The 47,454-nt window shown below is 73.2% G+C and carries 40 protein-coding genes and 1 riboswitch; of the genes, 11 read left to right on the top strand and 29 right to left on the bottom strand.

The genetic code is table 11. The features are described from left to right. Positions 1-68 precede the first annotated feature (68 nt). The 17 genes from ACFRCG_RS40030 to mraZ all read right to left on the bottom strand — a co-directional run bounded on the left by ACFRCG_RS40030 (position 69) and on the right by mraZ (position 20,012). A complete protein-coding gene (locus ACFRCG_RS40030) occupies positions 69-1,358 on the bottom strand; it encodes a DivIVA domain-containing protein (protein ID WP_078977601.1) in 1,290 nt (429 codons plus the stop codon). A gap of 45 nt (positions 1,359-1,403) precedes the next feature. Further along, positions 1,404-1,688 (bottom strand): YggT family protein, encoded by a 285-nt coding sequence (locus ACFRCG_RS40035; RefSeq protein WP_020552920.1) that lies wholly within the window; start codon positions 1,686-1,688, stop codon positions 1,404-1,406. A gap of 65 nt (positions 1,689-1,753) precedes the next feature. Then, positions 1,754-2,398 carry a cell division protein SepF gene (locus ACFRCG_RS40040; protein ID WP_078977600.1) on the bottom strand — a complete coding sequence of 215 codons (645 nt, stop codon included), beginning with the start codon at positions 2,396-2,398 and terminating at the stop codon, positions 1,754-1,756. A 73-nt stretch (positions 2,399-2,471) separates the two neighbouring features. After that, positions 2,472-3,197, bottom strand: coding sequence for a YggS family pyridoxal phosphate-dependent enzyme (locus ACFRCG_RS40045; protein ID WP_380040842.1), 726 nt, complete (start codon positions 3,195-3,197; stop codon positions 2,472-2,474). 43 nt (positions 3,198-3,240) lie between these two features. After that, positions 3,241-3,972 carry a peptidoglycan editing factor PgeF gene (gene pgeF, locus ACFRCG_RS40050; RefSeq protein ID WP_380040844.1) on the bottom strand — a complete coding sequence of 244 codons (732 nt, stop codon included), beginning with the start codon at positions 3,970-3,972 and terminating at the stop codon, positions 3,241-3,243. Positions 3,973-4,045: 73 nt separating this feature from the next. Continuing rightward, the gene (gene ftsZ, locus ACFRCG_RS40055; protein ID WP_380040846.1) at positions 4,046-5,221 is read right to left on the bottom strand and encodes a cell division protein FtsZ; all 1,176 of its coding nucleotides are present in this window, start codon (positions 5,219-5,221) and stop codon (positions 4,046-4,048) included. Between the two features lie 290 nt (positions 5,222-5,511). Then, complete coding sequence (locus tag ACFRCG_RS40060) at positions 5,512-6,336, bottom strand: cell division protein FtsQ/DivIB (protein ID WP_380040848.1); 825 nt, start codon at positions 6,334-6,336, stop codon at positions 5,512-5,514. 21 nt (positions 6,337-6,357) lie between these two features. Then, on the bottom strand, positions 6,358-7,452 hold the full coding sequence (murG, locus tag ACFRCG_RS40065; protein ID WP_078979537.1) for an undecaprenyldiphospho-muramoylpentapeptide beta-N-acetylglucosaminyltransferase: 1,095 nt from the start codon (positions 7,450-7,452) through the stop codon (positions 6,358-6,360). A 5-nt stretch (positions 7,453-7,457) separates the two neighbouring features. Further along, positions 7,458-8,777: a putative lipid II flippase FtsW gene (gene ftsW, locus ACFRCG_RS40070; RefSeq protein ID WP_380040850.1), complete on the bottom strand. Its 1,320-nt coding sequence runs from the start codon at positions 8,775-8,777 to the stop codon at positions 7,458-7,460. Between the two features lie 9 nt (positions 8,778-8,786). Continuing rightward, positions 8,787-10,232 carry a UDP-N-acetylmuramoyl-L-alanine--D-glutamate ligase gene (murD, locus tag ACFRCG_RS40075; protein WP_380040898.1) on the bottom strand — a complete coding sequence of 482 codons (1,446 nt, stop codon included), beginning with the start codon at positions 10,230-10,232 and terminating at the stop codon, positions 8,787-8,789. A 59-nt stretch (positions 10,233-10,291) separates the two neighbouring features. Continuing rightward, the gene (gene mraY / locus ACFRCG_RS40080; protein ID WP_078977595.1) at positions 10,292-11,350 is read right to left on the bottom strand and encodes a phospho-N-acetylmuramoyl-pentapeptide-transferase; all 1,059 of its coding nucleotides are present in this window, start codon (positions 11,348-11,350) and stop codon (positions 10,292-10,294) included. Then, positions 11,347-12,768 (bottom strand): UDP-N-acetylmuramoyl-tripeptide--D-alanyl-D-alanine ligase, encoded by a 1,422-nt coding sequence (gene murF, locus ACFRCG_RS40085; RefSeq protein WP_380040852.1) that lies wholly within the window; start codon positions 12,766-12,768, stop codon positions 11,347-11,349. The genes mraY and murF overlap by 4 nt, the downstream gene beginning before the upstream one ends. Continuing rightward, positions 12,765-14,438, bottom strand: a complete 1,674-nt coding sequence (locus ACFRCG_RS40090) for a UDP-N-acetylmuramoyl-L-alanyl-D-glutamate--2,6-diaminopimelate ligase (protein WP_380040854.1) — start codon at positions 14,436-14,438, stop codon at positions 12,765-12,767. The genes murF and ACFRCG_RS40090 overlap by 4 nt, the downstream gene beginning before the upstream one ends. 48 nt (positions 14,439-14,486) lie before the next feature. Next, positions 14,487-16,250, bottom strand: a complete 1,764-nt coding sequence (locus ACFRCG_RS40095) for a peptidoglycan D,D-transpeptidase FtsI family protein (RefSeq protein WP_380040856.1) — start codon at positions 16,248-16,250, stop codon at positions 14,487-14,489. 1,300 nt (positions 16,251-17,550) lie between these two features. Then, positions 17,551-18,141 carry a cell division protein FtsL gene (locus ACFRCG_RS40100; RefSeq protein ID WP_380040858.1) on the bottom strand — a complete coding sequence of 197 codons (591 nt, stop codon included), beginning with the start codon at positions 18,139-18,141 and terminating at the stop codon, positions 17,551-17,553. Between the two features lie 25 nt (positions 18,142-18,166). After that, positions 18,167-19,120, bottom strand: a complete 954-nt coding sequence (gene rsmH, locus ACFRCG_RS40105; protein WP_380040860.1) for a 16S rRNA (cytosine(1402)-N(4))-methyltransferase RsmH — start codon at positions 19,118-19,120, stop codon at positions 18,167-18,169. Positions 19,121-19,571: 451 nt separating this feature from the next. Continuing rightward, positions 19,572-20,012 (bottom strand): division/cell wall cluster transcriptional repressor MraZ, encoded by a 441-nt coding sequence (gene mraZ / locus ACFRCG_RS40110; RefSeq protein WP_380012722.1) that lies wholly within the window; start codon positions 20,010-20,012, stop codon positions 19,572-19,574. Positions 20,013-20,359: 347 nt separating this feature from the next. Here mraZ and ACFRCG_RS40115 point away from each other — a divergent pair, with 347 nt between their 5' ends. The 4 genes from ACFRCG_RS40115 to ACFRCG_RS40130 all read left to right on the top strand — a co-directional run bounded on the left by ACFRCG_RS40115 (position 20,360) and on the right by ACFRCG_RS40130 (position 26,179). Then, the gene (locus ACFRCG_RS40115) at positions 20,360-20,884 is read left to right on the top strand and encodes a beta-class carbonic anhydrase (RefSeq protein WP_380040862.1); all 525 of its coding nucleotides are present in this window, start codon (positions 20,360-20,362) and stop codon (positions 20,882-20,884) included. Positions 20,885-21,130: 246 nt separating this feature from the next. After that, positions 21,131-22,318 carry an AAA family ATPase gene (locus ACFRCG_RS40120; RefSeq protein WP_380040864.1) on the top strand — a complete coding sequence of 396 codons (1,188 nt, stop codon included), beginning with the start codon at positions 21,131-21,133 and terminating at the stop codon, positions 22,316-22,318. A 1-nt stretch (position 22,319) separates the two neighbouring features. Continuing rightward, positions 22,320-23,729 carry a DUF58 domain-containing protein gene (locus ACFRCG_RS40125; RefSeq protein WP_380040866.1) on the top strand — a complete coding sequence of 470 codons (1,410 nt, stop codon included), beginning with the start codon at positions 22,320-22,322 and terminating at the stop codon, positions 23,727-23,729. Then, positions 23,726-26,179 carry a transglutaminaseTgpA domain-containing protein gene (locus ACFRCG_RS40130; RefSeq protein WP_380040868.1) on the top strand — a complete coding sequence of 818 codons (2,454 nt, stop codon included), beginning with the start codon at positions 23,726-23,728 and terminating at the stop codon, positions 26,177-26,179. Before ACFRCG_RS40125 ends, ACFRCG_RS40130 begins: the two co-directional genes overlap by 4 nt. A 301-nt stretch (positions 26,180-26,480) precedes the next feature. Here the strand turns inward: ACFRCG_RS40130 and ACFRCG_RS40135 are convergent, their stop codons facing one another. The 6 genes from ACFRCG_RS40135 to ACFRCG_RS40160 form a co-directional block, all read right to left on the bottom strand. Then, positions 26,481-26,876 carry a DUF3040 domain-containing protein gene (locus tag ACFRCG_RS40135; RefSeq protein WP_380040870.1) on the bottom strand — a complete coding sequence of 132 codons (396 nt, stop codon included), beginning with the start codon at positions 26,874-26,876 and terminating at the stop codon, positions 26,481-26,483. Positions 26,877-27,167: 291 nt separating this feature from the next. Then, positions 27,168-28,379, bottom strand: coding sequence for a DNA polymerase IV (gene dinB / locus ACFRCG_RS40140; protein ID WP_380040872.1), 1,212 nt, complete (start codon positions 28,377-28,379; stop codon positions 27,168-27,170). Positions 28,380-28,442: 63 nt separating this feature from the next. Beyond that, positions 28,443-29,207 carry a methyltransferase domain-containing protein gene (locus ACFRCG_RS40145; protein ID WP_380040874.1) on the bottom strand — a complete coding sequence of 255 codons (765 nt, stop codon included), beginning with the start codon at positions 29,205-29,207 and terminating at the stop codon, positions 28,443-28,445. A gap of 52 nt (positions 29,208-29,259) precedes the next feature. After that, the gene (locus tag ACFRCG_RS40150) at positions 29,260-32,739 is read right to left on the bottom strand and encodes a DNA polymerase III subunit alpha (protein WP_380040876.1); all 3,480 of its coding nucleotides are present in this window, start codon (positions 32,737-32,739) and stop codon (positions 29,260-29,262) included. 58 nt (positions 32,740-32,797) lie between these two features. Further along, entirely contained in the window at positions 32,798-33,313 is a 516-nt protein-coding gene (locus tag ACFRCG_RS40155) for an SAV_6107 family HEPN domain-containing protein (protein ID WP_371863019.1), read from the bottom strand. A gap of 12 nt (positions 33,314-33,325) precedes the next feature. Then, positions 33,326-33,613 (bottom strand): DUF6504 family protein, encoded by a 288-nt coding sequence (locus ACFRCG_RS40160; RefSeq protein WP_126638310.1) that lies wholly within the window; start codon positions 33,611-33,613, stop codon positions 33,326-33,328. A gap of 341 nt (positions 33,614-33,954) precedes the next feature. Here ACFRCG_RS40160 and ACFRCG_RS40165 point away from each other — a divergent pair, with 341 nt between their 5' ends. Next, on the top strand, positions 33,955-34,821 hold the full coding sequence (locus ACFRCG_RS40165; RefSeq protein ID WP_380040878.1) for a 1-aminocyclopropane-1-carboxylate deaminase/D-cysteine desulfhydrase: 867 nt from the start codon (positions 33,955-33,957) through the stop codon (positions 34,819-34,821). A gap of 532 nt (positions 34,822-35,353) precedes the next feature. Beyond that, positions 35,354-36,844, top strand: coding sequence for a phytoene desaturase family protein (locus tag ACFRCG_RS40170; protein WP_380040880.1), 1,491 nt, complete (start codon positions 35,354-35,356; stop codon positions 36,842-36,844). A 51-nt stretch (positions 36,845-36,895) separates the two neighbouring features. Here ACFRCG_RS40170 and ACFRCG_RS40175 read toward each other — a convergent pair whose 3' ends face one another. Together ACFRCG_RS40175 and metF are read right to left on the bottom strand one after the other, a co-directional pair. Further along, a complete protein-coding gene (locus ACFRCG_RS40175) occupies positions 36,896-37,189 on the bottom strand; it encodes a hypothetical protein (protein WP_126638312.1) in 294 nt (97 codons plus the stop codon). 70 nt (positions 37,190-37,259) lie between these two features. Further along, positions 37,260-38,213 (bottom strand): methylenetetrahydrofolate reductase [NAD(P)H], encoded by a 954-nt coding sequence (metF, locus tag ACFRCG_RS40180; RefSeq protein WP_380040882.1) that lies wholly within the window; start codon positions 38,211-38,213, stop codon positions 37,260-37,262. Between the two features lie 163 nt (positions 38,214-38,376). On the opposite strand from metF, the gene ACFRCG_RS40185 reads away from it, so the two are divergent. Then, positions 38,377-39,468: a polyprenyl synthetase family protein gene (locus ACFRCG_RS40185; protein ID WP_380040884.1), complete on the top strand. Its 1,092-nt coding sequence runs from the start codon at positions 38,377-38,379 to the stop codon at positions 39,466-39,468. A gap of 481 nt (positions 39,469-39,949) precedes the next feature. Here ACFRCG_RS40185 and ACFRCG_RS40190 read toward each other — a convergent pair whose 3' ends face one another. The 4 genes from ACFRCG_RS40190 to ACFRCG_RS40205 all read right to left on the bottom strand — a co-directional run bounded on the left by ACFRCG_RS40190 (position 39,950) and on the right by ACFRCG_RS40205 (position 42,817). Then, positions 39,950-40,462 carry a ribonuclease domain-containing protein gene (locus ACFRCG_RS40190; RefSeq protein WP_380040886.1) on the bottom strand — a complete coding sequence of 171 codons (513 nt, stop codon included), beginning with the start codon at positions 40,460-40,462 and terminating at the stop codon, positions 39,950-39,952. Between the two features lie 104 nt (positions 40,463-40,566). After that, positions 40,567-41,211: a thiamine phosphate synthase gene (gene thiE / locus ACFRCG_RS40195; protein WP_380040888.1), complete on the bottom strand. Its 645-nt coding sequence runs from the start codon at positions 41,209-41,211 to the stop codon at positions 40,567-40,569. Positions 41,212-41,221: 10 nt separating this feature from the next. Further along, a complete protein-coding gene (locus tag ACFRCG_RS40200; protein ID WP_380012671.1) occupies positions 41,222-41,587 on the bottom strand; it encodes an Rv2175c family DNA-binding protein in 366 nt (121 codons plus the stop codon). A gap of 45 nt (positions 41,588-41,632) precedes the next feature. Continuing rightward, the gene (locus tag ACFRCG_RS40205; protein WP_380040890.1) at positions 41,633-42,817 is read right to left on the bottom strand and encodes an NAD(P)/FAD-dependent oxidoreductase; all 1,185 of its coding nucleotides are present in this window, start codon (positions 42,815-42,817) and stop codon (positions 41,633-41,635) included. Positions 42,818-42,933: 116 nt separating this feature from the next. Next, positions 42,934-43,045, top strand: a riboswitch (TPP riboswitch). Here ACFRCG_RS40205 and thiO point away from each other — a divergent pair. From thiO to pknB, 4 genes are all read left to right on the top strand, one after another. Next, entirely contained in the window at positions 43,041-44,225 is a 1,185-nt protein-coding gene (gene thiO / locus ACFRCG_RS40210) for a glycine oxidase ThiO (protein ID WP_380040892.1), read from the top strand. It overlaps the preceding riboswitch by 5 nt. Further along, complete coding sequence (thiS, locus tag ACFRCG_RS40215; protein WP_078977569.1) at positions 44,222-44,449, top strand: sulfur carrier protein ThiS; 228 nt, start codon at positions 44,222-44,224, stop codon at positions 44,447-44,449. The genes thiO and thiS overlap by 4 nt, the downstream gene beginning before the upstream one ends. A 5-nt stretch (positions 44,450-44,454) precedes the next feature. Beyond that, on the top strand, positions 44,455-45,249 hold the full coding sequence (locus ACFRCG_RS40220) for a thiazole synthase (RefSeq protein ID WP_380040894.1): 795 nt from the start codon (positions 44,455-44,457) through the stop codon (positions 45,247-45,249). Positions 45,250-45,346: 97 nt separating this feature from the next. Next, on the top strand, positions 45,347-47,383 hold the full coding sequence (gene pknB, locus ACFRCG_RS40225) for a Stk1 family PASTA domain-containing Ser/Thr kinase (protein WP_380040896.1): 2,037 nt from the start codon (positions 45,347-45,349) through the stop codon (positions 47,381-47,383). Positions 47,384-47,454 lie beyond the last annotated feature (71 nt).

Consider the following 47,454-nt stretch of genomic DNA (forward strand, 5'->3'; position numbering starts at 1 on the left):
CGAGAAGCGCCCGTCCCCCCGGGGGGGGCGGGCGCTTCTCGGATGACCGACCGACGCTCAGTGGCCGGTCAGTTGTCGGGGTCCTCGTCGATCAGGAACCCGCGCATCGGCGACGGCTGCTGCATCTGCTGCGGCTGCGGAGCCTGCGGACGCACCGGCGACATCTGCTGCGTCATCGCCGGGCTCATCTGCTGCCCGATCGACGGCGTCATGGCCGGCGACATCGACGACGGCTGGGACATCGACTGGCCCATGGACGGAGCCATCGACTGCGACATCGGTACCGGCGCGGACGACATGGCCGGCGGCAGCGAGGCCGTGGCCGGGGTCCGCGGCGGCGCGAGCGAGTCGTCGGCCTGCGACTCCAGCTGACGCAGCTGGCTCTCCAGGTACGACTTCAGCCGCGTGCGGTACTCGCGCTCGAACGCGCGCAGGTCGTCGACCTTGCGCTCGAGCGTGGCGCGGGCGCTCTCCAACGAGCCCATCGCGACGCGGTGCTTCTCCTGCGCGTCACGCTCCAGGGCGTCGGCCTTGGACCGCGCGTCGCGCTCCATGCCCTCGGCCCGGGTGCGCGCCTCGCCCACTATCTTGTTCGCCTCGGAGCGGGCCTCGGCGATCGCCTGGTCGGCCGTCTGCTGCGCCAGCGCGAGCACTCGGGCGGCGCTGTCGCCACCGGGGTTGCCCATCTGCTGCTGCGGTCCACCCGGACCGAGCTGCGGCGGGCCGCCCTGCAGCTGGTGCTGCTGAAGCTGCTGCTGGTGCTGCGGCGGACCCTGGAGCTGGTGCTGACCGCTCATGCCGGGACCGCCCAGGCCGGGGCCGCCCTGCAATTGGTGCTGACCGGGCTGCAGTTGATGCTGCTGCTGACCGGGCAGCTGGTGCTGGCCGCTCTGCATGCCGGGGCCGCCCTGCAGCTGGTGCTGCGGCGGACCCTGGAGCTGGTGCTGACCGCTCATGCCGGGACCGAGCTGCTGCGGTCCCCCCATGGGGTGCTGCTGCGGTCCACCGGGACCGAGCTGCTGCGGGCCGCCCTGCATCGGGTGCTGGCCGCCCTGCATCCCCTGCGGTCCACCCATCTGGGGCGGCGGGGGAACCGGGGTCGGCCCGGATATGGCTGCCGGGACGGGTGCGTCGGGGCGTTCGCGCTCCTTGCGCTGCTGGGCCTGCTGCTGACTCTGCGCGGCGGCCCTGGTCGCCGCCGCGAGTTTCGCTCGCAGATCCTCGTTTTCCCGGAGAAGTCGGGTCAGTTCGCCCTCGACCTCATCGAGGAACGCATCGACCTCGTCCTCGTCATAGCCCTCGCGGAGACGGACGGTCGTGAACTGCTTGTTACGCACGTCTTCGGGGGTCAACGGCATCTCTTCACCTCAGCGTGATCGTCGGCATCGGACAGACGGTACCGCTTACAGCCTGCCCACGACGGAGATCAGGATGTAGACGATGATCATCAGTACGAAGAAGGACAGGTCGAGTGCTACACCCCCGAGGCGCAGCGGAGGAATGAACCTGCGCAGCAACTTCAACGGTGGATCGGTGATGGAGTACGTCGCCTCCAGCAGTACCACCATGGCCCCGCGCGGCTCGTACGACCGCGCGAACTGGAACACGTAGTCCATCACCAAGCGGAAGAACAACACGATCAAAAAGCAGTAGAGCACGATGCGGATGATCTCCAGCGCGATGCTCATTTACCTGCCCCCTCGTGTGCCGTCCCTCTGGTCAGGACCGCACCTAGCCTCAGTTTTCGCACACCTCAGCTCTGATTGAAGAACCCGCCCTCGGCGATGCGGGCCTTGTCCTCGGCTGTCACATCGACGTTAGCAGGCGATAGGAGGAAGACTTTTTGGGTGACCCGTTCGATGCTGCCGTGCAGGCCGAACACGAGCCCCGCGGCGAAGTCCACCAGGCGCTTGGCGTCGGTGTCCTCCATTTCGGTCAGGTTCATGATCACGGGCGTGCTCTCGCGAAAGTGCTCGCCGATCGTGCGGGCTTCGTTGTAGGTACGCGGGTGCAGCGTCGTGATGCGGTAGGGCTCACGTTCGCTGACGACTTTGTGTACGGTCACCGGTGTGCTGCTCTCGGGACGGCGTTCGGGCATGGCGGACACTGTTGCGCGGTGTTCTTCGAGGCGGCCTTCGTCGCGAAGGGCCCCCGCTTCGCGGAGGGCAGTAGCTCCACGAACGGGATCGTCGCGACGTTCCCGCGATTCCCCACGCGGTTCGCGTACTTCACGTGGCTCCTCACGACGCTCGTCCCGTCGCTCCTCGCGACGATCGGTGCGCTCGACCCGGTCGCGGCCGTCCTGGCCGATGTCGTCCTCATCGTAATCGTCATACTCGTAGACATCGTCCTCCACGAGGCCGAGGTAGACCGCCATCTTGCGCATTGCGCCGGCCATGTTCCGCTTCCTCCGGTCTCACGGTGGATCGGCTGAGGTCACCGTGGGTCGTGCGATCCACTTCACGGCGACGCTACCGGAGGGAGGGCCGGACTCCGAGCACCGCAGTACCGATGCGTACATGTGTCGCCCCGGCCTCGATGGCCGCTTCGAGGTCGTTGCTCATCCCCGCGGAAACCATGTTCGCAGCCGGATGGGCTTCGCGTAGGCGGGTTGCGATTTCTCGCAATCGGGCGAACGCGCGGGCGGGTTCGACGCCGAGCGGGGCGACCGCCATCACTCCGCCGAGGGTCAGCCGCGGCGCCTCGGCCACGGCGTCGGCGAGTTCGGCCAGGTCGGTCGCGGACACCCCACCGCGGGTGGGGTCTTCGTCCAGGCTGACCTGCAACAGCGCGGTGATCGAACGTTGTTGCCGCTCGGCCGCGGCGGACAGTGCGTGGGCGAGCCGAATCCGGTCGAGCGAGTGCACCACATCGGCGTAACCGGCCACCGATTTGGCCTTGTTGGTCTGCAACTGGCCGACATAGTGCCAACGAAGGTCGAGGTCGTTCGTGGCCGCCGCCTTCGGCGCGGCCTCCTGGTCGCGGTTCTCGCCGACGTCGCGGACGCCGAGTTCGACGAGCAGGCGCACGTCGCTCGCGGGGTGGGTCTTGGTCACCACGACGAGGGTGACGTCCTCGGGCGAGCGGCCGGCCGCGGTGCACGCGGCGGCGATCCGGGCCCGGACGTCGGCCAGGTTGGCGGCTAGCTCGGCCCGCCGGTGGGCGGTCGTGGCGGTCGCTGAATCGGGCGTGTCCATGGGGCCATCGTCGCCGACGTCGGCCCGCCGCGCCCGGGCGGGGTCAGTCCTCGGCGAGCCACACGTAGCCGGCGATCCGACCCGTGGCGCGGTCGCGCCGATAGGAGAAATGGTCGGCCGACTCGCGCGTGCAGATGTGCGATTTCTCACCCGACACGACCCCCTGCGCGGCGAGTTGCGCCCACACTCCGGCCGGTATATCGAGCCCGGGCGTGCCCTGGCGGGTGCGTGCGCGGGCCGCGGGGACGAGTGCGGACACTTCGTCGCACATCGCCTCGGGAACCTCGTAGCAGGCGCCGCAGACGGCCGGTCCGGTCCACGCCTCGATCCGCGCGGGGTCGGCGCCGAGGCCGCGCATCGCCTCGATCGTGGCGGGCACCACGCCGGCGGCCAGCCCCGGACGGCCCGCGTGCGCGGCGCCGATCACGCCGGCGTGCGGATCGGCGAGCAGTACCGGGGTGCAGTCGGCGACCAGCACCGCGAGCGCGAGGCCGCGGGTCGCGGTGACCACGGCGTCGGTGCCGGGCACCGGTTGGGCGCTCGGACCGGTCAATACGGCCACCGTGTCGCCGTGCACCTGGTTCATCCACACCACCCGGTCGGCCGACAGGCCCAACGCCTCGGCGGTGCGCGCCCGGTTGGCGGCCACCACCTCCGGGTCGTCGCCCACATGGTCGCCGAGGTTCAACTCGTCATACGGCGCGGCGCCCGTGCCGCCCCACCGGTCGGTGAAGGCGAAACGGGCGCCGCCGGAAGCGGCCCTTCGCGTGAACACGTTCGGGCCACCTCGTGGTCGTGTCGAATTGTTTCGAACTCTTGCGTCGCCGACTGCCGGCGACGTTTTTCTTCTACTTCATGAACGGCGGGATGTCGAGATCCAGATCGTCCTTGATCGGTTCCGGCACCAGCGGGGTGCGCGGGCCCGGCGTGGTCGGGGTCGGGTAGGTCGTCTGCGGTGGGTCGTTGAGCACACCCTGCCCGATGCCCGAGCCGCCCTGGCGACCGGTCGGCTCGGGGCGGACGGGCGGCTGCGGCGGCGCCACCGCCGGCTTGCCCAACTCGCTCTTGGAGGGCGGTTGCCCGCCGTCGAAGCCGGCCGCGATCACGGTGACCCGGACCTCGTCGCCCAGCGCGTCGTCGATCACCGCGCCGAAGATGATGTTGGCCTCGGGGTGCGCGGCCTCGCTGACCAGCTGCGCGGCCTCGTTGATCTCGAACAGGCCGAGGTCGGAGCCGCCGGAGATGGAGAGCAGCACGCCCCGGGCGCCGTCGATCGACGCCTCCAGGAGCGGGCTGGAGATGGCCATCTCGGCCGCCGCCACCGCGCGATCGTCGCCGCGCGCCGAGCCGATCCCCATCAGCGCCGAACCCGCCTCCGACATCACCGACTTGACGTCGGCGAAGTCGAGGTTGATCAGGCCGGGCGTGGTGATCAGGTCGGTGATGCCCTGGACACCGGACAGCAGCACCTGGTCCGCCGAGCGGAACGCGTCCAAAACGCTGACCTGCCGGTCGGAGATGGACAGCAGTCGGTCGTTGGGGATCACGATCAGCGTGTCGACCTCGTCGCGAAGCTGCGCGATGCCGTCCTCGGCCTGGTTCGCGCGGCGCCGTCCCTCGAAGGTGAACGGGCGCGTGACCACGCCGATGGTGAGCGCGCCGAGCGAGCGGGCGATGTTGGCCACCACGGGGGCGCCGCCGGTGCCGGTGCCGCCGCCCTCGCCCGCCGTGACGAAGACCATGTCGGCCCCCTTGAGGACCTCCTCGATCTCCTCGCGGTGGTCCTCGGCGGCCTTGCGCCCGACATCGGGATTCGCCCCGGCCCCCAGGCCGCGGGTGAGTTCGCGGCCGACGTCGAGCTTGACGTCGGCGTCGCTCATGAGGAGGGCTTGGGCGTCGGTGTTGATCGCGATGAACTCGACGCCCTTGAGACCGACCTCGATCATCCGGTTGATGGCGTTGACCCCGCCACCGCCGATACCGACCACCTTGATGACTGCGAGGTAGTTCTGGGGTGCTGCCACGTCGAAGGCCTCTCGCCTCGAGTTCCGGTCGGCGTGCCGTGGTTCCGGCATGCCGACATTTGCCGACTTGGGGAGGTCGGGACGCGATTTCCGCGAGCCACCAAAACCCTCACCCTCAGGTATAGAGTCAGCCCCGTTCGCATCGAACGCCGCCGATCCGAACAGTGCGGATAACTGCTTTGTCAACCTGGGGCTAGGCCGACACTAGGTCCCCATCGGACGCGGTTCAACGAACACGCCGAACCTGTCCCTATTGTTTTATCGCAGTGGCCGAGTGCTTCCGCCCCCGGTCACGGCGTGCTCGGGGTCGAAACCGCCGCGCCGGACGCCCCCGGAGCCAACGACTGCGCGGGCGCCGGCGGCGCGAGCGAGGGAAACGGTTGGGTTCGGGTCACCGGCGCGTCGGGAGCGCTGACGTCGTAGAACTTCGCCGGCCGCGTCAACAGCACCGCGAGCACGAGCGCCTTGCGATCCGACGCCTCCGCCCCGCCCCACGACACGGTCTCGCCCTTGTCCAGCACCAGCACGATGTCGTCGCGCGTGCGGGCGGTGATGTCCCGTACCCGTTGGGCGATCGGCGGCGGCAGTGCCGAGACCACCTGGACCACCCCCCGTAGCGTTTCCCGACTCACCGTGTTGGCGTCGACCTTGACGATCGGCACCCCGGCGGGCGCGGCGTCCACCGTACCGAACCGTACGCCGTCCTTGTCGATCTCCGCGAAGCGGTCCGCGTCCGGCACCACCAGGGCGGTGGCGCGTTCGCGGACCGTGATCCGCACCGTGTGCGGCCAGTCGCGCTCCACGTGGACCGAGGCCACGCGCGGGATCGCGGCCACCCGGGCCCGGATCGCGTCGAGGTCGATCCCGGCCAGCGGCTCGCCGACCGGCACCGCGGCGACCTTGGCGATCTGGTCCTTGGGCAGCACGACCGGCCCGCCGACGGACACCGTCCGGGTGTCCAACAGCGGCGAGTGGTAGACGATCCCCCACCCGGCGCCCGCGAGCACCACGAGCACCACGAGGACGAGGAGCGGGCGCAGATTGGTCCAGCGCCGCCGCGGCGCGCGACCGGGCCCGGCCGGGCGCGCCGGCGCACGCTCCTTCGTATCGGGCAAGGACGCTCCTCGGGCCGGCGGCTACTGGGGCAACCGCGCGGCGGCGATCGCCTCGTGGACCATCCGGACCAGTTCCTCGTCGGCGTCGCGCCGACCGAACTCGGCCGCGGCCTTGCCCATGTCGTGCAGGCGACGCGCGTCGGTGAGCACCGGCAGCACCGAGGAGCGGATCCAGTCGGGGGTCAGGTCGGCGTCGTCCACGAGCAGACCACCACCCGCCTTGACCACCGGCTGGGCGTTCAGCCGCTGCTCGCCGTTGCCGATGGGCAGCGGTACGTAGGCCGCGGGCAGCCCGACCGCGGCCAGCTCGGCGCAGGTCATCGCGCCGGCCCGGCACAGCACCATGTCGGCCGCCGCGTAGGCCAGGTCCATCCGGTCGAGGTAGGGCACCACGACGTAGGCCGGTCCACCGGGCGGCGAGTCGATCTTCAGCTCGTTGTTGGGGCCGGCCGCGTGCAGCACCTGGACCCCCTCGGCGAGCAGTTGCCGGGCGGTCGCGGCCAGCGTCTCGTTCAGCCGCCGGGCGCCCTGCGAGCCGCCGAACACGAGCAGCGTGGGCCGCATCGGGTCCAGGCCGAACATCGCCCGGGCCTCGTCGCGCAGCGCGTTGCGGTCCAGGGTGGCGATCGCGCGCCGCAGCGGGATGCCGATGTAGCGGGCCCCGCGCAGCTTGCTGTCCGGCGTGCTCACCGCGACGAATCGGGTGTAGCGGGCGCCGATCTTGTTGGCCAGGCCCGGACGGGCGTTGGCCTCGTGCACCACGGTCGGCACACCCTGGCGTTTGGCCGCCAGGTAGCCCGGCAGCGCGACGTAGCCGCCGAAGCCGACCAGGCAGGACGCCTGGGTGCGCTCCAGCACGGCCGCGGCCTCGCGGATCGTGCCGCGCAGCCGGCCGGGCACGGTCATCAGCTCGGGCGTGGGCTTGCGCGGCAACGGCACGGCCGGGATCAACGCCAGTTCGTAGCCGCGAGCGGGAACGAGCTTGGTCTCCAGGCCCTTGGCCGTGCCGAGCGCCGTGATACCCACGTTCGGGTTCTGGCGGCGCAGCGCGTCCGCCAAGGCCAGAGCGGGCTCGATGTGCCCGGCGGTTCCTCCGCCGGCAAGGACGACATGCACCTGATTCACCCATCCCTGCGCGGCAGGATCCGCGCGAACGCTCGACGAACCGCCCCGGGCCCGCGTGCGGCGAGCGCCGCCTCGGCCTTTGGCTCACCTCGGGCGAAGGACAACAGCATGCCCACGGCGAACATGGTCGGAAGCAGGGCGGAACCTCCGTAGGACACCAATGGCAACGGCACTCCGGCGATCGGCAGCAGGCCGAGCACCGCCCCGACGTTGATCATGACCTGGGCCATGATCCACGCGGTCGCGCCACCCGCGGCGAGCCGTACGAACTGGTCTTTCGTCCGACTCGCGACGCGGATACCTGCATAGCCTAGGGCCGCGAAGAGGGTGAGTACGGACAGCGTCCCCACCAGACCCAATTCCTCGCCGATGACGGCGAAGATGAAGTCTGTATGCGCCTCGGGCAAAGTGCCCCATTTGCCATAGCTGGTCCCGATTCCACTGCCGAACCAACCACCGGTGGCCAGCGAATAGATGCCCTGGGCGGCCTGCAACGTACTGCCGTCGGGGTCGGAGAACGGGTCGAGGAAGCCCGCGAACCGCGCGGCCCGGTGCGGCTTGAGCACGATCAGCACGGTGGTCAGCACGCTCACCACGGCGATCGCCATGGCGAACAACCGGCCCGGGGCACCCGCGATCCACAGCAGCGCCAGAACCAGCACGGTGATGATCATCGCGGTGCCCATGTCGCCGCCGAGCAGCACCAGGAACAGGATGATCAGGGCGCCGGGCAGCAGCGGGACGAACATGTGCCGCCACTGGCCCAGCAACCGGCGCTTGCGGGTGAGCACGTCGGCCCCCCACAACACCAGGCCCAGCTTGGCGAACTCCGAGGGCTGGATCTGGAACGAGCCGAACCCGATCCAGTTGCGGTTGCCGTTGACCTCGATGCCCAGACCGGGTACCAGGACCAGACACAGCGCGCCCACGCAACCCAGCAGGAACGGATAGGCCAACCGGCGGTACCAGCGCAGCGGCAGACGTGACGCGATCCACATCAGCGGGAAGCCCATCGCGACCGCGATCAACTGCTTGGTGAAGATCTCGTCGAAGGAGCCGTAGATCGTGCGCGAGGTGATCTGCGACGCGGACAGCACCATCACCAGGCCCAGCACGGTGAGCAGCAGGCCGGAGCCGAGCAGCAGGTAGTAGGCGGTCAGCGCGCTGTCCATGGCCCGGCGCAACTCCCGCCGCACCGGTCCGATCCGGCGCGCCCCGGCGGCCGGACGCGGCGCGGGCAGCCGCGAGTCGCCCCGCGGCCGCCGCTCGTCGGCGGGCGCGGGGTGTGCCTCGCGGGTCTGCGGACCGGCGGCCATCGCGCCCGGTCAGCCCGCCGCCGGCCCGAGCCCGCGGACCGCGTCGGCGAACGCGTCGCCGCGCTTGCCGTAGTTGGCGTACATGTCCATCGAGGCGCACGCGGGCGCGAGCAGCACGGTGTCACCCGGACGTGCCAGCGCCGCCGCCTCGCCCACGACCAGTTCCATGGCCCCAGTGTCGGTCGCGGCCACCTCCACCACGGGGACATCGGGGGCGTGTCGCGCGAGCGCGTCCCGGATCACCGCGCGGTCGGCGCCCATCAGCACCACCGCGCGCAGCCGGTTCTTCGCGCCGGAGACCAGGTCGTCGAAGGACGCGCCCTTGGCCAGGCCGCCGGCGATCCACACGATGTCCCGGTAGGCGGCCAGCGAGGCCGCCGCGGCGTGTCCGTTGGTGGCCTTGGAGTCGTCCACGTAGTCGACGCCGGCCACGGTGGCCACGTGCGCGATGCGGTGCGCGTCGGGCCGGAACGCGCGCAGCCCGTCGCGCACCGCCACGGGCGGCACACCGTAGGCGCGGGCCAGCGCGGCGGCGGCCAGCGCGTTGGCCACGTTGTGCGGCGCGGGCGGGTTCACGTCGCCCACGGTGGCCAGTTCGGCCGCGGTGCTGTGCCGGTCGGCCACGAACGCGCGATCGGCCAGCAGGTCGTCGACCACCCCGAAGTTCGACAGCCCCGGCGGCCCGAGCCCGAAGCCCACCGCGCGGCAGCCCTCCTCGACCTCGGCCTCGTGCACGAGCTGTTCGGTCTGCGGGTCGGCCAGGTTGTACACGCAGGCGATCTGGCAGCCGCCGTAGATCCGGCCCTTGTCCGCCGCGTACGCCTCCGGCGAGCCGTGCCAGTCCAGGTGGTCCGGCGCGATGTTGAGCACCGCGGCGGCCAGCATCCGCGGCGCGCCGGCGTCGTCCTTGGGGCTTTCCTCCCAGGTCGGCAGCCAGTGCAGCTGGAAGCTGGACAACTCGAGCGCGAGCACGTCGTACGCCGGTTGGCCGTCCCCGTCGCGCGCGAGCACCGCGTCCACCACGGGCGTGCCGACGTTGCCCGCGGCGGCGACCCGCTTGCCGGACGCCTCCAGGATCGAGGCGAGCATCCGCACGGTCGTGGTCTTGCCGTTGGTACCGGTGATCGCCAGCCACGGCGCGGGGTCCACGCGCGGCCGCAACCGCCACGCCAACTCCACGTCGCCCCACACCGGCACGCCGGCCGCGCGCGCGGCGGCGAACAGCGGCTTGGTGGGCGGCAGTCCGGGCGAGGTGATCAGCACGTCGACGCCTTCGGGCAGCGTCTCGTCGTCGCCCAGCCGCACGTCGACGCCGAGCGCGCCCAACTCCTCGGCGCGGCGCCGCGCGTTGTCGTCGGCGCTGCCGTCGATCGCCACGACCCGGGCGCCGAGGCCGTGCAGCGCCCGCGCCGCGGACGCGCCGGTGACCCCGGTGCCCGCGACGCAGAACGACAACTCGGCCCACGGCGCACCGTGATGAGTGAAGGTGCTCAGGTCTTTCGTACTCACGTCTCTTACGTTCCCGTAACCCAGCCCGCGTAGAAGATGCCGATCCCGAGAATGGCGCACAGGCCGGCGATGATCCAGAACCGAACCACGATGAGTACTTCGGTCCACCCCTTGAGTTCGAAATGGTGCTGGAGCGGCGCCATTTTGAACACCCGTTTGCCGGTCATCTTGAAGTAGCCCACCTGGATGATCACCGACAGCGAGATGATCAGGAACAGGCCGCCGATGAGCGCGGACAACAACTCGGTGCGGGTCAGGATGGCCAGCCCGGCGAGCGCGCCGCCCAGGGCGAGCGAACCGGTGTCGCCCATGAAGATCTTGGCCGGCGAGGTGTTCCACCACAGGAAGCCGAAACACGAGCCCATCATCGCCGCGGACACGATCGCCAGGTCGAGCGGATCGCGCACGTCGTAGCAGCCCACGCCGGGCGCGTTCAGGCACGACTGGCCGTACTGCCAGACCCCGATGAAGGTGTACGCGCCGAAGACGATCACCGAGGCGCCGGTCGCCAGACCGTCCAGACCGTCGGTGAGGTTCACGCCGTTGGAGTGGCCGGCGATCAGGATGTAGGCCCAGATCACGAAGAACACCGGCGTCAGGTCGAGCGCGGTGTCCTGCACGAAGGACAGGTGTGTGGACGCGGGGGTGAACCCGCGCGCGTCCTTGAACTGGATCGCGAGCAGCGCGAACGAGATGCCCACGAACGACTGTCCGGCCAGTTTGGCCTTGGCCCGCAGACCCAGGCTGCGCTGCTTGACGATCTTGATGAAGTCGTCGACGAAGCCGACCAGGCCCAGGCCCGCCATCAGGTACAGCACCAGGAGCGCGGACGCGCTCGGCGTCTCCAGGGTGATCGCCTTGGCGGCGCCGTAGCCGATGAGCGCGGCCAGGATGATCACCGCGCCGCCCATGGTGGGCGTACCGCGCTTGCTGTGGTGTCCGGCCGGACCGTCGTCCCGGATCAGCTGGCCGTAGCCGCGCTTGACCAGGATCCGGATCGCGAGCGGCGTACCGATCAGCGACAACACCAGGGCGATGCCGCCGGCGATGAGGATGGCCCTCACCCGTGCACCTCCGCGTTGCTCACGTCGTCCCCGGCGGCGTCCGCCAACAGCGCGTCCGCGAGCCGTTCCAGGGCCACCCCTCGGGACGCCTTCACCAGTACGACGTCGCCCGGGGCCAGTTCGCCCCGGAGTAGTTCGACGGCCGCCTCTACGTCGGGCACCAGCACCGACTCCTCACCCCACGAACCCTCGTTCTTCGCGCCCATGTCGATCCAGGCGGCCTCCCTGCCGCCCACGGCCACCAGTCGGTGGATGTTCAGGCGTACCGCGAGTCGCCCGATCGCGTCGTGCTCGGTCAGCGACTCCTCGCCCAGCTCCCGCATGGCGCCCAGCACGGCGAACGTACGATTGCCGCCCGCCATCGCGACCAGGGCCTTGAGTGCGGCCCGCATCGACTCGGGGTTGGCGTTGTACGCGTCGTTGACGACGGTCACCCCGTCGTCCCTGCGGGTCACTTCCATCCGCCAGCGGGAGATCGTACCGGCCGCGCCGAGGGCGGCCGCGATGTCCTCGACGGTCATGCCCACTTCGCGTGCCACGGCGGCACACGCGAGTGCGTTCGCCACGTGGTGCTCACCGTACAGGCGCAAGATCACCGGCGCACTGCCCTCCGGCACGCACAGCGTGAACGAGGCCCGTCCCCGCTCGTCGAGTGTCACGTTCTCGGCCCGTACGTCCGCCTCGGCGCTCTCGCCGAAGGTGACCACGCGGGCCTTGGTGCGCGCGGCCATCGCGCGCACGAACGGGTCGTCCCGGTTGAGCACGGCCACGCCGTCGGCGGGCAGCGCCTCGACCAGTTCGCCCTTCGCCTTGGCGATGCCCTCGCGTCCGCCGAACTCGCCCATGTGCGCGGAGCCGACGTTGAGCACCAGGCCGATCCGGGGCGGGGCGATCGTGCACAGGTAGGCGATGTCGCCGACGTGGCGCGCGCCCATCTCGGCGACCAGGTAGCGGGTTTCCTCGGTCACCCCCAGGACGGTCATCGGCAGGCCGATGTCGGTGTTGAAGTTGCCGCTCGGGGCGATCGTCGGGCCCCGGCGGGCGAGCACCTGGCCGAGCAGGTCCTTGGTGCTCGTCTTGCCGGAGGAGCCGGTCAGCGCGATCACCGCGGTCTCGGGACGCCGGTCCAGGATCGTCCGGGAGAGTCGGCCGAGCGCGCGGACCACGTCGTCGACGAGGATCGCCGGGGTGCCGGTCTCGCGGTCGGCGAGGACCGCGACCGCGCCGGCCTCGATCGCGGCGCGCGCGTAGTCGTGCCCGTCCACGTGCTCGCCGCGCACGGCCACGAACAGCGTGCCGGGGCCGGCCTTGCGGGAGTCCACGACCATCCCGGCGGTGATGTGCGCGTGCGGATCCGCGCCGCCCGCCGGCCGCCCTCCGAGAGCGGTGGCGATCTCGGCAAGAGTGGTGGAAATCACTGGTTCGTCTCCTCGGCACGCGAGGTGCCGGTCGCCGGGACGCCTGGGTTCGGGGTCTCGGACGTCGGGGTGTGCGTTGATGGTGCGGGAGCCACGATCCTCGCATCGGTGGACTGCTTGGGGGACGCGGGGACGGCGTGCATGGTTCTGGCCAACGCCGCGCGCAGCTCGACGCGGTCGTCGAAGGGGTGTTTGATCCCGTTCGCGAACTCCTGGCCCTGTTCGTGCCCCTTGCCCGCGATCACCACGGTGTCGCCCGGCGCGGCCCGGTCCACCGCGAGCGCGATCGCCGCGACCCGATCCGGCTCGACCAGCACGGCACCCGGCGAGGCGTCGGCCGCACCGATCCCGGCGAGCATCTCGTCCAAAATCGTGTTCGGGTCCTCCGAGCGCGGGTTGTCGCTGGTGAGCACGACCGCGTCGGCGAACCGGGCGGCGGCCGCGGCCATCAGCGGGCGCTTGGCCCGGTCCCGGTCCCCGCCCGCCCCGAGCACGATGGTCAGCGTGCCGGAGGTCACCGGGCGCAGCGCGCGCAGCAGCGTCTCGACCGCGTCCGGGGTGTGCGCGAAGTCGACCACGGCCTCGAACGGTTGGCCGACGTCGACCCGCTCCATCCGCCCGGGCACGCCCGGCGTGCGGCCCACACCCTCGACGGCTTCGTCGAGCGAGACGCCGCCGGCGGTCAGCGCGACGATCGCGAGCAGCGCGTTGGACACGTTGAACGGGCCGGCCAGGCACACCCGCGCCTCGGCCTTGTGCCCGTCGGGCCCGACCACGGTGAAGCGGCTGCCGTCGGGGCCGAGTTCGACGTTCTCGGCCCGCCAGTCGGCGTCCGGGTCGCCCGTCGCGGACACGGTCAGCACCGGCACGCTCGCCAGCTTCGCGAGCCGGCGGCCGTACGCGTCGTCCACGTCGACCACGCCCAGTCGCGAGCGGCGCGGCGTGAACAGGTCGGCCTTGGTCAGGAAGTAGTCCTCCATCGACGGGTGGAAGTCCAGGTGGTCCTGGGACAGGTTGGTGAACAGCGCCACGTCGTAGACGGTGCCGTCGACCCGGCCGAGCGCGAGCGCGTGGCTGGAGACCTCCATCACCGCGTCGGTGACGCCGCTCTCCAGCATCGACGCGAGCAGCGCCTGCACGTCGGTGGCCTCCGGCGTGGTGCGCACGCTGGGGACCACCTCCTCGCCGATCCGGGTCTCGACGGTGCCGATCACCCCGGTGACGCCGCCGCCCGCGCGCAGCCCGCCGTCGAGCAGGTAGGCGGTGGTGGTTTTGCCGTTGGTGCCGGTGACGCCGTACATCGTCAGGTGCTCGGCGGGCCGCCCGTACACCCAGGCCGCGATCTCACCCAGTCGGCCGCGCGGATCGGCCACCACGAGGGTGGGCAGGCCGCTGTCGGCCGCCAGGGCCGCGCCGGCCGGGTCGGTGAGCAGCGCGGTCGCGCCCGCCTTCGCGGCCTGCGCGGCGAACGCGGCGCCGTGTACGTGCTCGCCCTGCAACCCGGCGTACAGATCGCCCGGGCGCACGGCCCGCGAGTCGTGGGTGACGCCGGTCAGCGTCGCCTCCGGATCACTCGGGCCCCCGGTGAGCGGGACGGCGAGAAACCCGGCCAGGCCGGTCAGCGGTTGAGGGCGCACCTCGGCAGGGCGGCGCAGATCACGGTTGGGCACGGCGGGCAGGCTACCGCGCTTTGGCCCCTCGCCTGGTGCCGGCACCGGTCACCACTCGATCGGGAGATCGAGCGGCGCGGTGCCGCTCGGGGCGATCCGACGGCTCTGCAGGGCGAACGTCATCACCTGCTGGAACACCGGCGCGCACAGGCTGCCGCCACCGCCGTCGACGCCCGGCGCCTGGAGCGTCACCGACACCACGACCTGCGGGTTGTCCGCCGGGGCGAAGCCGATGAAGGACGTGGTGTAGCCGTTGTAGTGGCCGGTCTTGGGGTCGAACCGGTTGGCGGTGCCGGTCTTGCCCGCGACGCGGTAGCCGGGGATGCGACCGTTCTTGCCGGTGCCGCCGTCGTCGGCGACCACGGTCTCCAGCATGTCGCTCACCTGGCGGGCGGTCTCCGGGCTGACCACCACGGTGGACTTGGGCGCGGCGGCGGGCTTGAACTTCCCGTCCGCGTCGGTGCTGCCCTTGACCAGGCTCGGCTCGATCCGCACGCCGCCGTTGGCGATGGTCTGGAACACCGAGGTGGCCTGGACCGAGTTGACCGACAGGCCCTGGCCGAACGGGATCGTGTACTGCTGTGACCCGCTCCACTTCTGCGGCGGGGCCAGGATGCCCGGCGTCTCGCCCGGGAACTTCAGGCCCGACGGTTGCCCGACACCGAACCGGGTCAGGTACTCGTGCAGCTTGGCGTTGGCCTCGGCGCGGCCCGGCCCCAGTTGTTCGGAGGCCAGGATGGTGCCGATGTTGCTGGACTTGGCCAGGACGCCGGCCAGGGTGAGCTGCTGGGTCGGGTGGTCGTGCTCGTCCTTGAACAGTTGGTCGGCGCGGGCGAGCCGGTTGGGCACGGTCACGTGGGTGCCCGGGGTGGCCCGGCCCTCCTGGATCACCGCGGCCATGGTCATCACCTTGCCGGTGCTGCCCGGCTCGTACGCCTCCTCCACCGCCCGGTTGCCCAGGTTGTGCACGTCGTTCGGGCCGATGTGGTTGGGGTCGTAGCCGGGTGCGGTGGCCATCGCCAGGATCTGGCCGCTGCGCACGTCCTGGACCACCACGGTGCCGGACTCCGACTTGGTCTCGGCGACCTTCGCGCCGATCAACTGCTCGGCGTACCACTGGAGGTCGCGCGAGACGGTCAGTTGCACGTCGGAGCCGGCCACGGCCCGGGTGCCGGTGAGGTCGGAGGTGGGCACTCGGCGGCCGTAGACCATCTCCTGCGTGGTGCGGCCGTCCTTGCCCGCGAGTCGGCCGTCGAGGGTCATCTCCAGGCCGCCGCCGCCGTGGCCGGTGGCGTTGACGAAGCCGACCAGGTTCGCGCCGACGGGGCCGGCCGGGTAGATCCGCTTGCTGTGCTTGGTCGAGTAGATGCCGACCAGGTCGTCGCGGCGCATCTTGCCGAGGTCCTTCTGCGCCTGGCGGATGGTGTTCCACACGGCGGGATCCACCTGCGGCGCGAGCACGACGTAGCGGGACTTGGGGGTGCGCAGTTTGGCCTCGATGGCCACCGGGTCGCCGCCCACGAGCGGGGCCAGCGCCAGAGCGGTGGCGCGCGGGTCGTACTTCTGCACCTGGGTGGGGTCGGCGGTGACGTCGTAGGCGTCCACCGACTTGGCCAGGCTCACTCCGGAGGCGTCGGTGAGCGAGCCGCGCTCGGCGGGCACGGTGACGGTCTGGGTGCGCTTGGCGGCGGCCTGCGCGGCGTACGCGGGCGCGTCCAGGGCCTGGAGTTGGAGCAGTCGGCCGGCGAACAGGGTCAGCACCACGCCGAGCGCGATCAGCCCGATCCGCAGCCGCTTGCGCGGGTCGCCCATCCGGGCGGGCCGTACGGGCCGGCGCGGGGCGCGCGGACGGGCGGGCGGGGCGGCACTCGGCCGCGCCCGCCCCGAGGCCCCGGCCCGCTCGGCCCGGGCGGCCTCGCGAACCCGCCGCCCGGCGCCCTCACCGGAGGCCGCGCGAGGCGGCCGCGACCGCTCCGGCGCGGCCCGGTCCCGCGAACCGTCCACCGGCCGGGGTCGTCGGGCGGCCGAACGCTCGTCCCGCGTGGCGGCGGCGTCCCCGGCCCGCCGCACCGGCCGGGGCCCACTCTCCGCCCCACCACGCTCCCGCGCCCGCGACGCCCGAAGCCGCCCACGATCCTCCCCGGACCCGGCCCGCGCCCGCCCGTCGGCCCGGGAGGACGCACCGTCCACGCGCGGCCGGCCCGACGAGGCACCCGCGGCCCGCGGGACCGCGTTCTCGCCGCGCCCCGAGCCCCGACGCGCGGACTCGCCCTCGCCCCGCGAACGCCCGGACTCCGCCCGGGAAGACACCCCGCCCCGCGACCGACCCGAATCGCGCCGGGCGGCGCCGTCCTCGGCCCGGGCACGCTCCGCCCCTCGACGTGCGGCCCCGTTCGCGTCCCGCGCCCGCCCGGCCCCCGCCCGGGGCGAGGCGCCATCGCCCCGCGAACGCCCCGACCCGGCCCCGGGGGACGCGCCGTCCGCGCGCGACCGGCCCGAGCGGGGCGCGTCGGGGCTCGCGGGCCGCCCGGTGCGCCGCGCGGGCGGATCGGACTCGTCACCCGGTCGGCGCGGTCGCCCGGCGCGGCCGGCCCGCTCCCCGTCGCGCGTGCCCGCACCACGCGGCGCGGCCGGGTCGCCCTGACCGCGCGGGCGCGGGCGGCGCGCGTCCGGCGCACCCGTGCGGTCGGCCGCCGGCCCGGGTCGGCGCGCCGAGGACCCGGCCGGGTCGCCGCCGGCGTCACGGCGGCCCCTTCCGGCGGAACGCGGCTCGTCGGGATCACGCGGATCACGGGGGTCACGGCGTCCGTCGGTCAACGCGGGGTCCCTTCAAGCCGAATGCGGCAGCAAGCCGAATGTGACAACAAGTCGAGCGCGACAGCGGGTCGAGCGCGCCGGCGCACCGCACCCGGCGGTACACCCGTACAACGAGCGGACGAACGCGCGGCGCCGGGCGAAAGCCCACCCGTGCCCACCCGACCACATCGACCCGCCCGCCACCCCGACCCGACACGTCGAATCGCGCCGCCCTCTCGCGGCGCGGGGCTCCACGGCCCCGACCCGCCCGTGGACCGCGCGCCCGGGCGGGCGACACGATCGGCGGAGCCTCGCGTCAACGAGCCGCTTCCGGCGCGGCGGGCGTCGCCGGGGCCGCCGGGGTCTCGGCGACGGGCGCGGCGGTGGTCGCCGGCGCCTCGGCCGCGGGCGCCGCCAAAGTCGCCGGCGCCGAAGCCCCGGCCGGGTCGGCCCCGGCCTGGGCCACCGGCGCGCCCGGTCCCCCACCGGCGGGCGGGGCAGCCGTGGCACCGGCCGGTGTCGCCGGGGCCTCCGGAACCAACGGCGGCTTGGACGTGGCGGCCTTGGGCACCCCGAGCACCCGCCCGGTCGCGGGGTCGATGAAGACCGCACTGCCCCCCGGAACCAGTCCCAGCTCCTGGGCCCGCCGGGCGAGTTCGCCGGGTGCGGCTTTGGCGTCCAGCTCGCGCTGCAACGCCTCGCGGTCGTCGGTGAGCTGGTCCTGGCGCTTTTGCAGCCGGCCCACCTCGAACGAGCCCTGGTTGAGCGCGGTGTTCAGCAGCAACAGGGACAACAGGCCGCCGCCGAGCAGAGCGACCACGAGCACCACGAACGGCGTGCGCGTGGTCCCCTTCGCCCGGCGCGCGGCCAGGCGGATCCGGGTCATCGTCTTCGCCGCGCCGCTCATCGGCTCCCCCGTCCGCCGCGTCGATTCACCGGTCTTCCCGCACCCGCTCCGCGGCCCGCAACCGCACCGATGCCGCGCGCGGGTTCGCCTCGTTCTCCCGCTCGCTCGCCTGCTCCGAACCGCGCGTGAGCAGCTTGAACCGCGGCTGCAACTCCTCCGGCACCACCGGCAGGTCCGGCGGCGCCTTGCTCTGCGCGCCGGCCGCGAACACCCGCTTGGTCATCCGGTCCTCCAGCGAGTGGTAGGACATCACCACGATCCGCCCGTGCAGCGCGAGCGCCCGCACGGCGGCCGGCAACGCCCGCTCCAGCACCGCGAGTTCCCCGTTGACCTCGATCCGCAGGGCCTGGAAGGTGCGCTTGGCGGGATTGCCGCCGGTACGCCGCGTCGCGGCCGGGATCGCGGTGCGCACCACGTCGACCAGCCGCGCGCTCGTGGTGAACGGCTCCTTCTCCCGCTCGCGCACGATCGCGTCGGCCACCCGGCGGGCGAACCGCTCCTCGCCGAAGTCGCGCAGGATCCGGGCCAACTCCGCGGCGGTGTAGCCGTTCAGGATGTCGGCCGCGGTGATGCCCGCGGTCGGGTCCATCCGCATGTCGAGCGGCGCGTCCTGCGCGTAGGCGAAGCCGCGATCGGCCCGGTCCAGTTGCAGCGAGGACACGCCGAGGTCGAACAGGATGCCGTCGATCCGCTCGATCCCGAGCCGGTCCAGCACCTCGGGCAGTTCGTCGTAGACCGCGTGCACCAGCGTCGCCCGCTCGCCGAACCCCGCGAGCCGGGCCGCGGAGCGCTCCAGCGCCTCGGGGTCGCGGTCGAGGCCGATCAGCCGTACCTCGGGGAAGGCGGTGAGCAGGGCCTCGCTGTGTCCGCCCATGCCCAGCGTCGCGTCCACCACGATCGCTCCGGGTGCGCGCAACGCGGGGGCCAACAGGTCGACACACCGCTCCAGCAGGACCGGGATGTGGGCGGGTGCCGTCACGGCCCCTCCACCATCGTCGCGTTCACTCCGGGCCCTTCGTCGTGCGGAAACCCGCAGTCTAGGCCCTGCCCGGCGGATCCTGGCGGAGCAGGCCGCGTCGTCGGGTGCCGTGCGTCGGCGTGCCGGAGAAGCAGCCGCATAGTGGTTCCATTCGGCTGTTTCTCCGGTGCGGCGAGGCGCGGTGCCGGGCGGCGCGGACCCGCCAGGATCCGCCGGGCAGGGCCTGGAGGCCGAGGTGCGACCTTCTCTCGCGGAACATGCCGCGAACCGTGCCGCCAGGTCCCCGCCCGCTCGTCTGGGGAAGTGACCTCTGGCACCGGGGAAGGAGTGCCAGAAAGCTCGGAGCGGGTGGAGACCTCGCCGCAGGTGCGCCGGGCGAGACCACGTTCGTGAGGATGCGACTCGGGGAGCTTCGAGAGGACGCGACGGGCATCGCCGCGCTCGGATCGGCTCAGATCAGACCGGGCAGCACCTCCTCGGACAACACGGCGAAGGACCGCTCCTGCTCCGCGAGGTAGTCGTGCCAGGTCCGGGCCGCCCACAGTTCGACCCGGGTGTTGGTCCCGATGACGACGCAGTCCCGACTGTCGCGGTCCAGGCCCGCGTAGTCGCGCAGGGGTTGCGGCACCAGCACCCGCCCCTGCTTGTCCGGCACCGCGTCGGAGGCCCCGGCGTAGAGCACGCGCATGTAGTCGCGCGCCGCCTTCGAGGTCACCGGGGCTCGGCCCAATTGCTCGGCGATCCGGGTGAACTCCGCGATGGGCCACACATAGAGGCAGCGTTCCTGCCCCTTTGTGATCACAAGGCCCTCCGCCAGCTCGTCCCGGAACCGCGCCGGCAGGATCAGCCGGCCCTTGTCGTCCAACCGGGGCTCGTATGTGCCCAGAAACACCGAGCACCTCCGGCCGCCGCCAGGAGCTTGTGGGCTCCATTTCTCGCCACTCTACTCCACCAAACCCCACGGTCAACCCTTTTCGGGCGCGTCACTCTGTTCCCACTGATGGCAAAAGTGCAGGTCAGAAGGGGTGAGCCAGAAGAACCACCCGATTGCGCGCCCCCTGCACGCCACTCTCCCGCATCGGGCGCGGGTTTCGGCCTTTTCACCCTTGGGCTCCCGGTACGAATCTCCCATTCGGGGATTAGCAGTCATAGCGCAGAAATGTGACGAAACATCTGCATGTGGGCAGTGTGACTCCCCCCACGAAGCGCATGGGACTCGCGATCGCTAACGTCCTGACCATGGTCGATCGTCTTGTCGCAGCCAACCGCCTCTACGCGGAGCAGTACCGGAACCCCGGGATGTCCGCCATGCCGGTCCGCCACACGGCGGTCGTCACCTGCATGGACGCCCGTCTGGACGTGCACGCGATGCTCGGTCTGGAACTGGGCGACACGCACGTGATCCGCAACGCGGGCGGCGTGGTCACCGACGACGTGGTGCGTTCGCTGACGATCAGTCAGCGGCACCTGGGCACCACGCAGGTGGTACTGATCCACCACACCGGGTGCGGCATGCTCACCGTCACCGAGGACTTCCGCCGCGAACTCGAGGCCGACACGGGCCTGCGCCCGCAGTGGGCGGTCGAGGCGTTCGTCGATCTCGACGGCGACGTGCGCCAGTCGATGAACCGGGTGCTCCGCTCCCCGTTCCTGCTGCACCGGGAGACCGTGCGCGGTTTCGTCTACGACGTCACCACCGGCCTGCTGCGCGAGGTTTTCCCGCTCTCCGACGTGCAACCGGAAGACGCCTCCGCGCAGTCATAGGCTCCGTCGCCTCTCCCGCGACCCGAATTCCGGATCGACGCGGCACCATCGAGGGGATCGACCCGTCTCGGCCGAAGCCTTTCGCGCCGACCGGATCGCCCTCCACGCCGCGTCGGCTACCGTCCGGAGTCGCAATGCGCGTTGTCCGGGCCGTCCAACGGGGTGACGGCAGCGCACGCTACCGGGAGAATCGGCCTGTGGCCCTGACCCAGGGCGTGCACAACGCGGTTCCAGGGAGGGGCACGGGTGTCGACGTTCAACGATCAGGCCGGTCTGGGGGATCTGACGGTCACCACCGATCGGATCCGCGGGGCCATGGAGACCGTGATCGAGGGCAAGCCCGAGGTCGTCCGCCTCGCCTTGACGGTGCTGCTGGCCGAGGGCCACCTGCTCGTCGAGGACGTTCCGGGAGTCGGCAAGACGATGCTGGCGAAGGCCCTCGCGCGATCCGTCGACTGCGACATGCGCCGGGTCCAGTTCACCCCGGACCTGCTGCCCTCGGACATCACCGGCGTCAGCGTCTTCGACCAGGAAAAGCGCGAGTTCGAGTTCAAGCCGGGCGCCATCTTCGCCAACATCGTGGTGGGCGACGAGATCAACCGGGCCTCGCCGAAGACCCAGTCCGCGCTCTTGGAGTGCATGGCCGAGCGCCAGGTCACCGTCGACGGCACCACCTACGAGTTGAGCGCGCCGTTCATGGTGATCGCGACGCAGAACCCGGTGGAGATGGAGGGAACGTATCCTCTGCCCGAGGCACAGCGGGACCGGTTCATGGCCCGCGTCTCGATGGGATACCCGGCGATCGACGCCGAGTTGCGGATGATCGGCGGCCACAGCGCCGGCTCCCCGCTGACCGACCTGAGCCCGGTCGCCGACGCGCGCGACCTGGTCCGCCTCGCCGACGCCGTACGCCGGGTGCACGTGTCCCCGGCCGTCGCGCGCTACGCGGTCGACCTGGTCAACGCCACCCGCCGCTCGCCCGAACTGCGCCTGGGCGCCTCGCCGCGCGCCACCCTGCACCTGGTCCGCGCGTCCCGGGCGGCGGCCGCGCTGGACAACCGCGACTACGTCCTGCCGGACGACCTGCAGACCCTGGCCGTCTCGGTGCTGGCCCACCGCCTGCTGCCCACCGCCGACGCGCAGATGGCCCGACGCACCCCGGAGCAGATCGTCGCCGACATCGTGCGCCAGGTCCCGGTCCCCGGCGGCCCCACCGGCCAGGCCCCGCAACCGGCCCAGGGCCGGGCGGTCGGCGCGCCGCAGACCGTGCCCGCCCCGCCGGTGCCGCCCGCCCACCAGCCCTACCCGGGCGGCGTCCCGCACCACAACGGCGGCCGGCCGTACCCGACGCAGGCGCCGACCGCGCACGAGGGCTACGCGCCGGTGCCGTCCGACGGCCGGCTCGGCGGCACGGGCTCCGGGGCGGCGCGCTGACGTGCGTACCGCACTGTCGGGCCTGACCACCCGGGGGCGCTCCTTCCTCGCGGCGGGGATCGCCGCGAGCATCTGCGCGGTGGTCCTGGGCCAACGCGACCTGCTGCGGGTCGGCTTCCTGCTCACCGCGCTGCCGCTGGTGGCGGTCCTGATCGTCGCCCGCACCCGGCACCTGGTCACCAGCGCCCGGGGGCTGGAGCCGCCCCGGGTGGCGGCCGGCCACGAGTCCCAGGTGCGGCTGCGCGTGGACAACGTCTCGCGCATCCCCACCGGTCTGCTGATGCTCGAGGACCACGTGCCCTACGTACTCGGCTCGCGGCCCCGCTTCGTGCTGGACCGCATCGAACCGCACGGCAACCGGCACGTGTCCTACCGGGTGCGCTCGGATCTGCGCGGGCGTTTCCCGGTGGGGCCGCTGCGGTTGCGGATGGCCGACCCGTTCGGGATGTGCGAGCTGACCCGTTCCTTCGCCGCCCGGGACACCCTCGTGGTCACCCCGGCCGTGCAGCCGCTGCCCGCGGTGGACCTGGGCGGCGAGTGGACCGGCTACGGCGACAGCCACGCCCGCAACGTGTCCGCGTCCGGCGAGGAGGACGTGGTTCCGCGCGAGTACCGGCACGGCGACGACGTGCGCCGGGTGCACTGGCGCTCCACCGCCCGCCGCGGCGAACTGATGGTGCGCCGCGAGGAACAGGCCTGGCAGAACCGGGCCACCGTACTGATCGACACCCGCGCCGGCGCGCACGTCGGCGACGGACCGGCCTCGTCCTTCGAATGGGTGGTCTCGGCCGCCGCGTCGGTGGGCGTACACCTGTGCCGGCGCGGCTACACCACCCGCCTGCTCGACGCCGAGGGCGACGCGCTCGCCGGGGACCTGGAGGGCATCCGGGCCGCGCCCGGCGACCTGGAGGGTTTCCTGCTCGACGCGCTCGCGGTGGTGGGGACGGTGCCGGTCGACGCCCTGGACCAGGCCGAGCCCGCGCTGCGCGACCCGGCGGGCGGCGGGCTGACCGTCGCCGTGCTCGGCGCGCTGACCGAGGACGACGTCAAGCGGCTCGGACGGGCCCGGCACCGCTCCGGGCGCGGGGTCGCGATCGTCCTGGACGTGAGCACGTGGGGCCGGGTGCCCGGCGCGCTGCCGCACGACAGCGCGGTGGGCCTGCTCCGCCAGGCCGGCTGGCGGGTGCTCTCCGCCCGGGCCGGCTCCCGGCTGGCCGAGCTGTGGCGCGCGGCCGGCCGGGTGGGCGACCCGGCCGCCGCCGGCTCGATGTCCTACGCCGGCACCGCGCGCGCCGCCGCCCCCGCGGCTCCCGCGCCCGTATCCACGCCCGCCGCCTCGGGCCCGCCGCCGCGCCCCCGCGCGGCGCCCACGATCGGGGGCTCCACCGTCGACGGAGGGGAACGGCCATGACCGGCCGACTGCGTCTGGCCCTGGTCGCGGCGCTCGCGACCGCGCTGACCTCGTCCGCACTGCTCCCGCTGGTCGACGCGGGCAGTTGGATCGCCCAGGGACTGGGCGCGATCCTGCTGGTCGCCCTGGTCGGCGAGGGGGCCCGGCGGATCCGGGTGCCGCGCCCGATCGTGGGATTGACCCAGGTCGCCGCCCTGGTGCCCTACCTGCTCCTGGTCTGCGTCCCCGACGCCAGCGGCCCGATCCCGACCCCGAGCAGCGTCGACGCGTTCGTGGAGTTGATGCGCACCGGCGGACAGGACATCCGCGAGTTCAGCACGCCCGCGCCCGCCACGCCCGGGATCGTCGCGATCCTGCTCACGGTGATGGGCGGCGTGGCCGTGATCGTGGACATGATCGCGGTGACCTACGCCCAGGCCGCCCCGGCGGGCCTGCCGCTGCTCGCGCTCTACAGCGTGCCCGCCGCGCTGTCCCAGTCCGGCCTCGGCTGGGCGGTCTTCCTGATCGCGGCGCTGGCCTACGTCCTGCTGCTGCTCGCGGAGGGCCGCGAACGGCTGCTGCGCTGGGGCAGGCCGCTGGCCCCGCCGATACCGCCCGGCTATCCGCCGATGCGCCAGTACCGCCCGCCCGCCCGCGGCGGCGGCCGGATCGGCGTGGCCGCGCTCGCGGTGGCCGTCGCGGTGCCCGCGCTGATCCCGCTGAGCGCCAACCGGCTCCTGGACAAGAACGACAACGGGCCGCAGTCGCATCGGCTGACCACGATCAACCCCGTGGTCAAGCTCTCCGACGAGTTGAACCGGGCGGAGAACCGGGAGTTGATGCGCTATCGCACCACCTCCGCCTCGCCCGGCTCGATCTATCTGCGGATCTCCTCCCTCGACCGGTTCGACGGCCGCTCCTGGCAGCCGTCGGAGCGGCAACTGACCGACGTGCCGAAGGACTTCCCCAAGCCGCCGGGCCTGGATCAAGGGGTGCGCACCACCGAGGTGATCACCCGGGTCGAGTCCGACCGGGACTACGACCAGGGTTCGCTGCCGATGCCCTACCCGGCGACGCAGGTCCAGGTGAAGGGCAGTTGGCGCTACGAGCCCGAGGGTCGCCTGCTGCTGGCCGACAACAAGCAGGGCCTGCGCGGCCTCGGCTGGACGGTGACCAGCCTCGACGTCGAACCGACCCCCGCCCAGCTCAAGGCCGCCGGCCCGCCGCCGCCCGCGCTCGCGCCCTATGTGGCGCTGAACCTGCCGTCCGACATGGTGAACCGGATCCGCCAGCAGGCGCAGCGGATCGGCGGCAACGGCACCTCCTACGACCGGGCCCGCAACCTGGAGGAGTGGTTCGCCCGCTCCAACCAGTTCCGCTACGACACCAAGGTCCCGCCCGGCAACGGCGCCTCGGCGCTGGAGAACTTCCTGGAGCAAAAGGTCGGCTACTGCGAACAGTTCTCCTCCGCGATGGCGGTGATGGCCCGCACCCTGGGCATCCCGGCGCGGATCGCGGTCGGCTTCATCCCCGGCACGCAGCAGGCCGACATGAGCTACAAGGTCAGCAGCCACGACGCGCACGCGTGGCCGGAGCTGTACTTCTCCGGCGCGGGCTGGATCCGGTTCGAGCCGACCCCCTCCCGGGGCAACTCGCCGTCCTACGCCCAGCAGGACGTGGCGCCGGTCGCGCCGTCGGCCACCCCGGGCAGTGCGGGCGACCTGCCCACCAAGCAGCCGCAGACGGTGCCGAGCGCCGGGCCGTCGACCGCCACGACCAGCGCGCCGGCCGCCGTCGGCGCCTCCTCGGACGGGCCGCGGTTGTCCGGCCGGGTGCTGCTGATCGGCGGCGCCGTGCTGCTGGCCGTGCTGCTCGTGGTGGCGCCGATGCTGGTCCGCACCCGGGTACGCCGACGCCGGTTCGCGGCGCTCACCCGGGACGTGGCGGCCGACGTCGATGCCGACGACCGCGCCGGGCCGGTGCTCGGCGGGTGGGCCGAGGTGCTGGACACCGCCCGCGACCTGGGCCACCCGGCACCGGACGCGGAGACCCCGCGCCAGGCCGCCGAACGGCTGCTCGCCGTGCTGGCGGTCGACGCGCCCGCCGCCGAGGGTGCCGGGGACGCCGACGACACCGGGCGACTCGCGGCGGGATCGGCCGTGCTCGCCGCCCGCGAGGCGCTGCCGCGGATCGCGCTCGCCACCGAACGGCTGTTGTACGCGGCCACCCCGCCGGTCCGCGAGCCGGGCCTCGGCGAGGACGTGCGGGCGGTCCGCCGGGGCCTGCTGGCCCGGGCCGGACGCGGTCGCCGGTTGCGGGCGAGCCTGCTCCCGCCGTCGTTGCGCCGCCGGGGCGGGCCGAGCCGGGCCGAGCGTCGGTACACGCTCGCCGAGCGCCTCCGGCCCCGCCTGCCGCGGCGCCGCCGGGACGGGGGCCCGGGCGGCACGCCGAAGCCGGCCGACCTCGGCTGAGCGGCGGGCGGCCCCGGCCGCCCGCCCGAACCGGGGCATGGGAACACCCGGGCACCTGGGCACCTGGGCACCTGGGCACCTGGGCACCTGGGCACCTGGGCACCTGGGCACCTGGGCACCTGGGCACCTGGGCACGATGACAAAACGCCGGTGGTGGTGACCTCCGATTCCCTCGGAGGTCACCGCCACCGGCGTTGTCGTTTCGTATGCCGCCCCGTCTCGACGTCGCGCCCGGAACTCGACCCGTGGCGACCGGGTCTCCCCGGTCGCGTCGTCGACGCGGTGCGGTATGCGCCGAACGTCAGCCGTTCTCCTCGCGTCGACGACGCCAGCGGTCCTCGATGCGGTTCATCACCTTGGCCTTGTTGCGCCGCCGCGGTGCACGGCCGCGGCCCGCGCCGCCGCCTTCGCCCGCTTCGGCCGTCGCCGGCCCCCGACGCCAACCGGTGACCGCGAGGAGCGCCCCACCGAGCATCGCCAGAAAGCCGATGACACTGACCCAGATCTGTTGGACCATCATGCCGGTCATCAACAGGACGATGCCGAGCAGGAATCCGAGGATCGCCTGGACCGTGCGTCGCCGGGTATGCCGGCGCATGCCGGCTGCTTCGAGCGCTGTCGCGAATTTGGGATCTTCGGCGTAGAGCGCTCGCTCCATCTGCTCAAGCATGCGCTGCTCGTGCTCTGAGAGCGGCACGGCGTCCTCCTTCGTCGGCCGCGACGCGACCTTGCGGCCCTTTCAGGATAGGCAGGTAATCGCTGTCGTGAAAGCCACCCTCGGCACGGGCTCGACGCCCGACACCGCGTGAGGGTTCACCACATCGATTCCCGCCCCTTCCCACACTTGTGCCCTGCCCGACGCACGCTCATGTCCCCCGGTCAGGGCTTCGATGATATGCGGCCCGGGCGGGTTCGCGCTGAGGGATGGGGCCGGGCGGGTCCGCGTCGGCGGCGCGTGGGGCGGCCGGAGCCGGCGGTGGGCGGTGGTTCAGCGCCCTCGCGGGCCCCGCGCCCGGGGCCCGCGACCGAGCAGGGTGGCGGCGGTGAGCGCCGAGTCGCCGAATCGGCCGCGCACCGCGTCGGCCGCGCGCTCCACCTCGCGCCGGCCCGGATCCCGTTCGCCGAGCACCAGTTGGCGCGGACAGCCGCCGCCGACCAGGCCCTCCACCCGGATCCCGACCAGGCGCAGCCGGGCCCGTTCCAGGCCCAGCGCGCCGTGCAGCAGGCAGGCCACGTGGTAGATCTCGTGGCCCACGTCGGTGGCCTCGCGCAGGGTCCTGCTGCGGGTGATGGTGCTGAAGTCGGCGAACCGGATCTTGATCGTGACGGTCCGCCCGGCCGTCTTCGCCCGGCGCAGCCGGGTCGCGGTGCGGTGCGCGAGGGCGAGCAGGGTGCGGCGGATCGCCACCGGGTCGTCCACGTCGGTGGGGAAAGTCTCCTCGGCGCCGATACTGCGTTCGGGTTCCCAGGGGATCACCGGCCGGCGGTCCCGACCCCAGGCGAGTTCGTACAGCCCGCGGCCCGCGGCGGCGCCGAGCGCGCGGCTCAGCGTCTCGACCGAAGTGTGGGCGACATCACCGATGGTGGTCAGGCCCAGATCGGTCAACAACGCGCCGGTGCGCTCGCCGACGCCCCACAGGCGGTCCACCGGGAGCGGGTGCAGGAAGTCCACCACCTGCTCGGGGCGGATCACGCTGAGCCCGTCGGGTTTGGCCAGCGCGCCGGCCAGCTTGGCGGTGAACTTGGTGTCCGCGATGCCGACCGAGCAGGTGATGCCCTGCTCGTCGAAGATCCGGGCGCGGATCGACTCGCCCACGATCTCCGGCGGGCCCAGGCGGCGGGTGACGCCCGCGAGGTCGAGGAACGCCTCGTCCAGGGACAGCGGCTCCACGCGCGGGGTGATCGAGCGCAGTACCTCCATGACGCCGCCGGAGACGCGGGCGTAGTCGTCGTGCTCCGGGGAGAGGAAGAGCGCGTGCGGAGCGAGCCGACGGGCCCGGGAGGTGGCCTGGCCGGCGTGCACGCCCAGCGCGCGCACGTCGTAGGTGGCGGAGAGCACCACCCCGCGCGGGCCCTGGCCGGCCACCACCAGGGGGGTGTCGCGCAGTGTCGGGTCGCGGCGGATCTCGACGGACGCGTAGAAGGCGTCCATGTCGACGTGCATGATCGCCTGCGGCGGCGCGGATCGGGCGGTGCTCATCCGGCACCGCCCGTCCGGGCGTCGCGGCCGGGGCGGGAAGCGGGCCCCGGGCCGAAGGCGGGGCTAGGCCCTGTCCGCCGGCTTGCCCGCGAGCAGGTGCAGTTGGGTGGCCAGGGCGCGGTACTCGGGCTGTTCGGCCGCGGCGCGTTCGAGGTCGAGGAGGGCGTCGAACGAGCCCGGGTCGTCGACCAGGACGCCCGGGACCAGGTCGGCGAAGACCCGGATCGCGTGCACCGGGCCCGCCTCCAGACCGGCCTTGGCGACCAGCGCGGTGAGGTCGGCGACGGTGAACCGGCGCGGCATCGGGTCGGCCGGGCCGTAGCGGCCCTCGGGGTCGGCGAGCAGGTCGCGGGCCTGGTCGAAGTGCCCGGCGAGGGCGCGGGCCAGGACCGCGCCGGTGCGGTTGGCCGCGAGCAGGCTGAGCGTGCCGCCGGCGCGCAGCGCGCGGACGATCCGGCCGAGGTCGGCCGCGGGGTCGTCCACCACCTCCAGGACGCCGTGGCACAACACCACGTCGGCGGCGTCCGGCTCGACCACGTCGAACAGGTCGTGGGTGTCGCCCTGGAGGGCGCGGACCAGGTCGGTGACCCCGGCCTCGGCGGCCCGGCGCTCCAGCGCGGCGAGCGCGTCGGGGCTGGGGTCGACGACGGTGACCCGGTGTCCGAGTCGGGCGATGGGCACCGCGAGGTTGCCGGTGCCGCCGCCGGTGTCGAGCACGTCGAGGACGTCCCGTCCGGCCGCCTCGGCCCGTCGGTCCAACGCCTCGCGCAGCACCTGCCACACGACGGCGGTGCGCATCGAGCTGCGCCTGCGCGTCTGGTCGGACACGAACACCCTCCTCCGGAACCGGTCGGGTTCCACCTTAGAGCGTGTACGGAGGTCATCCCGCGCTCCCGGGGCTGGCGTGCCACAGCTTGCGCGGGGCCTGCTTGGCGGCGGTGCCGGCGGGACGCAGGTCGGCGTACGGGGAGACCTTGAAGCCGCTGGCGTGCACCAGGACCCGGCGCTCGGCGGGCGCGGCGGACGCCGGCCGTGCCTGGGCCATCAACTCGTGCACCGCCGGGACGCCGCCGATGCTCCAGGCGTCGTGCAGCGCGCCCAACTCCCAGCAGCCGGTGGCCCGCAGCGACACGCCGCGCGGTCCGGTGCGGCGCAGCACGCCGCGTACCACCAGCAGCCAGGAGTGGAACAGCGTGGCCGCGTACGGGTCCTGGGCGTCCTCGAAGAAGGTGGTGTCGACCGGTCCGGTGGCGTCGTCCAGGGTCAGGAAGATCACCCGGCGGCCGGATCGGATCGGCGGCGTCTGGGTGGCCACCTTGACCCCGGCGACCAGCAGTTCGGCGCGGTTGCGCCGGTTCAGCAGGTCGCGGGCGCGGGTGATGCCCAGGTCGGCCAGGAACGGCGCGTGGAAGTCGAGCACGTGGCGGCCGGCGTCCAGGCCGAGCACGTCGAGTTCGGCCCGCACCCGTTCCACGTCGGTGAACTCGGGCAGGCCGGTGGCCGGCGGGATGTCGGGGGCCAGGCCCAGGTCGAGTTCGGCGCCCTCCTGGTGTCGGCCGCCCCGGGCTCGGCCGGCCCGGCCGAGGCGGTTCAGGTCGGCGAGTTGCAGGAGCAGGTCGCGGCGGGTGGTCGGGGCCGGGTGCACGGCGTCGAACGCGCCGATGGTGATCAGCCGTTCGGTGGTCGGGCGGGACGCGCCGCTGCGGGCCCGGAAGTCGACGAGGGAGGTGTACGGGCGGTGCGCCAGCACGTGGGCGACCTCGTCGGCGCCGATGCCCTTGATCTCGGCCAGCGGGATCCGGATGCCGGGCGGCCCCTCGGGGAGGGGTTCGACCCGGTAGACGTCGTCGGAGCGGTTGACGTCGACGCCCAGGATCGGCACGCCGAACTGGCGCGCGTCGTCCAGGATCAGCCGTTTGGGGTACATCCCGGGGTCGTGGGTGAGCACGCCGGCCAGGAACGCGGCGGTGTGGTGCGTCTTGAGCCAGGCGGACTGGTAGGTGGGCAGCGCGAAGGCGGCGGCGTGCGCCTTGCAGAAGCCGAACGAGGCGAATGCCTCCAGGACGTCCCAGATCTTGTCGATCACCGGCCGGCCGTAGCCGCGGTGCGCGGCGAGTTCGTACAGCCAGTCCCGGACGGCGGGTTTTCGCTCGTGGCTGCCCAGCGCGCGGCGGGCCACGTCGGCGCGGGCGAGGTCGCACCCGGTGGCGATGTGGATGATCCGGATCACCTGTTCGTGGAAGACCACCACGCCGCAGGTCTCCGCCAGCGCCGCGCGGAAGTCCTCGTGGATGTAGTAGGGCTCGGTCCAGCCCTGGCGGGCGGCCAGGAAAGGGGTGACCATGTCGCTCTTGACCGGGCCGGGCCGGAACAGCGAGATGTCCACGATGATGTCCTCGAACGTCTCCGGGGCGAACTTGCCGATCAGCTCGCGCTGTCCGGGCGATTCGATCTGGAAGCAGCCGAGGGTGCGCGTGGAGCGGATCAGGTCGAACGTGGCCCGGTCGTCGTGCGCGATCGTGTCCAGGTCGGGGGCGGCGCCGTCGACCCGTTCGATCTCGGCCACCGCGTGCGCCATCGCGGACTGCATCCGCACCCCGAGCACGTCGAGCTTGAGCAGTCCCAGGTGTTCGACGTCCTCCTTGTCGAACTGGCTCATCGGGAAGCCCTGCGCGGAGGTCTCCACGGGGGTGCGGTCGAGGAGGGTGGGGTTGGACAGCAGTACGCCGCACGGGTGCAGGGCGAGGTGTCGGGGCAGGCCGTCGAGCCGGGCGGCGAGCGCGAACAGGCCGTCGAAGCCGCCGTCCCGGGCGAGTCGGTGGTTGCGCAGTTCGGGCAGGTCGCGCAGGGCCGGGCCGAGGTCGCGGGCGCGGATGTGCGGGAACGCCTTGGCCAGTTCGTCGATCTCGCCGGCGGCCAGGCCCAGCGCCGCGCCGACGTCGCGGATGGCGTGCCGGGCGCGGTAGGTCTCGGCCATCGACACGCAGGCGCAGCGCTCCGGGCCGAAGACCTCCATGATCCGCCGGTAGACGTCGGTACGGCGGGCGGATTCGACGTCGACGTCGATGTCGGGCAGCGCGGTGCGCCGGTCCGAGACGAAACGCTCCATCAGCAGGCCGTGTCGGAGCGGGTCGACGCCGGAGATGCCGAGCAGGTGGTTGACCAGGCTGCCCGCGCCGGAGCCGCGGGCCGCGCAGCGCACGCCCATGTCCCGGATCAGGTCGACCACGCCGGCCACGGTCAGGAAGTAGGACGGCAGGCCGAGTCGGCCGATCAGCGCCAGCTCGTCGTCGAGGCGACCCAGCGCCTCGGTGGTGGGGGCGATGCCGCGCAGCCCCAGGCCCGCCTCGCACCGTGCGCGCAGTTCGGCGCCGGCCCGGCTCGCGGGCACGCCCAGCACCTCCGGCTCGGGGTAGAACACGCTGCCCAGGCCCAGGTCCCGGGCCGGGTCCAGGACCAGCTCGTCGGCCAGCGCGCGGCCGGCGCCGAGCAGCGCGGCGGCGGTGCCCCGGCCGGCCAGGCAGGTGATCTCGGCGGCGACGGCGACCATGTCGAGGGTGGGCTTGAGGTATGCCTCGGAGCCGGTGCGGGCCAGGTGGTGCGGGCCGAGTGGGACCAGTCGGCGGGCCGAGTCGAGCACGTCGGCGACCACGGCGTCCTCGCGGTCGGCGTAGCGCACCGCGTTGGTGAGCACGGCGGGCACGCGGTGGGTGTCGGCGAGGGTGAGCATCCGGGCCGCGTGGACGGCGGATCCGGCGCGGCCCGGCGGCGCGAGGTGGCACACCAGTTCGAGGTACAGGGCGTCGTCGGGCATGGCGGCGCGGGCCCGGGCGAGCAGTCGTTCGGCGAGCGCGGGCCGGTCGGCGGCGAGCGCCCGGCCGACCTCGGAGTCGGGCCCGGCCAGTACGACCACGGCGCCGTCGGTCGCGGCCAGCGCCTCCCAGGTGGTCACCGGGTTGGCCCGGTCGCGCCGGTGCGCGTCGCTGATCAGCCGGCACAGCGCGGCCCAGCCCGCCTTGCCCCGGGCGAGCACGGTGACCCGGGGATGCCCGGGGTCGGTGAACGCGCCGCCGCGCGCGGGGGTGCGCCGGATCCGGCCCGGCGCGACGGGATCCGGCTCGGCGGGCAGCACCGCCAGCTCGGCGCCCAGGATCGGCCGGATGCCCGCCGCGAGGCAGCCGCGCGCGAAGGCGACCGCGCCGTACACCCCGTCCCGGTCGGTCAGCGCGAGGGTGTCCAGGCCGTGTTCGACCGCGCGCTCGATCAGGGTGCTCGGATGCGAGACGCCGTAGCGCATCGAATGCCCCGACGCGACGTGCAGGTGGGCGAAGGGGCGGTTCGATCGATTCGGTCGGTTCATGGGTGGTGCCGGTTCTTGGGTGGGGGCGTTCGGTGACGGGGCGTGACTGGGACGGCGTTCAGTCGACGGGCGGGGGCGGGGCCGGGATCGGGGGCAGTGCGAGCAGGCGCACCACCAGGCGGAAGAAGGTCTCGACGTCGCGGATCAGGTCGTCGGCCTCGCGGCCGGTGACCGCGCCGGGCAGGCCCGCCTCGGCGGCGGCGCGCTTGCGGGCGCCGGACGCGAAGAAGGCGGCCCACTCGACCAGCTCGGGCGCCACCTTCGGCAGCAGCTCCCATGCGCTGCGCGGGGCCCGCCGGCGCCGGCCCGGGCGCTGCTCGTCGGCCTGCGCCCGGGCGGCGAGCACGGCCGCGGCCACCCGCAGCGCGGCCAGGTGGGCGGTGGCGTAGCGCTCCGCCGCGTCGGGGTTGACGGCGGCCTCGGTGAGCCCGCGTCGGGCCTGGGCCAGCAGGTCGAGCGCGCCGCGCGGGGCGGACGACCAGCGCACCGGCGCTCGTCGGATCGGCGGCGGCTCGGGTATGTGGGCGGACTGGTTCACACTCGTGCGCACACTCGCGCTCGCGCTTGCGCTCACGGAGTCACCTCCTCAATCGGCGGTCCGAGCCAGCGTCCAGGTCCCGGCGCCGGCGTCCAGGCTGAGGTCGTAGACGCCCAGTGGCGCGCTGCGGCCGGCTCCGGCCTCCACCCGCCACACCTCGCGCTCCCCCGTCGTCACGACGGCGGCCCGCGAACGCGCGTGCTGCCACCACTCGCCGGTCTCGACCCAGTGGCCGAGCACTTCCCGGACCACGTAGAGCCGGTCGTGCCACAGGAACCGCGCGGGATCCCCACCACTGCGCAGCACCTCCACCGGATCGGTGTGCAGACGCGTCATACGGCTCCTCCTCTGCCGAGGCCCGGGCCGCGATGCGCTTCCCCACGCACCGCGACCCCGGCTGCCCATCCGTTTGCCCCGTGCCGTTCGAGTCGAACTTTTCTCTCGAACAAAAGTTCGATCCCGTTTGCCAGTAAAGCTCGCTCCCCCACCCACGTCAACGTCATTGCCGCAGTACCGGGCGAACCGGCGTGTTCGATCGATGTTCGAGCATGTTCGGGTCGAACGACCCCCGTCCCGTCCACCGTGACAGGCCACTCCGACAGCCGACCCACCACCGACTCCGGCCACCGACGCCGCCGATTCCGCCGCCGAGCCGGCCGACGTGCGACCCTGCCCGGGTGCGACCACGTCTGCCCTCGCCGCTGTGCGAGTTGTCCGATCCCCGGCTGACCGCCCTGGGCCTGCTCCTGTGCCTCAAACGGGACGACCTGATCCATCCCGAGGTGCCGGGCAACAAGTGGCGCAAGCTGAAGTACAACCTGGCGGCGGCCCGCGAGCGGGGCGAGCACACCCTGCTGACCTTCGGCGGCGCCTACTCGAACCACCTCAGGGCCACCGCCGCCGCCGGCCACGCGCTCGGTCTGGCCACCGTCGGCGTGGTGCGCGGCGAGGAACTCGCCGACCGCCCGCTCAACCCGTCGCTCGCCTTCGCGGCCGAACGCGGCATGCGACTGGTGTTCGTGGACCGCGCCACCTACCGGGCCAAACACACGACACCGGTGCTGGAGCGACTGCTCGCCGCACACGGGCCCGCGTACGTACTGCCCGAAGGCGGCAGCAACGAGGCCGCCGTGCGCGGATGCGCGGAGTTGCCCGCCGAACTCGGCGACGACGTCGACACGGTCTGCGTCGCGGCGGGCACCGGCGGCACACTGGCCGGGATCGCGGCGGGACTGCCCGCCGGGCGGCGCGCGATCGGCTTCGCGGTGCTCAGGGGCGGCTTCCTCGCCGACGAGGTGGCCGACCTCCAGCGCCGCACCTATGGCGCGCCGACCGACAACTGGCACGTGGAGAACGACTTCCACCACGGCGGCTACGCCCGGCGCGGCCCGGAACTGGACACCTTCCTCGCCGACTTCGCGGCCCGACACGGCTTCGCGCCCGAGCCGGTCTACGTCGGCAAGATGTTGTTCGGGCTGTTCGCCCTCGCCGAGCGCGGCGCGTTCGCCCCGGGCACCCGCCTGGTCGCGGTGGTCACCGGCTGACCGGCCGCCCGACGCGCTCGAACCGGGGTCGTCGGCGCGGGCGGCCGGGCCGCGCACCGCGAAAAGCGGTGGTCCGCCGTCCCCACGACCGGACCACCGCTCCGAACGACCCGCCGCCCCCCGCGGCCGTCGTCCCCGTCCATCCGTTCCGTCGCCCCGTGTCGCCGGTCCCGATGTCGTCGCTCGCCTCCGCCGTCCCCCTCGAACGGCACTCCCCGAGGCTCCCCTTGGCTCTCCCCGTGCCGACAACTCTGGCGGTCGGCCCGGGGGCGCGACATCCGTACGAATACTCAGAAGCACACCGAGTACCGGCGCCCATATCCCCGTCGATCATCGTTTTCGGGGCACCGCGGATCCGGGGAAAGAAATCTTCCCCGCGCGTACAACCCTGGACGGGGGTCGCGAGTCTTACCAATCGTGACCCGCTGGGGGGTGGGCCCGTAGACCGTGGGGAGCGGTCGCGGGACGGAGCGGGGGACCAGGCCCGGGGGGCGGGCCTGGTCCCCCGCTTCCGCATATACGCTCTACCGACGTGGCTCGCATCGTGATCGTCGGCGCAGGTATCGGTGGATTGGCGGTGGCCGCTCGGCTGGCCACGCTTCGGCACGAGGTGACGATCTGCGAACGATCGTCCTCGACCGGCGGCGCCTCCGGGTCGATCGTGCGCGACGGCTTCACCTTCACCACCGGCCCCGGGCTGCTCACGCTGCCGGCCGTCTACCGCGACCTGTTCCTCAAGACCGGCGCGGCGATCGAGGACGTGGTGGACCTGGTCCCGCTCGCCTCCCCCACTCGCGAGTCGTTCGCCGCCGCGACCGGGGCACGCACCGTCGTCGACCTCCCCAACGCCTCCCGGTCCGGGACCCACGACGCGTTCGAGGCGGGCTTCGGAGCGGGCGCGGGCGACGACTGGCAGCGGCTGCTGCACCGGGCCGGCGAGATGTGGGGGGTCACCCGGAAGAGCTTCATCGAGGCACCGCTGCTGGCCGACCCGGCGCGGCGGGCCGAACGGCTGCGCAGTGCCGGGAGCGGGCGGGCCGATCTGCGCGTGACCGCCCCGTGGCGCTCGTTGCGCTCGCTCGGCCGCGCCACGCTGAGCGATCCCCGGCTGCGCGCCCACCTGGAGCGCTTCGCCGCCGAGGCGGGCTGCCATCCGGGCAAGGCGCCCGCGACGCTGGCCACGCTGCCCTACCTGGAGGAGACCTTCGGGGTGTGGTGGGTGCGCGGCGGCCTGCACCGGATGACCGAGGCACTGCACGCGCGCTGCCTGCAGCGGAAGGTGAAGGTGCGCACCGACACCGAGGTCGTCGCGATCGAACGCGAGGGCGACCGGGTCGGCGGGGTGCGCCTGGCCGACGGCGGGCACCTGGCCGCCGACATCGTGATCACCGACCTGCCCACCGACCCGCACGCGGCCGGGCTGCTGTCCGGCCCCGGGGCCGCCGGGGCGCGGCGGGTGCCGGCCGCCTCCGCGACGCTCGAACTGCATCTCGCGCTGCGCGGGCACACCCCCGGGACGCCGCACCGCACCTATCTGTTCGCGGACGATCCCGGCCGGGAACCGGACGCGCTGTTCGCCCGACGCTCCGCGCCGCCGAGCGATCCGACGGTGTGCGTGCTCGCCCCCGACGACCCGGCGCTGGCCCCCGAGGGGCACAGCGCGTGGACGGTACAGCTGCGCGTGCCGCCGCACGGCGTCGTGGACTGGGCCTCGGCCGCCGTCCGGGACGCCTACCCCGCGACCCTGCTCGACCTGATGGCCCGGCGCGGCCTCGACGTGCGCGACCGGGTCCTGTGGTCCGAGTTGCGCACCCCGGCCGACGTGGCGGCGGCCACCGGTGCCCCGGGCGGCGCGGTGCCGGGCGCGGGCGCCGACGGGCCACGCAGCGCGCCGCGCCGGGTGCCGAACCGGTCGGCCGTACCGGGTCTGTTCTCGGTCGGCGCGAGTGCCCATCCGGGCGGCGGGCTGCCCCGGGTCGGCATGTCGGCGGCGCTGGTGGCGGAGCTGATCGGGCGCGCGTAGGGCGCGGCTCGCGGTGTCCGGCCTGGTTCGAGGTCTTCGGTCGGGCCGGGTTCAGCGGGCCTTGGCCCGGCGGCCCTTCGGGCGGCGACCGCTGACCGTCCAGCCGTGGTGGTACGCCTTGCGCACATAGCGGGTGGTCAGGAACTGGCCGACCGCGAAGCAGAACGCGCCGATGCCGACCACCACCGGGTTCTTGATGCCGACGCCGGCGGCCACGCCGACGAAGCCGACGAAGGCCAGCACGCGGTAGCGGAACGGGGCGCCGTGTTGCCACAACACCTCGGTCAGCAGCCACAGTCCGATCGGCACGAACAGGATGTAGAGCACCACCAGGCCGAACTGCACGGTCGATCCCTCCGTTACCGGTTCGTGGCCTCACCCTAGAGGGTGAACCGGTCATCGGGAGGAAAGCGGGTCAGCCGACTTCGGTCGAGCCGGCGCCCCGTGCCGCGCCGGCGTCCCCGTCCAGTCCGAGGTTCTGGTAGATCTCGGTGGTCGCGGTCGACCGGTTCAAGGTGATGAAGTGCAGGCCCGGCGCGCCCTCGGCGAGCAGCCGCTCGGACATCCGGGTGGCGTATTCCACCCCGATCGCGCGCACCGCCGCCCGGTCGTCGCCGGCCGCCTCGACCGCCGCCGACAGGTCGGCCGGCACCGAGCAGCCGCTCAGCTCGTCGGCCCGCACCAGCGTGGTCGGGCTGGTCACCGGCATCACCTCGGGGATGATCGGGATGTCGCACCCGGCCGCCGCGACCCGGTCGCGCAGGCGCAGGTAGTCCTCGACGTCGAAGAACATCTGGGTGATCGCGTAGTCGGCGCCCGCGCGGCACTTGGCCACGAAGTGCCGGATGTCCTCGTCCCAGTTGTTCGAACGCGGGTGCATCTCCGGGAACGCGGCGATGCCCACGCAGAAGTCGCCTGACGCGCGCAGCAGCTCGACCAGCTCGACGGCGTAGGTGAAGCCGTCGGGGTGGGCGATCCACTCGCCCTTCGGGTCGCCCGGCGGGTCGCCGCGCAGCGCGAGCACGTTGCGCACGCCCGCGTTCGCGTACTGCCCGATGATGTTGCGCAGCTCGGCGCGCGAGTGGCCGACCGCGGTGAGGTGCCCCACGGGGGTGAGCGTGGTCTCGGTGGCGATGCGCTCGGTCGTGTCGACGGTCAGGCCCCGGCTGGAGCCGCCCGCGCCGTAGGTGACCGAGACGAAGGTCGGCGCCAGTGCCTCGACGCGGCGGATGGCCTCCCACAGGGTGCGGGTGCCGGCCTCCGTGCGTGGGGGCATGAACTCGAAGGAGAAGGACCGGGTGCCGTCCGCGAGGAGATCGCGAATGGCCGGAGTTCGACTGATTCGGGTGGCTGCCGCACCGAGAGACATGCAGGCAGGTTATCGGGCGTTCCGCGCGACGAGGTAGACCTTCCACTCCGCGAGACGACCGGGCGAGCCGCGCTCGGTGGCGGGCGACCAGGGAACTCGTACCCGGCGCAAGTTAGGCTGCCCCGTATTTCCTGTTCGTTTCCCGCCTTCGACGGAAGACTCCATGGCTGCCGAATCCTTCCCCGTACACCCCCTGGACCGGGGCGGCCTCCGGCAGCGGATCAATGCCGCGCTGGGCGAGTTCATGGACCGACAGGCGCGGGTGCTCGCCGACGTGGGCGAGGGCATGGTCCCGGTCACCGCGGCGCTGAACGACTTCGTGCTCGACGGCGGCAAACGCCTGCGCCCCGGCTTCTGCTACTGGGGGTGGCGCGGGATCGCCGGTCCGGGACAGGCGGACGAGGCCATCGTGGTGGCGGCCACCGCGCTGGAGCTGCTCCAGGCCAGCGCGCTGATCCACGACGACCTGATGGACAGCAGCGACACCCGGCGCGGCAAGCCGGCCGTGCACCGCCGGTTCGAGGGGCTGCACGGGGAAAGCGGCTGGACGGGTTCGGGCGAGTCGTTCGGCTCGGCGGCGGCGATCCTGCTCGGCGACCTGTGCCTGTCCTGGTGCGACGAGATGTTCGGCGCCAGCGGGGTGGACGACCGGGCGCTGCGCGCGGCCAAGCCGCTGTTCGACGTGATGCGCACCGAGGTGATGGCGGGCCAGTATCTCGACGTGCTGGAGCAGGCGATGGGCGGCGGCTCGGTCGAGCGGTCACGACGGGTGATGCGGTTCAAGTCCGCCAAGTACACGATCGAGCGCCCCCTGCACGTGGGGGCCGCCCTCGCCGGCGCCGACCCGGCCGCCCTCGCCGCCTACTCCGCCTACGGGCTGCCCCTCGGTGAGGCCTTCCAGCTGCGCGACGACGTGCTCGGTGTCTTCGGCGACCCCGAGCGGACCGGCAAGCCCGCCGGGGACGACCTGCGCGAGGGCAAGCGGACCGTGCTGCTCGCGCTGGCCGGCGAGCGGGCCGACGCCGCCCAGAGCGAGGTGCTCACCGCGCTGGTCGGCGATCCGGCGCTGAGCGACACCGGGGTCAAGGAGCTGCGCGCGGTGATCGAGGACACCGGCGCGCTCGCCGACGTCGAGACGATGATCACCGACCTGACCTCGCGGGCCCTGGGCGCCCTGGCCGGCGCGCCGATCGCCGAGGACGCGCGCGAAGTGCTGCGCGAGCTGGTCGACGCCGCCACGGTGCGCAGCGTCTAGGAGCGGGCGGGTCGGGGTGTCCGGAGCGAGCGCGAACGGTGTGCCGAGGGCCGCGGGCCGGTGGTGTTCGGGCTCGGCGATCCGTCCCCGGTGCGGGTGTGCGGGGTGCTCGTCCGCGTCCTCGGACAGCGCCTGCGGCGGATTGCGGCCGACCAGGTAGATCCCGCCGATCACGGCGGCGAGGACGAGCAGCGGGAACAGCAGCGCGCCCCCGTTGTCCGGTGTCGCGCTCGGGCGCGGCGCCGGCGTCGCGGGGGCGCCGGTCGCGGGCCGAGGGCTCGGGATCCGGGTTCGGCCGGGCGTCGTCGTGGGTGTCGCGGGGTGCGGCAGGTCGTGGGCTCGGGCATCCTCTGCGGACCCCGGACGGAAGGAGACGTCGGGTGTGTCCATCTCGGCAGTCTGGCCGCCGGATCGATCCGACTCGGCCGGAATGCGCCATCCGCGAGTCCAACCACCCGATCGGCGCACACCGCGTCGCGGGTCAGGGCAGGACGGCCGCGAAGCTCGCGTAGTGGTCGTCGCTGTAGAAGCGCTCGGTGTTCTTTCCGGTGACGATCCGCCGTGCGCCGCGATCGGCGGACCCGGGGGTGCGGACCGTGTACTCGCGGTAGTAGCCGTCGGGTCTGCCGGGGAGCAGCTTCTCCCGGTTGCCGAAGACGATGCCGTCGCGGGAGTACGGGAACGGGCCGCCGGCCGCGATCAGGGCCAGCGTCTCGCGGGCCTCGGCGGGCAGGTCGCCGGCGGCGACGGTACGCATCCGGGCGGGCACCCAGGTGGGGCGCGCGGACGCGGTGTCGCCGCGGCCCGACACCGACGCGGTGCCGACGGACGTGCCGGCCGCGGTGGACGCCGCCGGCGTCCGGGTCGCCCCGCCGGAACGCGACCCGTCGCCGTCGCCGCGCGTGAGCGCGAAGACCAACGCGAGTGCCGCGACGAGCGCGAGCACCGTGACGACGATCAGATTGCGCCGCTGGGCACCGGACATGTCCCGCATCGTGCCGGCCCACCCACCGCACCGAGCCGAGCCCGCGGCCGTACGCGCCGAACGACACCCGAACCGCGTACACCGCCGTTCGGGCACGGCCGGTCGGCCCGAGGTCAGCCCGAGGTCAGCCGTTCGACGAACCGGGCCGTCGCCTCGGCCGGGTCCGCGGCCTCGGTGATCGCCCGGACCACCACCACCCGGGTCGCCCCGGCGGCCAGCACCTGGTCGAGGTTGGTCGGGTCGATGCCGCCGATCGCGAACCACGGCCGGGTCGGGCGCAGCGCGGCGGTGTACCGCACCAGGTCCAGGCCCGGCGCGGGGCGGCCCGGCTTGGTCGGGGTCGGCCACACCGGTCCGGTGCAGAAGTAGTCCACCCCCGGCTCCACGAGCGCCGCGTCCACCTCGGCCTCGGCGTGCGTGGAGCGCCCGATCAGCACGTCGCCGCCGATGATCGCCCGGGCCGCGGGGACCGGCAGGTCGTCCTGTCCCAGGTGCAGCACGTCGGGGCCGATCGTGTGCGCGACGTCGGCCCGGTCGTTGACCGCGAGCAGCTTCCCGTGTCGGCGGCAGGCGTCCCGGAACACCTCCAGGTATTCCAGCTCCGGTCGGGCCTCCAGGCCCTTCTGCCGCAACTGCACGATGTCCACGCCCGCACCGAGCACCGCGTCCAGGAACGCGGGCAGGTCGCCCTGCCGCTCCCGCGCGTCGGTGCACAGGTACAGGCGTGCGTCGGCCAACCGTTCCTGACGGCTCGTCATCGGCCCGGCCTCAGATCGCCAGCGCCTGGGCGCGTCGCCGCACCTCGGTCATCCGGTTCTCCTGCAGCGCCTGTACCGGCGTGCCCGGCAGCGTGTCGTCGGCGGTGAACAGCCACTCCAGCGCCTCCTCGTCGGAGAAGTTCGAGTCGGCCAGCAGGGTCAGCGTGCCGACGAGGCCCTTGACGATGTTGCCGTCCTGGAAGAAGTCGGCGGGCACCTGCAGCGCCCGGTGCTCGCCGCGGCGCACCGCGAGGAACTTGCGCTCCTTGAGCTGCTGCCGGACCTTGAGGATGTCCACACCGAGGATCTCGGCGATCTCGGGGAGGGTCACCCAGGCGGGGACGAGGGCTTCGATTTTCGGGTCGATCTCGCTCATCCGGCCAAGTCTAGGTTCCGCGGCCGGCCCCGCCTGCCGGCGCCGTCACCGGACCGTCGACTTGAGCGGGTTCTCCGGGTCGGCGAAGCGTTCCCGGTCCACCGGGGTGGCCAGCTGCACGAGCTTGCGGCCCTGGGCGAGGTCACGTGGGCGGGCCACCGCGAGCAGTGCCACGAGCCGGTCGCCGGCGAACCAGCCCGCGGACCACTTGCCGTCCTCGCCGGCGTCGCGGAACACCAGTTCGTCGCCTTCGCCGTGCCGGCCGACGTACTGCACCATGCGGCCGAACTGGTCGGACCAGAAGTACGGGACCGGGTCGTAGGCCTGCTCGCCGCCGAGCAGGTTGGCCACGAGCACGCGCGGCGCCTGGAGCGCGTTGTCCCAGTGCTCGACGTGCATCCGGGTGCCGTAGCGGGCGGACGGGAACTCGACGCAGTCGCCGACCGCGTGGACCCCGGGCATCGAGGTGGCCAGGTACTCGTCCACCTCGACGAAGCCCCGCGCGGTGCGGGCGACGGCGGATCCCGCCAGCCAGTCGGTGGCCGGGCGCACGCCGATGCCGACCACGATCGCGTCGGCGCGCAGCCGGCGACCGTCGGTCAGGTGTACCGCGCCCGGCTCCAGGCGATCCACCCGCGCGCCGAGCAGCAGTTCCACGCCGGCCTCGGCGTACCAGGGCACGAAGCGCTCGCCGATCTCGTCGGGGAAGGGCCCGGCGAGCGGGGCGTGCAGCGCCTCGACCACGGTGGTCGGGCAGCCCGCGGCGGCCGCGGCGGTGGCCACCTCGGCGCCGATCCAACCCGCGCCGACGATCACCACGTGCGCGCCGGGCACGAGCGCGGTGCGCAGCGCGCGGGCGTCGTCGATGGTGCGCAGCACATGCACGCCGGGCACCTCGGCGGCGCCGGGCAGGTGCAGCACGCGCGATCCGGTGGCGATCACCAGGCGCTCGTAGGCGATCGGCCCCGCGTCGGTGTCCACCGCGCCCTCGCGCAGCCCCGTGGCGGTGCGGCCGAACAGCACCTCGGTGTCGAGCGCGGCCCAGTCCGCCTCGAAGGAGGTGTCGTCGGTCTTGCCGGCCAGGACCTCCTTCGACAGCGGCGGGCGGTCGTACGGCGCGTGCGCCTCGGCGCCGAGCAGGGTGACGCGCCCGGCGTACCCCTGTTCCCGCAGCGCCACCACGGTTTGCAGGCCGGCCATGCCGGCACCCACGACGAGCACGTTGTCCATGCGGGGCAGCCTATGACGCGTGCCCGGGTCGCCGACGGGCAGGGTCTTGACTCAGTCAAGGAGATCGGCGGGCACCGCTCGGGCACCCCGGATGGCGCCCGGGACGTGTCGTAGTGTGGAGAGGTCACGGGAGCCCGGTGAGACCGGGCTGAGAGGGGGGCTGCGAGCCCCCGACCGTCCGAACCTGATCCGGGTCATACCGGCGAAGGGAGTTCTGCTCATCATGTCCAACACCGGCACGGCCGGCCCCCCGGGCGTCGACGTCGTGGTCGTCGGCGCGGGCGTCGTCGGACTGTCGATCGCCTGGCGCGCCCGCGCCCGGCACGGCCTCGCGGTCACCGTGGTCGACCCCGCCCCCGGCACCGGCGCCTCGCACGCCGCGGCGGGCATGCTCACGCCCGTCTCCGAACTCCAGTACGGGGAGGAGAGCCTGCTCCGGCTGAGCATCGAATCCGCCCGGCGCTACCCGGAGTTCGCCGCCGAACTGGCCGACGCCGCGGGGCTGCCCTCGGGTTACCGCGCGTGCGGCACGATCGCGGTCGCGCTGGACGCGGACGACCGGGCGGTGCTCAAGGACCTGCACGCCTACCAGGAACGCCTCGGCCTACGCTCGGACTGGCTGACCAGCCGCGAGTGCCGCCGCCTCGAACCCATGTTGTCCCCGGCGATCACCGGCGGCCTGCACGTCGAGGACGACCACCAGATCGACAACCGCGTCCTGGTCGCGGCGCTGCTCGCGGCCTGCGCGCGGGCGGGCGTGACGATCGTGCGCGAGGGCGTCGAGCGGGTCCTGGTCGCCGACGAGCGCGCGTACGGTGTGCGGTTGCGCGACGGGCGGGCGCTGACCGCCGATCAGGTACTGCTCGCCGCCGGGTGCCGCTCGGCGCGGATCCCGGGCCTGCCGCCCGAGGCGGTGCCCCCGGTACGTCCGGTCAAGGGCGAGATCCTGCGGCTGGCCGTGCCGCCGGCGCTGCGCCCGCTGCTGTCCCGCAACATCCGGGGCGTGGTCAAGGGCGGCAGCATGTACCTGGTCCCGCGCGTGGACGGCGAACTGGTGATCGGCGCCACCGAACACGACCTCGGGTTCGACACCGAGGTCACCGCGGGCGGGGTCTACGAACTGCTCCGCGACGCGCACGAACTCGTCCCCGGCGTGACCGAGCTGCCGCTGGTCGAGACGCTCGCGGGGCTGCGCCCGGGCAGCCCGGACAACGCGCCGATCCTGGGCCGCTCCGCGCTGGCCGGTCTGGTGGTGGCCACCGGCCACTACCGACACGGCATCCTGCTCACCCCGATCACCGCCGACACCGTGGCCGACGTGCTCGCCCACGGCACCACCCCCGACCTCATCGCGCCCTTCGGGCCCGACCGTTTCACGACGAGCGCCGCCCGGAAGGTGATGGCATGACCGACATCGACGACATCGGGAGCATCGAGGTCTCCGTCAACGGCGACCGGCGCGATGTGGCGACCGGCACCACCGTGGCCGACCTGGTGGCCACGCTGACCACCGCCGCAAAGGGTGTGGCGGTCGCGGTCGACGAGGCCGTGGTGCCGCGCGGCGCGTGGGCCGAGACCGTGCTCGACGCGGGCAGCCGCGTCGAGGTGCTGACCGCCGTACAGGGAGGGTGACCACGATGGCCGACGACACGCTGGTGATCGGCGGGGAGTCCTTCACGTCGCGGTTGATCACCGGAACGGGTGGTGCGCCGAGCCTGGAGGTGCTGGAGCAGGCGCTGATCGCGTCCGGCACCGAGATCACCACGGTGGCGATGCGCCGGGTGGACCCGGGGACGGCGGGCTCGGTGCTCGACGTGCTGCGCCGCCTGGGCATCCGGGTGTTGCCGAACACCGCCGGGTGCTTCACCTCGGGCGAGGCGGTGCTCACCGCGCGGCTGGCCCGGGAGGCGCTGGAGACCGACTGGGTCAAGCTCGAAGTCGTGGCCGACGAGCGCACGTTGCTGCCGGACGGGGTCGAGCTGGTGGACGCCGCCGAGCGGCTGGTCGACGACGGCTTCCGGGTGCTCGCGTACACCAACGACGACCCGGTGCTCGCGCGCCGGCTCGAACAGGTGGGCTGTGTGGCGGTGATGCCGCTGGGTTCGCCGATCGGCTCGGGTCTGGGCATCCGCAATCCGCACAACATCCGACTGATCACCGAGCAGGCCGGCGTTCCGGTGGTGCTCGACGCGGGTCTGGGCACCGCCTCCGACGCGGCGCTCGCGATGGAGTTGGGCTGCGACGCGGTGATGCTGGCGACCGCGGTCACCCGGGCGCAGTCGCCGCTGCTGATGGCCGAGGCGATGCGGCACGCGGTGGAGGCGGGCCGATTCGCGTACCGCGCCGGGCGCATCCCGATGCGGCACCACGCGCACGCGTCGTCACCCATGGCCGGCATGCTGGACGCAAGCCCCGAACATCCCGCCTTCTGAGCCGCACCGGCCCCGTGCGCCGCGTCGGCCCGGCGACGGGGGAACCATGGGGAAGACCGTCGGCGTCCACGAGGCAGTGGACCCTACACTCCTGAACATGGACACGACCTTGAATGATCCGCTCGTCGGGCGGCTGCTCGACGGTCGATACCGGGTCGATGCCCGAGTTGCCGCAGGTGGCATGGCCACGGTGTACCGGGCGCTCGACACTCGGCTCGATCGCGTCGTCGCCCTCAAGGTGATGCACGCCGGGCTCGCCCAGGACCCCGAGTCCACCCGCCGCTTCATCCTGGAGGCGAAGGCCGCCGCCCGGCTGTCGCATCCCAACGTGGTCAACGTCTTCGACCAGGGCACCGACGGCACCGTCGCCTACCTCGCGATGGAATACGTCGAGGGCCGCACGCTGCGCGAACTGCTCCAGGACCTGGGCAACATGACCCCGCGCGAGGCGTTCGGGGTGCTGGAGCCGATGCTCGCCGCGCTCTCCGCCGCACACCGGGCGGGCTTCGTGCACCGCGACGTCAAGCCGGAGAACGTACTGATCTCCGACGACGGCGGGATCAAGCTCGGCGACTTCGGGCTGGCCCGCGCGACCACCACGACCGCGACCGCGGCGACCGGCAAGGTCCTGGTCGGCACGGTCGCCTACCTCGCGCCCGAGCAGGTCGAACGCGGCGAGTCCACCCCGCGCTCCGACGTGTACGCGGCGGGCGTGGTGCTCTACGAGATGCTGACCGGCCGTCAGCCGCACCACGGCGCGACCGCGGTCGAGGTCATCTACAAGCACGTGCACACCGACGTGCCGCCGCCCTCGCACGCGGTGCCGGGCCTGTCCACCACGCTGGACACGCTGGTGCGCACGGCCACCGTGCGCGACCCGGAGCAGCGGCCCGGCGACGCGGAGGAATTGCTCGGTCTGGTCCGCCGGACCCGGCACGCGATGCCCGACGCGGAGTTGGACTTCGGCGCGGCACTGCGCCTGCCGCCGCCGCCCGAGCCGATCAACGACAACGCCACCAGCGTGTTCCGGGCGGGCGAGGTGATGCTGCCGCCGCATCTGGCGCCGCTCGGGTTGAGCGTCGACTCGATGGACGACGAGCAGGCGCGCTACGGCGGGGGCTACGAGGAGCCCTACTCCGAGGAGCAGCAGGTCTACGCGCCGGCCGCCGCCCCGGGGGTGCCGGCCCAGGCCGCCGGCGGCGGGTATCCCCACCAGCCGGCGCTGCCCGGCCGACGGCGCCGGCGCGGGCCGTCGCGGGGCGTGCTCGTGCTGGCGGTCGTGCTGCTCGTGGCGGCCGCGATCGGCGGCGGTGCGTGGTGGTACGGCTCGGGCCGCTACGCCGACGTGCCCGGGGTGTTGAACATGACCCAGGCCGACGCGGAGAAGCGCATCAAGAACGCCGGCCTCAAGGTGCAGTACGTGGGCGACGGGGAGTTCAACGAGATCGTCGCCAAGGGCTCGGTGATCTCCACCGACCCGGCCCCCGGCAAGAACGTGACGAGCGGATCGACCATCAAGGTCAAGTTGTCCAAGGGCCCGGAGCGGCACGTGGTGCCGGCGCTGGCGAACCTGAAGCTGGAGGACGCGAAGAAGGCACTCGCCGACGCCGCGCTCAAGCCGGGCACCGAGACCAAGGTGGCCAGTCCCAAGCCGCCGGGCACGGTGGTGGGCAGCACACCGGCCGCCGGTGAGCAGTTGCAGCGGGACAGCGTGGTCGCCCTGACGGTCAGCCGGGGCCCGGACACCGTGGTGCCGGACCTGACCGGACTGAGCCTGGACGAGGCCAAGGCCCGGTTCCTGCCCGCGACCGGGGTCACGGTCGAGGCGGACCCGACTCCGCAGTTCTCGGACACCGTGCCGCAGGGTCGGATCATGTCGTTCGTGCCGGGCGTCAACACCAACGTGCAGTACGGGACGAAGATCGTGGTGGTGCTGTCCAAGGGTCCGGACCTGGTCCAGGTGCCGCCGGTGACGGGGATGAACCCGGACGACGCGGGCCGCGCGCTCCAGGCCGCGGGGCTGCGGGTCAACAACCGGATGATCCCGCTGATCCCCGCCAACGTGGGCAAGCAGGACCCGGCGGCCGGCTCGATGGTCAAGCGCAACAGCGAGGTCTTCATCTCGAACTTCTAGGCGCGCTCCGCCCCGCCGGGCTTCGGGTCCGGCGGGACGGCCCGAACACGGCCGAAGGCCCCGCTCCGACT

The sequence above is a fragment of the Embleya sp. NPDC056575 genome, from assembly GCF_042793325.1.
In the GTDB taxonomy this organism is placed as follows: domain Bacteria; phylum Actinomycetota; class Actinomycetes; order Streptomycetales; family Streptomycetaceae; genus Embleya.

Coding starts and splice junctions, on each gene's coding strand:
- ACFRCG_RS40030 (WP_078977601.1), bottom strand. CDS start 1,358: ATGCCGTTGACCCCCGAAGACGTGCGTAACAAGCAGTTCACGACCGTC.
- ACFRCG_RS40035 (WP_020552920.1), bottom strand. CDS start 1,688: ATGAGCATCGCGCTGGAGATCATCCGCATCGTGCTCTACTGCTTTTTG.
- ACFRCG_RS40040 (WP_078977600.1), bottom strand. CDS start 2,398: ATGGCCGGCGCAATGCGCAAGATGGCGGTCTACCTCGGCCTCGTGGAG.
- ACFRCG_RS40045 (WP_380040842.1), bottom strand. CDS start 3,197: ATGGACACGCCCGATTCAGCGACCGCCACGACCGCCCACCGGCGGGCC.
- ftsW (WP_380040850.1), bottom strand. CDS start 8,777: ATGGCCGCCGGTCCGCAGACCCGCGAGGCACACCCCGCGCCCGCCGAC.
- ACFRCG_RS40095 (WP_380040856.1), bottom strand. CDS start 16,250: ATGGGCGACCCGCGCAAGCGGCTGCGGATCGGGCTGATCGCGCTCGGC.
- ACFRCG_RS40100 (WP_380040858.1), bottom strand. CDS start 18,141: ATGAGCGGCGCGGCGAAGACGATGACCCGGATCCGCCTGGCCGCGCGC.
- ACFRCG_RS40115 (WP_380040862.1), top strand. CDS start 20,360: ATGGTCGATCGTCTTGTCGCAGCCAACCGCCTCTACGCGGAGCAGTAC.
- ACFRCG_RS40130 (WP_380040868.1), top strand. CDS start 23,726: ATGACCGGCCGACTGCGTCTGGCCCTGGTCGCGGCGCTCGCGACCGCG.
- dinB (WP_380040872.1), bottom strand. CDS start 28,379: ATGAGCACCGCCCGATCCGCGCCGCCGCAGGCGATCATGCACGTCGAC.
- ACFRCG_RS40150 (WP_380040876.1), bottom strand. CDS start 32,739: ATGAACCGACCGAATCGATCGAACCGCCCCTTCGCCCACCTGCACGTC.
- ACFRCG_RS40160 (WP_126638310.1), bottom strand. CDS start 33,613: ATGACGCGTCTGCACACCGATCCGGTGGAGGTGCTGCGCAGTGGTGGG.
- metF (WP_380040882.1), bottom strand. CDS start 38,213: ATGTCTCTCGGTGCGGCAGCCACCCGAATCAGTCGAACTCCGGCCATT.
- ACFRCG_RS40185 (WP_380040884.1), top strand. CDS start 38,377: ATGGCTGCCGAATCCTTCCCCGTACACCCCCTGGACCGGGGCGGCCTC.
- ACFRCG_RS40190 (WP_380040886.1), bottom strand. CDS start 40,462: ATGCGGGACATGTCCGGTGCCCAGCGGCGCAATCTGATCGTCGTCACG.
- thiE (WP_380040888.1), bottom strand. CDS start 41,211: ATGACGAGCCGTCAGGAACGGTTGGCCGACGCACGCCTGTACCTGTGC.
- ACFRCG_RS40200 (WP_380012671.1), bottom strand. CDS start 41,587: ATGAGCGAGATCGACCCGAAAATCGAAGCCCTCGTCCCCGCCTGGGTG.
- ACFRCG_RS40205 (WP_380040890.1), bottom strand. CDS start 42,817: ATGGACAACGTGCTCGTCGTGGGTGCCGGCATGGCCGGCCTGCAAACC.
- thiO (WP_380040892.1), top strand. CDS start 43,041: ATGTCCAACACCGGCACGGCCGGCCCCCCGGGCGTCGACGTCGTGGTC.
- thiS (WP_078977569.1), top strand. CDS start 44,222: ATGACCGACATCGACGACATCGGGAGCATCGAGGTCTCCGTCAACGGC.
- ACFRCG_RS40220 (WP_380040894.1), top strand. CDS start 44,455: ATGGCCGACGACACGCTGGTGATCGGCGGGGAGTCCTTCACGTCGCGG.
- pknB (WP_380040896.1), top strand. CDS start 45,347: ATGGACACGACCTTGAATGATCCGCTCGTCGGGCGGCTGCTCGACGGT.